This is a genomic window from Pseudomonas salicis, assembly GCF_057128705.1.
In genome coordinates, this window is the sequence record NZ_JBSKHU010000009.1 from 170,833 (window position 1) to 228,352 (window position 57,520).

The window sequence follows — 57,520 nt, forward strand, 5'->3', positions numbered from 1 at the left end:
GCTGCGTTGAAAAGGAATGGTCAATGAGCAATCCATTCAATAACTTGATCTTCAACCGCATCATCCTGCATAACGTTCACAAGCCCAATGAACATGGGGCAACGGCTGCAACTATCAGCCTTGAGCTGACGACCTTGAATCAGGCAGGGAAGCAGCTGTTGCAGGAACGGGTCAGCAAGGTTCTTGGCTCGGGGTCGGGATCATTGGCCATGGATGTCGCCAGCAAGACGGCTGCTAGCTGCTATGAGTACTCTAAACAGCTGGTCCAGGCCAGTGAGCGGGGGTTTATTACAACTTCGGCCGCCATTGCTCATCATCACACTGCTATCCACTCCAGCAAGCGCTGGCCCGGCGGCACGTTGGTGATCATTTCGGGGACCACGGACACTGACAATAAGCGCTGCCTGATCATTATCAAGGCGGAGCAGCAGGCCGGGTTCACGGAAACCGAAGAGGATGGGAAAATCACCCTGGCGTATCTTGAGAACCTGATCCTCACGCCACAGTCCAAGCTGTATAAAATTGGGATTTTTTACGAGACGGTCGCGAGAACCAGCGGTGCCGTGGTTGAGCTTGATGCGCACGTCTTCGACAGCAATATCAAGTCGGACGACGACCGCCAAGCCGCGAAGTATTTCTATTCGAGCTTTCTGGGGCTCAGAATTCCAGACAGTGCCGTCCAGCGAACACGGGACTTTTTCGAGTATACGGCCGAATTCATCGAGGGGATGGAGGCGCCGCCGGAGCGGAAAATCGACCTGCAACAGGCGCTGTATACCTACCTCAAGACGGATACATCGACGACGATCGAAGGGGCCGAATTCGCGGAGCGCTTCCTGTCCGCTAACGAGTCAGACGACTTTGTCGGTTATTTGGGAAGGAAAGGATTTCCGGATTCGGCAGTCGTCAAAGATACAAAGGCTATCAACAGGAAATTAGCTCGTCGCAAGCTAAGCTTCACCAATGATGTGAAAATTACCGCGCCAGCTGATCAGTTCGCAGAGCTGGTGAGGGTGGTGCAGACCACCGAGACTGAGACAACGTTGGTTATCAAGGGAGCTCTGGTGAGCCAGGACCGATGACAGAGGACGACTACCTCAGTCGCTTTCGAAATGAGGCTCCATGCCTTAAGGCTTGGGGCCTGTTCGTCGTTGATGAGATTAAACGGGCCATCAGGCATGCCCGTGGTGCTGAAGGTTATGAGCAGTGGGTAAAAATGCCGCCCGCGATCAGGGTTAAAGACGAAAGCTCCCTGGTGGCCAAGGCGTTTGTCCTGAACAAGGGATGGTTTAGCAACTATGAGGACATCACCGATAAAGTAGGTGTCCGCTTTGTTTTGGGCTTATCTGACCAGATCGTTGAGGTTTCAAAATTCATTGAGGCATCTGACCACTGGCAGGCAATGGGTAGCAAAGAGTTCGATGAGTGGCGTGAAAAAGACCCCCGGATATTTGACTATCAATCTGCCCACTTTATAGTCACGTCATATAGCGATATTACTTACGATGGCGTAATGATCCCCGAAGGGACGAAGTGCGAGATACAGGTCAGAACTCTCTTACAGCACGCTTATGCGGAATTGAGTCATGACACGCTTTATAAATCCAACATTACCAGTCAACCTGAAGTCCATCGATTGTTTGCCAAGAGCATGGCGCTCATGGAAACAACTGATGATATGTTGCTCAAGGCAAATCAAAGCACCTTAAAATCCCTCGCTAGTGTCCAAGCGATCAAGGATGTGGTACTGAAGGTCAATGCCGAGCACTTCTCTGCGGTCTCGTTCGAACCAAAATCCCGTGAAAATGATTTTATCATTGATAAACTGCGGGGTGCTGTGGGAGCTCAGTGGGTCGAGGAGTTTGAAGGCTTTGTGAAAAGATTTTCGGCAATGCTTGAAGGTAAAGTGGCAGAGCGGAGAGTAGGGGAGCCCATCTATCGAATTCCTGCGATTACTCTGATTTACTTTCTTGTACAGACCCGTCCCCGCTCTCTGCCTCAACATTGGCCATTTGATCTGCCGATGCTTGAGCCGATATACAGTGATCTTGGTGTGACGCCGCGGTGGACCAAAGATATCTGAAATCAATCCTGAAGCGACGAACCAACTGAGTGCCGCTGACGTTCACCTAGATTGCCCAGCCCTGACGCGAGGTCACTGCAGAGCTGGGAATGAATCAATTCCACAGGGCGAAGCTAATCCCTTAACAACCTGCTATTGCAACCGAATGCTCATTGCAGTGACGGGACTACGGCGTCTTCCGAGATTAGCCTGTTAGCTTTCATTTGCCTCCAGAAATCAGCAGGGATCTCGGTGCTGACGGCCGCCTGGTCCTCGGCAACTCTTGATGGTTTGCTCGCACCAGGGATTACAGACACCACATTGGGGTGTGCTAGCGCGAACTGCAGCGCGGCGGCCTTGACGTCGACGTTGAGAGAGTTGGCAAGCTGGGTGATTTTCTGTACGCGCTCAAGAATTTCGACGGAAGCAGGTTGGTACTCAAAGTACTTCCCACCGACGAGGACGCCTGAGCTGTACGGTCCACCGATCACGATATTGACGCCTTGCATGGCAGACTTCGCCATCAACCTCTGTGCGGCGGGGGTATGCTCCAGAAGGGTATAGCGGCCAGCGAGGAGAAATCCGTCGGGCTTAGGCTCATCTAAATCCAGGATCAACTCACAGGGTTCGACTCGGTTTACTCCCAACCCCCAGCCCTTGATAGTACCTTCCGACTTTAGCTTCGCGAGCGCCCTGAATGCTCCCTTGCGAGCTGTATTGAAATGCTCGATCCATTCATCACCGAAATTGTTTTGATCGACATCGTGGACCCAGACGATGTCTAGGGTGTCGGTGTTCAGTCTCTTTAGGCTCTGCTCGATCGAGCGATACGCGGCGTCTGCGGAGTAGTCGATGATCAGTTTGTTCTTGCGTCCATTCGCAAACAACCCGGTTCTTGGTCTCTCGCTGATCTCATCAGAGATAAGACGGCCTACTTTGCTGCTCAGTGTAAAGTCCTGTCTGTTGCGGCCAGCCAACGCTTGACCTAGTCGATGTTCGGAAAGGCCGGCGCCGTAGAACGGGGCCGTGTCGAAGTATCGAATTCCTAGCTCCCAAGCGCTATCAATGGTGGCACGGGCGTCATCATCACTGATCTCTTGAAACAGGTTCCCCAGCGGGCCTGCACCAAAACCCAATTTCCCGTGTATCTTTTCAGCAAGACTCATAGGTACCTCCGCGCGTCTGGCGCATTAACTTTTTTAATGGTGGCCCGGTTTTTTTTGGCCTGATTCTCAAGCAGCGTCTCCGATCGACTAAGTGTCCGTACCTCAGGCTTTTGCTGGCAGCCAGCCGCCGCCCAGCGCTTTGTAGATGGCAACAATTCCACGGTAGGTATCCACTTCGGCTTGTGCCTGTGCGTCCTCGGCACTCAGACGCTCGCGCTCTGCGTCCAGTAAAACCAGAAAGTCGACCACACCCTCGCGGTACTGCATCGAAGCAAGGTCCGCTGCTTTGCGGCTTGACTCGCTCTGGCTAATCAGCGACACCAATCGCTGTTGCCGTTTGCTGTAGTCACTGAAGGCGTTCTCGGACTCCTCAAGCGCCAATAGGACATGCTGTTCGTAGTTTGCCAGGGCGCCCTCGGCTTCCGCGTTTGCGCCGCGAATTCGGGCCCGTACGCTGCCAAGGTCAAATGCCGGCCACGTAATGCTTGGACCAAGGGCCCAGGCTTGCGCGGCTGAGGAGCCGATTTGCGAGCCCCTCCCGGCGGTGAACCCCAAAAAGCCGCTTAGGCTTACTCGAGGAAATAGGTCGGCGGTTGCCACGCCTATGCGAGCGGTGGCTGCCGCCAATTGACGCTCGGCACTACGTATGTCCGGTCGCTGGTTGAGTAATGCAGTCGGATCACCAATGGACAATGATTTCGCAATCGCCGGCAGCTTGGCCGGGCTCAGATTCACGTCCAACGCTTCAGGCCGCTCGCCCAAAAGAGTGGCGATGCGGTTGCGTTGTCGAACCTGCTCGGCTTGCAGTTGGGGAATGGTCGCTTCAACGGCAGCGAGCCTTGCATCTGCACGCACTACATCCAAGTCGTTGCCCACGCCGGCCTCACGCATACTTGTTGTGATGTTTCGCGATTCTTGTTGGTTCTTCAGGTTGGCCACCGCGATGCTTTCCCGAAGCTGCGCACCTCTGAGCTGGCCATACGCATCCACCAGTTCGGCGATCATGGTGATCTGGAGCTCATACAGGTTGGCCTCTGCTGCTTCCTGATCTGCTGTGCTCGCTTCCAGCTCACGCTGGATCCGCCCGAACAGGTCTATCTCCCAAGCCATATCGAGACCAAGGTCATATCGCTCGGTGTTCACGCGCTTGGTGGTGGTGCCTGGCTGTTGCCCCTTTCCGAGGTCCGCGCTTGCACGGCTCGTGACGACGGGCATTGCATCGTTACTGACGTCGTCGCGGATCGCGCGCGCCGCTTTCCAACGTGCGAATGACACGCGCAGTTCGCGGTTTCCAGACAGGGATCGTGACACCAGTTGGTTAAGTGTCGGATCGTCGAACTGCTGCCACCAGAGGGTTTCAAGATGGGAGCGGTCGTAACTCCCTTGTGCCGAGGAGTGGACCTGCGCAGGTAGCGGTTCGGGGGATTTGTAGTCGGGGCCTACCGTGCACGCTGCCAATGCAAGAACGAGTAGGCTGGGGAGAAGCAGTTTCATATTCATGAGAGTCTCCTACATCATCAAGTTGAGCTGTACCAGCCTGTTTGGAAAACAGTTACCCGCTCTACTGCAGATGATCTCAGCGGAAACTTCTTGCGACGGATCAATAAGCTTTGTGTGCCCGTGGTGGGAGCTAGGTTTAATCGGTTCGCGTAGGAGGATTTTTACTCATGAAAAACACATCTGCTAATTGAAGCCGACGAACCTTTGTATCGATCAGGTTAATAGCGCGTGGCTAGGCGCTCGGATGACTGGTGTGATGAGCAAACCCACTTGCCTGCTTCATCGCCCTGTTAGCATAGGCTCTAGGTCGGGCTTTTACCTGATTCATGCACAAGGGAAAAGCCCGATGAGGAGATTGTTCCATTATTTATAATTTAGATTTACAGCGCGCGAAACAAGTTAGCTGTCCGCGACGCCTGTCTTATCGCTCACTTCAATGCCTTCCCCGGCGTAGCCTTCTGTTTTGAACAGTTGAACCAGCCATTCGATAAAGACGCGGACTTTGGGAGCAAGGTTTTGTTTATGCGCGTACATTGCCCAAACCGGCTTTTTCTCCAAGTTATGAGTAGGCAGAATTTTCACTAATCGTCCTGCTTCCAGCAAACCCTTAACCGAGAAATGGAGCCCCTGGAAAATGCCCATTCCTGCCAAGCCGGCGGACAATGCGGCTTCGCAATCGTTGACCAGAATGCTGTTCTTCAGGCGGACCGTCTGTTCGTCTGTACCCTGGATGAACACCCAATCCATTGTTTTTCTGTTTGGACCGGAGAAGAAGTTGATAGCTAGGTGTTGGTGAAGGTCCTTCAGTCGCTCGGGTCTGCCCCGTTTCTCGATGTAAAGCGGCGAGGCGCAGGCGATCATGGAAACCGTCCCCACCTTCCGTGCCACAAGCGCTGAGTCCTTGAGTCCTCCTACACGCACTGCGCAGTCGATGCCCTCCTGAATGATGTCCACCATCTGGTCACTGATACCGACGACGAGCTCAATATCGGGGTAGAGGGTTTTAAACTCGGTCAACGCCGGAATGATGAGCATCTTGGCGAGTGATACGGGAAGCTCAACTCGCAATTTCCCCTTAGGGGTCTCTTCTGCTGTCGAAAACATTCCAAACGTATCGGAAACGACTTCGAGTGCCTGGCGGCAGCGCTGATGGAAGGCTAGCCCTTCACTGGTCAGACTCATCTTCCGCGTTGAGCGATGTATAAGTCTGACTTCCAAGGTGTTTTCCAACTGCTGGATCGCCCTGGTGATGTAGGGTTTGTGCAATTGCAATGCTTCGGCGGCCCCAGAGAAGCTGCCTGTTTCGACGACCTTCTCAAAAATAGTCATGGCTTCGATCAAATTCATGTCGTCGATCTCCAAGCGGCGGCGTCATGCTCACCAAAGCAAATTTCGAAAGCGCTGCCCGCCGGGCAGCGCCCTGTAGGCAGTTTAGGCTGCGGCTGGAACGCCGAGTATGTGTTTCTGCGAGTAGCGCTGTGACAGCCGGACAACAAATGCTGCAAGCACTGCGACGGCTGCGGCAACGAGAGGGACAGCTTGTAATCCAAGGCCTGCGCTGATCACCATGCCACCGATCCAGGCACCTAGTGCATTACCGACATTGAACGCACCGATGTTCAGAGTGGCGACCAGGTTGGGCGCCTTGCTTCCGAAATTCATAACGTTGATTTGCAGCCCTGGAATAGATGCGAATGTCACGACAGCCCACAAGAAGAGGTTGATCTCAACGGGTATCAACGACGGCATGGTATAGGTCACTGCCGAACTTACCACTGCCAGTGCCAACGCTATTCCGGTAAGCGCAGTCCCCAAACGCCAATCCGCCAGTCGACCGCCGACGGTGTTACCAATGGTCAGCCCGACTCCGATAGACAGCAGGCTCAACGTGACGCCCTGGGCTGAGATTTTCGTTACATCCTCAAGCATTGGAGCGATGTAGGTGAACATTGCGAACATCGAGGTGTTGAACACTACGGTGGTCAGGAGCGCCACCCAGATTCCTGCGTTGTTAAGCGCCTTGATTTCACTGGCGAAGTCGACTTTTTCTTCGTCAGCGCCATTGGGCAACACACGCCACAACCCGATCAACGTGATAACCCCCAGAATAGCGATCGCCCAGAAGGGAGCGCGCCAACTTGCGTACTGGCCCAAAGCGGTGCCCAGTGGCACGCCCAGAACATTCGCCAGTGTTAGGCCAGTGAACATCATAGCGACCGCTTGGCCTTTCTTGCTGTCGGCGACCAGGCTGGCAGCAACAACAGCGCCTATACCGTAGAAGGCCCCCTGGCAGAGTGCGGTGAGCACCCTTGCGAGCATCAGATACCCGTAGTTGGCGGCTACCGCACAGAATACGTTGCCCAAGATGAATATTGTCATCAGCAGTATCAGGGCGTTTTTGCGTTTCATGGATGCCGTCAAAAGCGCCATGATCGGCCCACCGATCGCCACGCCTAGCGCGTAGCCCGTAACGAGCCAGCCTGCGCCAGGGATAGACACCGAGAGGCTGCGCGCGACATCCGGCAACAGCCCCATAATCACAAATTCTGTAGTCCCGATCGCGAATGCGCTCAAGGTCAGTATCAATAATGCAAGTGGCATAGCGGTTACCTGAATCTAGGGTGGGAGGTTCCGGTGATGCTGATTTCTAAGCGAGTCAGCAATCTACCGGCGCTCAAGTTAGACAGTTCGATCACTGTCGAACTGTTGTTTAAAAAAGTCAGACGTTTGAGTAGGCTCAATCAAGGCAGTAACGAATTGAGGTTCGAATGTATTTATTGGAATAGGCGAGGCGGTGGGCTTGACTTATATTTCGGACAGCTGCGTTATATACGCTCGAAGCACGTCTCGTCTCAGCGTAAGACTTTTAAATTTCCCTTCGCGGATGTAAAAAATCAGCTCGGCTCGTTCAAGCTCTTTGATGTGGTGCGAAAGAGTCGGCGCGCTGATGGAATGATTCTCCAGCAAGGTTGAGCAGGAACATGGACCCTGTGCAGCACCGATTTCTTTTAATAACTGATATCGCCGCGGTGCGGCCAGCGCTTGAGCGATGCGTTCAAACTGAGTGAGCGTTAGTGCCAGTGTGCGATCGTCTTGATGGTCCGCTTTGTCCCACATACACAAATCACTTTACTCATAACAGTTTTGCAACTGTCGAACTGTTTGATCAACAAACCCGCCGGGCAGCATCCATTAACCTGGCGCTTCGTTGAAAAAAAGACCGCAGGATGTTGCCACTGCGGCCGTAAATTAATCGTCGCTGCAAAGGTGTTAACCAGCGACGTGTTGGATGTTGCCAGTCTGAGGGTGGAGCGACTAGCTACAAGTTATGTAAATCACAATTATCGCTTTGGAAATAAACATTTTCCCTCCCCCGTGTTACATAGCACGCCTTTTGAGGCGATTGATTTTTTGTGTAGGACGGGGGGCGTTCAGTGGCAGAAGACTTAAATGTATCAAACGATATCATTCACAAAGCACTTGCTAATTCGACGCGTCGGCAAGTCTTGATGTGGTTGAAGAAGCCTAATCAGTACTTTCCTGATGCCATTCGTTCAAGAAAGGGGGGGGTCCCTGCAGGGGAGATCGTGAGGCGCTGTGATGTCTCACAGTCGACGGTTTCAGTGCACTTGAGAATACTGACCGGAGCCGGGTTGTTGCTTGTAGATAGGGTGGGGCAAAACGTTCTCTATACCCGCAACGAACCCATTATCCGTAGATTCTTAACCGCCATAAAAACGGAGCTCTAGTGCTCTGCTGTGTACGACTAGCGTGCTTCCGACTCGGCTGAGATCCATTTTCAATAAGCATCAAGGCGCAGCGGATTCAGTCCCTGGGTTTTGAGGTCGACGACGCCGTGTCACTGACTGGCGTCATGCTACCGACTCAAGGTATGCCCTGCAGGGCTGGGCAGTATTGTGCTTCGGGCATCTGACACGGCGGGCATCAGAGATGCGGGCGTGGGCTGGCAAGTTGAAACTCAGTCTCCTCGGGCCATGGCTATTTTGATCATTAGCCTTAAGCGCTCCACATTGTTGATCCGCGAACACACTCTTTGGCGATGAGGCCTGCGGCGTACAGACTTCATACATCGCGATCAGCAAGGACGAACTTTCTCGTTAACAGCCATTCGCTACCTGCCGATTTTTGAACGCTTTTCTGAACATGACCGCTGTCAATCAAGGGGATGAATTCGGTGAACCTATTCGCGCGCTTTAAGTTTTCTACCAAATTGCTCACAGCTTTTTTGTTGTGCGCCTTCATCACGTTGTCAGTGGGCTTGGTGGGTATGACCGGTACGGCGCGTTTAACTGACATGCTCTCGAAAATCTTTTCCCAGAATCTCGTCGCGGTGTCAGGTGTTGCCGAGGCGCTGGGCGGCGTCGCATCCCACAACCGCGGCTTGTACCGGTTGCTTAGTGCTGAGCGCGGGGGCGCCACGCAGGGGGAAACGCAACGTTTGAGAACCGAGTTGGAGTACAGCAAGGGGGCCACCGAGCGGGCGTTATCTAGTCTTGGCGAGCTCCATGAGGGCGTTGCCGAAGCCAGCGTGATCAAAGTTGCCCAGCTCTGGCCGGAGTACGTCGCAAGCTCCACCGAAGTCATGTCGCTGATTCGAGCGGGGGAATACGACCGGGCGATGTCGTTGTTGGATGATCGCAACGCCAGTGCATTTCGGGCAATCAGGGACACGCTACGGGTCATGGTTGAGGCCAACAATGAGCAGATCAAGGATGGCGCAGCTCTGGCGCATGAGCTGGAGCGGAGCGTATTCATCAGGCTCGTTATTGGCGTCACCATCGCGTTTTCGGTCGCGTTGATGATCGGTATTTTTATCACCCGCATGATTACTAGCCCGCTTCGTGCTGCGGTATTGAGTGCTGAGCGAATCGCGAATGGCGATCTGACTCATTCGGTGGTTGCGTCGGGCACTGACGAGGCGGGTCAGTTGCTAAAAGCACTGGGGAACATGCAGAGCAATCTAAGGGATACCCTTCTAAAAATTGCAGACGAAGCGAGGCGTCTGGTCACCGCAGCAGAAGAGCTCATGCAGGTCACCGAAAAAAGCACTATGGGTTTGGCCCGTCAAAATGGAGAAATCGAGCAGGCTGCTACAGCTGTCAATCAGATGACGGCGGCCGTTGAAGAGGTGGCGTCTAACGCAGTGTCGACATCAGAAGCTTCTCGCAGTGCTGCCAGCGAAGCAGAAGATGGACGCAGCCAAGTTCATCGAGTGGTCGCGGGGATCGATATTATGCAAGGCGACCTCGTTCAATCGGATGTTGTGGTAACCGAGCTGGCGGGGCGAGTCCGAGGGATTAGTTCCGTTTTGAATGTGATACGGACCATCGCAGAGCAGACTAACCTGCTCGCCCTGAACGCCGCGATCGAGGCTGCCCGCGCAGGGGCGCAAGGTCGCGGATTTGCCGTGGTGGCCGATGAGGTCAGAGCTCTTGCTCACAGAACTCAAGCGTCAACGCTGCAGATAGAAAGCATGATTGGCTCTGTCATAGCGGAGGCCGATGGCGCGGTTGCGGCTATGCGCAAGAGCCTGGGTACGGCAGCATCTACTCAGGACAAGGCGCGCTTGGCAGGCCTGGCGCTGGAGCAGATCACCAGTACAGTGTTTCAAATTAACGAGCGAAATCTGCTCATAGCAGCCGCTTCGGAGCAGCAGGCTCAGGTGGCCCGTGAGGTTGATCGTAATCTGGTGAACATTCGCAGCCTATCGGAGGAGACTTCCGTCGGCGCTACCCGGACAGGTGCTTCGAGTCAGCAGCTAGCAGGGATGGCTGCGTCATTCAATGTTCTGGTTGGCAGGTTCAAGCTCTGACGGCATGACCTGGTACCTTGCGCGCAACGGGTGCGCGCCAAGCACCATTGGCTCAAGAAGTGGTCTTGAAAAACGCCGTGATATCGCTAGCGAACGTCTCAGGCGTTTCCCAGAACGGGAAATGCGCTCCCTGGCGGACTTCGGTCCAGCGAACGATGTTGAAGAAGCGTTCGGCGAATGCGCGGGGAGGGCGGCCGTTTACAAATTCCCTATCAGGCAGGTAAGCCGCCGTCGGAGCTGTGATGCGGCCACCTGGGAAAAACGGCGAGCCGCCGGGTTGCCTGAACGCTTGGTAGAACCAGATGCTGGACGCCACGGAATCGCTTACGAGATACACCATGACTTCCGTGAGCACCCTGTTGAGGCCCAGTTTTGCGTCCTTTTCGTCACCGAGTGCCTTATTCAGATCGCCCGCAGTGCTGTCCAGATCTGCCCAAGCGTGGAACTTGTCGGTAAACCAGGCAGCTAGCCCGATCGGACTATCCGCCAAACCATAGGCCAAGGCGGCAGGTTTTCCGGACTGAAGCCAGAAATATGCGAAAGCCTTAGCTATGAACGCGTCCTTCTCGGTTGTCCAAGCTGCGACATCGGGGGGCTGCTCTGACAGCGGTACCGGAGGTGTCGGTACCATGTTCAGATGCAGTCCGGTGACATTCTCCGGAAAGTCATGCGCTAGATACGTGGCCAGGACGTGCCCATGATCACCTCCTTGAAGGCCGAACTTTTCATACCCAAGCACTTGGGTCATGAGCTGTTGATAGTGAGCGGCGATCTGTGTTGGGGTAAGCGCTACGATGGGTTTGCTCGCAAAGCCGTGGCCTGGCAGAGATGGGGCAACCACCGTCAGTGCTGTTCGAGGGTCACCACCAAAGCGGGCGGGGTCAGTGAGTCGGTCGATTACATCGACTAAGGAAAATCTGGAGTACGGCCATCCATGAATGATCATAACCGGCTTGGCTGGTGGACTACCCGCAGGGACTTTCCCGGGTACGTGGTAAAAGTCGAGCAACAGATTGTCGACTTGGGCAGTGAACTGCGGGTGGCGGTTGAGTGCTCTTTCTGCATTACGCCAGTTGTAGCCCTGCAGCCAGTGCTCACGTAACCCACTCATATAGGAAGCATCCACACCTTGCTCCCAGCCATTGGTGCCGAGTGGTGAGGAGATCTGGGCATCCGCTACGCGTTTGTGGATGCGGTCCAGCGTCGACTGGGGCACGTTGATATGAAAGGGGGTGATTCCCTTCAGTTTCGCGGTGCTGGCAAGTGCCTGCCCTACCGTGGTTGCAAGCAGCGCAGCCGTCATGCCGGTTTTTATGAAATCACGTCGGATCATCAAGTTTTTTTCCTCGCAGGCAAATTGAAGAGCTCGCCGGTAAGCGAATGTGGGGTGCCTCTCGTCGGCGCGAATCGCGAATGGCCGGTTATCTGCTGCCCTTAGGCGTCAGAAGGTTTGGGAGTTTTTTGTGGAGTAATCTGAAGCTGAATGGTCTGAAGCCACGCCGGTGTTTCGGCTTGACGCCGAGCCTGTTCGGGTTCAGTTACCGATTGATAAACATCGCCCGATGCTATCAGCGCCCTTGAGTTGCAGTGCATCAATACGGTGGATGAGCACTATCAATATCCCAGGTCGGGTACCGTTAAGCCTTGCGGACGGGCGTTTCCCTTGTTGACAGCATTCTTGTCAAAAGGGAGAGGTCTGGATGAGCTGGGTTTTGCGTGTTCAACACGGTCAAAGGCAGCGAAATCCAGTGTCAGCACATGGACTCGTAAGTGCGGGTCGGACGCAACGTGTCTGAGACCAGGGTTCATACAGACGCTCAGACGCTCCGGTTCGAGGGAGCTCATACGGCCTAGACTCAGTTCTCCTTTCTCAGTGCCTTGAGCGGGTCGCCAGAGCGCATTGAAGGGTGACTTCGGGCATATTGTGGCGGGTAATTCATGGATTCATTCAGCTCAGCTGCGGCGTGCCATGCCCAGCGTGGGTCGTAAGTCATCCCGCGACCGAGTGCAATGAGGCTCGCTTGGCCTTCCTGCAGAATTTGTTCTGCGGCGTGTGCTGAGTTGATAAGCCCTACAGCGATGCTGGGTAGGTGCGCATTCAGCTGAATCTTCTCGGCGAGTGGCATTTGGTAACCAGGTCCTACAGGTATCTTCTGGGTAGGCAAAATACCGCCGCTCGAAGCGGCGATGTAGTCGCATCCGCGGCTTTTTAGGGCCTGTGCAAACGCAACGGAGTGTTCTGGCGACCAGCCGTGTTCAATCCAGTCCGTTGCAGAGATTCTCACCCCCAACGGTTTGTCGGCTGGCCACGCCTCTCGGACTGCGCTAAACACTTCCAGCGGATATGCCATGCGGGCCTCGTCGCTTCCCCCATATCCATCTGTTCGGGTATTGGATAGTGGTGAGAGGAACGAGTGCAGCAGGTAACCATGTGCGCAATGCAACTCGATTAGGTCAAAGCCTGCTGCCTCGCACCTTTTTGCAGCCCCAGCATACGATTTCAAGAGCGCGCGCATGTGATCACGCGTGAGCATTTTCGGTGTTGGTCTACCCGGATAGGCAAGAGCCGAGGGGGATATCAGACCCCATCCTCCTTGCTCCGACGTCAGTGGCAGTTGTCCTTTCCAGGGAACGGACACCGATGCTTTTCTCCCCGCGTGAGCAAGCTGAATGCCGAGCTTGGCTCCCTTGTGGTGGTCTCGAAACGCAGTCAACCGTTTGAGGGCGTGGGCCTGTGTGTCGTCCCAAAGCCCCAAGCAGTTTGGGCTTACGCGTCCTTCGGGCTCAACTGCTGTCGCCTCCATGATCACCAATCCGGCGCCCGAAATCAGCAGGTTGCCAACGTGCATCAGATGCCAGTCCTGCAGTACGCCATTCTCGTCCGCTGAGTATTGCGCCATCGGCGAGACAACGATTCGGTTGCTCAGCGTCAGGTTGCGCAACTGAAATTCGGTGAAAAGCAACGAAGTCATTCTGCGAGCCTTTTTTTGTTGTAGGTGCAGGGAAGAGGGTGGCTTCCCCTGATTTCGGCGACGTTTTCCATAGCACTGTAGGGATGCAGATAATCAGACCGATAGGCTCAAAAACGAGGGGGGTCTTAACTTTTGCTAAAGGTGTTCCTCTCGCGGTCAGCTTCGGAAAGCTAGGCATATGAAAAGCTTAGAATTTTCGGAGAAAACGATTTCTAAGATGTGGGGAGAATCTCGAGATTTGATTTTTTATTTTTCTCTGATTAATCGTTTCACCAAATCAGACTGTTAATAATATATATAGGTAAGCATTTGATTAATAACAGTTAAATTTATGAAAAGTTAATTTTTTCTGCTCTCCGATTGGGTGTGTTGACACAGCCTGGTGGTTTGATGATTATGAGAAAACGTTTTCTCAAAACAACAAAACGCTAGGAGAAGCGCATGAACATTCTCGGATTTCCGTCCCGTCCTCTTGCGGCCACCGCGCTGCTATTCACGTGTTTTTCATCCTTCGCCTGCGAGGTCAAACTTGGCACGGTCGGCCCGTTGTCTGGGCCTGCGGCGCAGTGGGGACAAGCCATTAAAGGGGCTGCTGATTTCGTGGCCGCTGAGGCTAATGCCGATGGCGGCCTGGAGGTCGGCGGTAGCAAATGTCAGGTAAGCGTTGTGGCAGTTGACAGCAAGTACACCGCTGAGGGCGCAGCCGCTGCCGGCAACAACCTTGTCAGCCAAGGCGTGCGCTTCATGATCGGGCCGATCGGTTCGCCTGAGGTCACTGGCATGAAACCCATCGCGACCCGCAATGGCTTGCTGATGATGAGCAACAGCTTTGCCAAAGACGCCATTGGCCCTCAATGGCCGATGGTGTTTCATCTAGGGCCAGGCCCCGGCACTTGGGCCGACCCGATCGTCAAGGTCGCCAAGACAACATTCAATATCAGTACGGTTCTGCTGATTGCGCCGAATGACCAAGCGGGTACTGATGTCGCAAGTGTCGATGCTCAGGTCTACGAAAAAAACGGCATCAAAGCGCAGCAAGAGTATTACCAAAGGGGGACTACCAACTTTGCCCCGATCGTCACGCGCATCATGATCGCCAAACCGGATGCTGTTGATACAGCGTCCACGCCGCCGGGTGATGCCGGAACCTTGATACGCCAGCTGCGCCAAGCCGGATTCACCGGCGCCGTAGGCCGTCTTGGTGGTCCGGGGACTGAAGAGATTGTACGCGCCGCCGGAGGGCTCGAAGCGCTGGGGGACTTCTATTGGTATGAGCCAGTGGTGATCGACGAAAAGGTGCGTGAGATTGCCACGCGCTACAAGGCGCTGCTCAAGGCCGATGCCCCCGAAAATAATTTCTTCTACCAATACACAGCGACCGCGCGGCTGGTCTTGAAGGCCATTACCAAGGCCGGTACTGCCGAGGACACCAAGAAGGTGGCGCAAGCCTTACGCGAGTTGCCGGTCGAAGACCCCAACCTCGGAAAAGGGCTATGGACCGGTCAGGACGTCTTCAAGATCAATCAAGAGGTCTCCTTCCCCTTCGGTGTCGGTTTAATCGTCAAGGGTAAGCAGCAGCCCGTGCAGCGTATTGAAGTGGCTGCGGGTCTCTAAGCGGGAGCGTTGGTATGAATGACATTATCTCTACGGGGCTGATAGGCCTTTCGCTGGGAGCGCAATATGCGCTCTTGGCTCTGGGCTTCACCCTCATCTTTGGAATCCTGGGCGTTGTCAATTTCGCTCATGGCGGGTTCTATCTGTTGGGTGGCTACATCGCCTACAGCAGCGTGCATTATCTCGGCGTTCCTTATCCTGTCGCCGTGTTGATCGCTGTTGCGGGTACCGCACTTGCTGGCTATCTGTTCGAGCGTTGGCTACTTGAGCGAGTCATCGAAGATCCGTTGTCATCCCTGATTCTCACCTTGGGGTTGTACATGGCGATCAGCAGCGGGGTACTGGTGATGTTTGGCCCGGACTCTGTCGAGTACCGATTCCCGTTGACCGGTGCGCTGCGCGCCGGCCCGTTTTTCATCCCGGTGGAAAACCTGATCGTGCTCTGCGCCTGTGTGGTGACCATCGGAGCCACTTACTGGATGATTTATCGGACTCGATTCGGTCGCTCGCTGCGGGCGATGGCACAGGACCGTCCAGTGGCTATGGCGCAGGGTATGCGGGTCAAACTCCTCTTTCCCTTGGCGTTTGCCTTGGCGACCGGACTGGCTGGCCTGACCGGGGCGCTCGTAACACCGATATTGTCCCTTGCGCCACAGGTCGGCGACCCGGTTCTGGCGACATCGTTTCTGGTGGTGATTCTCGGCGGTCTGGGCAGCATCGGTGGCGCAACAGCCGCCGCATTCATCGTCGGCTTGGTCGAAGCGTATTCGGCGGTGTACCTCGGTGGCTCAATGGGGGCGCTCTCGTTGTTCGTCGTGGTGCTGATCATTCTGGTGATTAAGCCCTCGGGCTTGTTCGGCCGTGAAGTGCGGGGGGCTTGAAATGAAAATCTCCCGTTTGATCCAACGTGTCGGCGGCGCCGAGCTGATCTGTTTGCTGATACTTACCGCCTGTTTCGCGATTCCACTCCTTAGCACTAGCCCTGCGACGTTGTCGCTGGCGACTCAGATCATGATTGGCATCATGGGTGCCATGAGCGTTTACATCATGATGCGTATGGATCTCATGAGTTTCGCAGTGCCCGCTTTCATGGCTGCCGGAGGTTATTGCGCCGCGATTGCGAGCCTGCGATTTGGAATTATTGACACTGTTTTGCTCGCAGTATTGAGCTTTCTGGTGCCGGCACTCTTGGCGTTACCCTTGGGTTGGATGGTGCTTCGTCTAAAGGGTGTCTACTTCGTCCTGGTTACCTTCGTGGTGGCTGAGATAGTGCCGTTGCTGCTGTTTGAAACCCCATCGTTGACCGGTGGCTCGAATGGTCTCGCAGGGCTGCCCGCACCGTCGTTCTTCGGCGTTCTGTTGGAAGACAACCGTTCCGTACTGTTTCTCGCCATCGCGTTGGCTTTGGCATGTGGCGCCATCACGGTGATCGTGACGCGGCGCTACCGTCAGCATTTTGCGGCCATCGAGGAAGAGCCGATCCTGGCTCAGAGCCTAGGACTGGTGGTCTGGCGCTACAAGGTGCTGGGCTTCTGCGTGGCTGCGGGCGTGGCGGGCCTGGGTGGTTTCGCGTTGGTCAACATGTTGCTGACAGCTCACCCCAGTTCGTTCTCAGCCATCTCTTCGGTGAATTACATCGCTTACGCCATTGTGGGTGGAAAGGCCTCAATCCTGGGGTCGCTGGTGGGCAGTTCTTTGCTGATCTGGGCCTCGAATGTGTTCAGTTTCCAAGGCGAGTACTCCCAAGGTCTGTTTGGCTTGCTGCTGATCTTTGTGGTCTTGGTGGCCAAGGGCGGAATTATGGGGCTGGTGCATGGGCTGATTACCAAAACGTGTTCAGCGAATCGCTCGGCGCGCAATAAATCTGTGCCCGTTCAGCCATTGAGGTGATGCCATGAATCCATCTTCAACAGTCGCAGGGTCCACTTTGGAGCCTGCAGGTGCCCCAGTACTGCGGGTCGAGAGCATCTGCAAGCGATTCGGCGGCATCAAGGTGTTCGACAACATCAGTTTTTCAATCGCTCCGGGCGAGGTGCTTGGCGTTATCGGACCCAATGGTGCGGGCAAGACCACATTGATCAACGTGATCTCTGGCCAGCTGCCGCCGAGCGCCGGCCACATCAAACTGGCCGAGCGTGAGGTCACCGCGTTGCCACTTCATGCACGCGCGCAGCAGGGGTTGATTCGTAGTTTCCAGCAAACCAAAACCTTCAAATGCGCAACAGTGGGTGAAAACATCGCCCGGGCGATTACCTTCAGCGGTAATCGGCACTCGATGGCCGCCGGCCGGATGGAGGCTTTAATTGATCGATTCGATCTACGTGATCGACTTCATCTACCGGCTGACAAACTGCCCTACGGGCAGCAGAAGATGCTCGGTCTTTTGCTGACTTTTACTGCTAGCCCACGAGTGCTGTTACTCGACGAGCCAGCTGCAGGCCTTGAGGGTAGCGAGCGCGGTCGTATCGACACGTTTGTGCGGGAGGCCGTCGACCAGTTGGGTTGCGGCGTGCTGCTGGTCGAACACGACATGGATTTGGTCAAGCGTCTTTGCACGAGATTGCTGGTGCTAGACGGCGGCCGTTTGTTGGCAGAGGGCGCTCCTGAGGAAGTGCTCAAGCGTAAGGACGTTATTGAGGCCTATCTGGGGACATCCGAAGAGGAGGGCAGTCCATGCTGACCATCGAAAACCTCCATGTTCGCTACGGCGGCATTACAGCGTTCCGCGACCTGTCAATTCAGGTCGAGCGAGGAGAAACAGTTCTGCTGGTTGGAGCGAATGGGGCTGGAAAGTCCAGCCTGATCAATGCCGTGATTGGTCTGGTTCCCCAAGCCAAGGGCAGTATTCGTCTGGCTGGGGTGACATTGGATGCATTGTCCTGCGATCGACGTGCCCGGCAAGGCATCGGTTATTCACCAGAGGGCCGGAGAGTGTTTCCCGCCATGTCCGTACGCGACAACGTGCTGTCTGGCGCCTCGCTTGTTTCTGCGGCCAAGCAGCGCGAGGTCTATCACTGGCTCAGCAAACTGTTCCCCATGTTGGCCGAGCGAGCCCAGCAGCCTGCTGGCCAATTGAGCGGTGGCCAACAACAGATTGTAGCGATCGCACGTGCCATGAGTTCCAAGCCTGCGCTGCTACTGCTCGACGAGCCTTTTCTAGGGTTGGCACCGGTCTGGATTGCTCAGATCAGTGACGCTGTACGCCAGTTTCAAGCGCAGGGTGCAACGATTCTGATGACCGAACAGATGGCTGTCCCGGCGCTGAAACTCGCCACGCGTGGCTATGTTATGCGCGGTGGGGTGATCACCCGCAGCGGCACGGCTGCACAGATACGTGAAGCTGCTCTTTCGGAGGAATACCTATGACAACGCTGGACGACCTGGGTGCAGGTAGCGGTGACGTCTATGAGCTCGTAGCCATCAAGTACGCCACAAACCAACGCCGTGGCGCTCGCGAAAACTTTTTAGCCCACCATGATTTGCATGACGGCCCAATGCCGATGGATTTCTTTGTCTGGGCGGCGGTGTCCAAGGAGCGGGTGGTGCTGATTGACAGTGGATCAGATGAGGCCACGTGCACCCGTCGGGGGCATGAGTTTCTACGCTGCCCGGCAGGCGCTCTGGCTGAGTTAGGTATCGATCCTGCCCATGTCTCGGATCTGGTGGTGACCCACATGCATTGGGATCACATGGGCAACCTCGATAAATTTCCTGCCGCGAGGCTCCACATTCACAAAAGCGAGCTTGCCCATGCAACGGGATGCGGCATGTGCCATCCGCTCCTCCGACGGCCTTACGATGTGGAGCAGATTTGCAGCGTGATCAAGGCCCTGTATGGCGGACGCGTGGAGTTCAACCATGGTGAGCGTCAGATCGCACCGGGCATCAGCGCTCATCACGTGGGGGGGCACACCCCAGGTCTGCAGGTGGTACGGGTGCGTACTCGTCGCGGCTATGTCGTGCTTGCGTCGGATGCCATGCACTACTACGCGAATGCGACTAAGGGCAACCCGTTTCCAGTGGTAGTCGACGTCCAGGAGTATCTGGATGCCTTTGGCACCATCGAGGCGTTAGCGGACTCTCCCCAACACATCATCGCGGGTCATGACCCGCAGGTGATGCAACTGTTTCCCGAATGGTCAGCACCTTCCAAAGGTATCGCGATCCGTCTTGACGCCGAACCCTTGGCTCAGATTCCGCTGATGCCTTCGCGGGTCTGACTTCACGATCATGAACAGGATTTTCTCGATGACAGATTCCAAGCAGCTTACTCTCCAGTTACCGCCGACAGGATCACTGATCGACGGCACTTGGCGCGACTCCGGCCACCAATTCGAAGTGAAAGATAAATTCAACGGGCAGACGATTGCTAATGTTTCAGAGGCCAGCCGCGACGAGGTCACATTGGCCGTGCGTATTGCGCACCAGGCGTTTCTTCAGGGACCACCCGCACCTCATGATCGCGGTCAGACGTTGCGACTTGCTGCTGATGGGTTAGAGCGTCAGCGAGAGCGCTTTGTCCAGATCATGGTCAGTGAAGCCGGTTTCACCATTACTGATGCAAACGGCGAACTCGACCGGGCGAAAATCACCTTAGCGCTTTGTGCTGAGGAGGCCACACGTCTAACCGGCGAGATAGTGCCTTTCGCTGCGAGTCCAGGTGCGCACAAGCGTATGGGGTTCACCCAGCGTTTTCCGATTGGTGTGGTGTGTGCAATTACGCCTTTTAACGCGCCGCTCAACACTGTGCTGCACAAAGTGGGACCAGCATATGCCGCTGGTAACCCTGTAGTGCTCAAACCGTCGGCATTCACGCCCCTGACCAGTGCGTTGTTGGGCGAAGTTCTGCTGGAGGCAGGAATGCCCACGGCCTACCTATCGATCTTGCAAGGGGAGGGCGATACGGTTGGCGCCTGGCTGCTTGAAGAGCAAAGCATCGCTTTTTATACATTCACTGGTAGCACGCGTGTCGGGCGGATCATCCAGCAAGCGGCGGGCTTGCGTCGGACCCAGATGGAGCTCGGAAGTATTGCCAGCACGCTGGTCTGCGCAGATGCCGATCTGGATCAGGCGATTCCTAAAATCGCCAATGCAGGTCTGCGCAAAGCGGGGCAAGTTTGTACGTCCGTACAGCGCCTGTACGTGGAGCGATCGATCGTCAGCGAAGTGTCCGAGCGACTGGTGACCTTTGCCGCCACGCTACAAGCGGGTGACCCTCGAGACCCGGCGACCAAAGTCGGTCCGTTGATCACAGAGGCCTCGGCAATACGCGCCGAAGCATGGATACAGGAAGCCGAGGCGAATGGCGCACGGGTGCTTTGCGGTGGAACCCGCAGGGGTTCGGTCATCGATCCGGCGATTCTCACCGATGTGCCAGTGGACGTCCGAGTCTGGTGTCAGGAGGCGTTTGCACCATTGCTGGTTATCCATCCCTTCGACGATTTCGACCAAGCGATTCAGAGTGCCAACGACACGCCTTATGGCCTCTCAGCAGGCATATTCACCAAGAATCTGGATCGCGCTCTAAAGGCTGCGAGCACTTTGCGGTTTGGCACCGTACAGATCAATGAAACGTCCAGCGCAAGGTCCGACGTGATGCCATTTGGCGGAGTAAAAGACAGTGGCTTCGGCAAGGAAGGACCTTTCTACGCGATGCGCGAAATGACCGAAGAGCGCTTGGTTATCTTCAATCCTTAAGCCTATTCAGCGGGACTCATAGCCATGACAATTTCATCGTTTTTCTGCCCGACCAGGTTGTATCTGGGCTCGGGATCGCATCAGAAACTCGCGGATGTGATCAGACAGTACGGTGCGCAGCAGGTATTTATCGCACTGGATGCCGCGCTGGTCACAAGCGATTTTTTTGCCCGGATTCGTGCGCTGCTCGACGAGCTCGGCGTGTCGTATATGACCTATACCGAGATTGAGCCGGATCCCAGCGCGAATACAGTGGGCAAGGCTTTTGAGGTGTGCTCGGCGCAAGGCGCAACCTTGTTGCTGGCAATAGGCGGCGGCAGCACCATCGATGTCGCCAAGGCGGTAGGGATCCTGGCCACCAATGGTGGACGAATTCATGATTACGAGGGCATCGAGAAGTTCACCATCGCACCGTTGCCATTGATTGTTATCCCGACTACGGCAGGTACTGGCTCAGAGGTTTCCGGTTCCTGTGTGATTACCGACACCGAGAGCCAGCGCAAAATGTCGATCCGTCACGCGGCTCTCAACCCAGCGGTGGTCGCCATCCTTGATCCGCTCGCTGTGCGAACTGTCCCTGGCCATGTGGCAGCTCACTCGGGCATGGACGCTTTTGTGCATGCATTTGAGTCATTCATTTCCCGACAGGCAAACGCTTTTACCGACGCGATAAATCTGCAAGCCATCGAATTGATCGCAGGCAACATTCGCCAGTTTGTGTCCAATCGAGAAAACTCGGCGGCAGCTTCCAACATGCTGTACGGCTCGGCTCTGGCGGGGATCACATTCGGTCAAACCGGATTGGGCAATGTCCATTGCATGGCGCGCTTCATCGGTGCGTCTTTGCATTTGTCGCATGGTCTTTCCAACGCCGTGTGCCTTCCCCATGTCGCGCGGTTCAACATGCTTGCCAATCCAGAAAAGTTCGCTCGAATCGCGGCGGCGATGGGCCGCCCTGTTCAAGGTATGTCTACGCTGGACGCAGCAAAAGAGGCCGTTCACGCAATCGATGAGCTATGCAGCGATCTGGGAATTCCTTCCCGTTTGCGGGATCTGGGGGCAGATGAGGCTGATTTCGATGAAATGGCGCAACAGTGTTTGCAAGCAGATTACAATCGCTGGAATCCGCGACACACCACCCAGGCAGACTTCCGACAATTGCTTCAACGGGCCTTTTGACCCCGTGCATTTTTTGGTGGGATCAATACAGGCATATCCATGACTCGATCAAATAAACCGGAAAACTCACCCGCCAAGCGCGTGACGGTACACGACGTGGCTCGCGCTGCTGGCGTGGCGATAGCCACTGTCTCACGCGTAGTGAATGGTGTTCCTACTGTTGCCGAGGAGGTGCGGGCGCGCGTTCTGGTGGCGATCGATGAGCTGGGGTGGACGCCTAGCGTTGCCGCACAAAGCATGCGCGGTATTTCAGCGCGGATGATCGGGTTCATCTTCTCGGACATCCGCAACCCGCTCTATGCTGCCATGGTCAAGGGGGCGGAGGACGTGCTCAGCGAACATGGCTACATTCTCATGGTTGCCAGCAGCAATGGCAGTGCTGAACGTGAGATCGCGCTGCTGGATTTGCTCAAGCGCCGCAGCGCTGACGCCCTTATATTCTCGGTGGAGGATGAAAGCAACTCTGAGGTGTTGCGTACGCTTAAAGCCAGCGGCCTGCCTGTAGTGTTGCTTGAGCGTGAGCTGCAAGCGCCGGTCAACGCGGTCGGGGCTGACCACCTGGATGGGGCCCGTCGAGCGGCTGAGTACCTGTTGAGTCTGGGCCATAGACGCATTGCAATGATCTCGGGCGGGAAGGGTAATCGAGTGGCTCGTGACCGCTTGCGTGGCTTGGAATTGGCCCATGAGCGCGCGGGAGTCAGTATCGACCCGCAGCTGTTGAAGCTGGATAGCTTCGACAAGGACTACGCGTTTCGCGAAACACAGATGCTGCTCAACTTGAACGAACCGCCTACAGCGATTATCGCCCTGGGTATGCACCTGCTGGCGGGGGTCTTGCCCGCCATTCGCATGAAAGGGCTCTCGATCCCTAACGACATCTCGCTGATTGCCTCCAATGACAGCGAGCTTGCGCAACTGGCAACGCCGGCAATCACCGTGATTCGCTATGACGCGAGCACATTGGGGCGTGAGGCTGCGCGTTTGTTGTTGCGCCAGTTGAACGGCGAACAGCAGCCCGACGGTACCCGTATTCAGATACCGACGGAGTTGGTCCTTAGAGAGTCATGCGCAATTCCACCGACACGCTAAGTATCGTCCTAGCGGCCTTTATCCCGCACTCAGCGCAATGTTGCGCGGTTGCCGATACAGCACAATCGTTGCTGACAATCCGCATAGCGCGGCGAACATAAGCCAAAAGGCGGGAGAGGCTTTGTCACCGGTTGCTTGGACCAAAAAGGTCGACATAGCCGGGGTGAAGCCACCGAACACTGCTGTCGCGAGACTGAACGCCAACGAAAACCCCACAACCCTCACTTCTTGCGGCATCACCTCGGTAAGCGCCGCCACCATCGCACCGTTGTACACGCCAAAAAAGAACGAGAAGTACAGCAAAACCACCAGCAGTCGTTCGAAACTCGCAGCTGCTGCAAGCCAGTGCATCGCCGGGTAGGCTGTAAAAATGCACAGCAATGAAACTGCGAGCAGCAGCGGGCGACGGCCGATTCGATCGGATAAGGCGCCGCCAATCGGCAACCAGATGAAATTGGTTAAGCCGACGAACAGCGTAACGACCAGGCTGTCGGTGGTACTCAGGTGCAGTACCGACCTGCCGAACGTTGGCGTGTACACGGTGATAAGGTAAAACGTGGTGGTTGTCATCGATGCAAGCAGCCCGCCAGCCAGGACTGTGCGCCAATTGTCGCGCATGGAGCGAAAGACTTCTGCTGCACTCGGATGATGTGATCGTGACTTGAACGCTTCGGTCTCCTGCAACGACCGTCGAATCATAAAGATGAACGGGATAATCACACAGCCGATGAAGAAGGGAATCCGCCAGCCCCATGCGGCAATTTCAGTTGCCTCAAGATGGGCATTGATAGCGTAGCCAAGCGCCGCCGCCAAAATGATCGCGATCTGTTGGCTTGCCGATTGCCAGCTGGTGTAGAAGCCAGTTCGGCCAGGTGTAGCAATCTCTGCCAGATAGACCGAGACACCGCCTAGTTCGGCGCCCGCCGAAAAGCCCTGCAGCAAGCGGCCTAAGAGCACCAGGATCGGTGCCGCGACGCCTATGCTGGCATAGCTAGGCACCAAAGCTATCAGCACGGTACCGCACGCCATGATCGACAGAGTGACGATCAGCCCTTTGCGGCGGCCAACCTTGTCGATGTACGCACCCAGGACGATTGCACCGAGCGGGCGCATCAAAAAGCCTGAACCGAAAACGGCGAAAGTCATCATCAGCGATGCAAATTCGCTACTGGCGGGGAAAAAGGTTTGTGAGATATACGTGGCGTAAAAACCGAACAGGAAGAAGTCGAACTGCTCTAGGAAATTACCACTCGTGACTCTCACGATCGCACCAAATTTTGAGGTACGTGATCTAGGGGGTTGCGTTGCGGTCATCATGGTCAGGTTGGCACTCATTATTGTTATGGGAGGGGGAGCCGTCAGTCACTGCCGGCGTTGATTGGATTGGGTTGGCGTTTTTCGATGGTGTATTTCAACAGTGCAGCACTGCGGAATATGCCGTGAGCGAATTTGCTGTAAGGCATGGTTAAGAAGAACGCCATCACCAGTCCCAGATGAACAGCCAGCAGCAAGCCCAATGCATTGGTTTCACGCCCGGCTAGTAGTGCGAGACCACTTGCACTGACCAGAAACAACAGAGCGATAAATCCCCGATCCATTGGCTTTTGCTCTTCATCACCTTGTTGCGGGTTACGACGCAGGTTCATCCACAACAATCCAGCCGGGCCGATGAGCAGCCCGACGCCACCGAAGATTCCCAGCATCACGGGCAGGCTGAACATGGGGTAGGGAGCGGACCAATCCAGAAGAAAGTGGTACAGCGTGGCAACGCCGGTAGCGGCAAAACACAGCATGAATCCGTAGAACGTAAAGTGGTGAAAGCGCCTGCGCCACAAGGTGAACTTGTCATCGTCGTTGTTGCAGCCTTCGCCATGGCCGCCATCCAAGTATTTGAGCTGAGCGACATTGGCCGTCGCCTCTAGCGCTGCGCTTGTTTTTAAGGGCAGCGGTGCGTCGGTGGGGGAGACGTTGCGCCAAAAGCGACCCACACCGATGCTAAGGGCAATCACGGAAAATCCGAATACCGCCCCAAACATTACAGCTAGGGTGTTGTGCGGAAAAATCCCGTAGAAGTTACCGCCAGGCTGGCCAATGAAAAGGTTGCCCATTACCGCAAGCGTTAGGCAGAGGAACAATGCCAGGCCCAGCCCGGACGCCAGTGCCAAGGTCAATCCGTTGCGCTGGTACAGTTTTCCGAGGGGTTTTGGCCAGGCGTACTCGACGTAGGTTTCTAGGCGCACCTTCGCCATGGCCTTGGGCACGTTCACTGCAAACTCATGGGGGGCCGCATATTGGCACGCCGAGAGGCATGCGCCGCAGTTGTGGCAGAGATTCGCCAGATAATGAATATCCGCCTGGGTGAACTCCAGCCGACGTGTCATTGCTGGAAATACCGCACAAAATCCCTCGCAGTACCGGCAAGCGTTACAGATGGTCATCTGTCGCTCGACCTCGCTCTCTTGCAGGTTAAGGACCGGGATCAGTTGGCTGGAGGTCTGAGGATCAAACAGTTGCATGTTGAGATTCCGTATTCGCGATTGAAGGGCCGAATCCTACGGAGGCAGCCGCCTGAACCCCGGCGATACGGCCGAACGCAGTGCCGATAGCCATACCAATACCGGCGGTGTAACCCTTACCCAGGACGTTGCCGGCCATCATTTCTCCAGCGACGAACAGGTTGGAGCTTGGTTTGCCGTTGAAATGCACAGCGGCGGTTTCATCGGTGGCCAGGCCGAGATACGTGAACGTGACACCTGGTTTTAGCGGGTAGGCGTAGAATGGCGGTTTGACGATTGGGCGTGCCCAGTGAGTCTTGGCTGGAGTCAGCCCCTCTGTATGGCAGTCGTCCAGAGCGGTGTGGTCAAACGTTCCGACTTTGCAGGCGTGGTTGTAATCCTCGATGGTTTTGACGAACTGTGCCTGGGGTAAATTCAACAGCTGCGCCAGCTCTAATAGCGTCTGCGCCTTGGTGCCAGGGAACACGGGTGGCATGAATCGGCCGATCGCTTGCTGATCGATTATGGAGTAAGCCTGTTGGTTCGGCTGACCTGCCACCAGCCGACCCCAGATCGCATAGCGCTTGGGCCAGAAGTCCTCACCCTCGTCGTAGAAGCGTTCGCCATTGCGATTGACCACAACTCCTAGGGAAACACAGTCGATACGGGTACAGATCCCTCCGTCATACAGCGGAGCGCGGGCGTCGATAGCGACCATGTGCGCTTGGGTGGGATCACCGATAACATCGGCACCCAAATCCAGCATTCGTCTCAACAGTACGCCGGTATTAAAACGCGTACCGCGAATCAGAAAGTTATCCGAAGGCCATTCGCCGTGTTCGTTCTGGCCCCATGCCTCACGTAGCCATTCACGATTCGATTCGAAGCCACCAGCTGCCATCACACATGCCCGAGCTTCGATTCGTTCAGCTGGTAAAACACGGCCATCGACTTCGCGCTCTGCGATATGGGCGGCAACGAAGCGCCCGTCATCGAGTTCAATGTCGGTAACCTGGGCGTCGTAGCGGATTTTCACCCCCAGACGCTCGGCGCTGCGAAAGTAGGCGTTTACTAACGCCTTGCCGCCGCCCATGAAGAACGCATTGGTACGTGCGACGTGCAGGGCCCCAGACAGCGGCGGCTGAAAGTGCACACCGTGTGAGCGCATCCAGTCGCGGCAGGATGAAGAGGCTCGGATAGCAATGCGTGCTAACTTTTCATCCGTGATGCCTCCGGTCACCTTCAGCAGGTCCTGCCAGTATTCTTCTTCGGGATATGCATCAATCAGCACATCCTGAGGAGCATCGTGCATGCAGCGCAGGTTGCGCGTGTGTTGCGAGTTTCCGCCACGCCAGACCTTAGGTGACCCCTCCAAAAGCATCACCGTGGCGCCTGCTTCGCGTGCCATTAGCGCTGCGCATAGCGCGGCGTTGCCGCCGCCAATTACCAAAACATCGACCATTACATCTCCTCTATTCGCTAGCAGGGTGTACGGGTAGCTGCTGGCGAGTGGGCGAAAGATAGGGCGAACGTGGGGAGGGCGAAAGGCGGGTTTGTATAGGGGGGCTTTAGTTTTGCTAAAGGGTTACATCCCGCAAACTGGCCGCCCCGACGTGGGGGGCGGATGGCTCAATCCATTCGATACATCGGCTGGAAATGTCTTCAGGACTCTTCGATCAGCTTGGCACCAGGCCATTGTTGATCCTTGACCAGTTTCCGTGCGACGTCAGTGATTACGTTACGAGTGGCGAGCGCTGCAGGAGACAGCTCATCGTCCGCCAGCGTGGCCAGCAGGTTTCTGCGGCCGACATGGGGGTCTGCGATCTGCACACGTGACAATGCTGAATTTCCCTCGATAGCTGCCGCAGCACCTGGTTGAATGGTGGCGGCGTGACCTGCTCGAACCGCATTCATGAGCACCACCAGCCCGTCTACCTCCATGACGACATTGGGCGTCACGCCAGAGCGTTCGAATGCAATCATCAACGCCGTTCGCAAACCGTGTTGTGCACTGGGCATTATCAATGGAAGTCGCCCCAGATCGGCTAGCATGACACTCTCACCGGTGGGCGCGTCAGGCAGGCCACGTGAGGCGATCACAAACAGCTTTTCGTCTAGCAGTGGCGTCACGCTCCACCGCTTGCCACCTTCGAGTTGGAACACGATCGCAAGGTCTATCTGCCGCGCATTGAGTTGAGCCGCTAGATGACCCGATAGCATCTCCACCAGGTGGAGCTGGATATCAGGGTAGCGTTCGCGCATGGCATTGATCAGCGGGAGCGCAAGTACGGTTGCAGTGGTAGGGGGAAGGCCCACGCTGACATACCCGCTCATCCGTCCACGGTGGGCAGCTTGGATCGCGTTTTCTGCCTGGCGTAATGTGAGTTGCGCGTGGTGAAGAAATGCTGCTCCAGCGCTGGTTGGTATAACGCCAGTGCTAGTTCGATTCAATAGCCGGGTGCATAGCTCATTTTCCAGCTTCCCAATCTGTTGGCTTAAAGCGGACACACCGACCTCAAGCTCCAGGGCGGCGCGCCCCAGGCTCCCATGTTCGACAATCTTGACGAAGTAACGCAGTTGCCTGAGCTCCAAGGGGATCCGACTCCGAGCAGGAAAAAACCAGTCTACATTCTGTCTTGCTTGCGTTGTGAGGATTGTGCAAGTCATCGCGTGCGTGTGACTTCTTTCTGTCGCTCGATAAGCTGGGCAAAAAAACGATGTACGTTTCACCCTCGCTATCGCCCCTTGGTGGCCAGCCTTACAAAATGTCAGTGCTTGATGATTATTTGTCGTTTTATACCTCATCCCGGCAGGGCTAATTTCCCTCCAACGTTTAACGTGGAGTTCACGAGATGCCTGAACAACAAGAACAAGATGTGGTCATCGTAGGAAGCGGTATCGCCGGACTCAGCGCCGCTGTTACGGCGCTTCAATCCGGTTTGAAGGTGACGATTGTAGAGCGTGCGACAGAAACTGATTACGGAGGGAATACACGCTGGACCGAAGCCTATCTGCGGATGAAAAACGATGCAGAGATCGCGGATGATTTCGAGGAGCAACTGGTCGACAACGCGGGGCTGAATCTCGATCCAGGCGTGTTAAAGGCGGTATCTCAGGACTATTCGGGCTGGCCGGCAAATGTAAAGGCTCATCCTTTGCCCGATCCTGAACTCATTGGCAGATTTGCAGATCGAGTGCCCGCCACAATCGGGTGGCTCAAATCCATGGACCTCAGGTTCAGCCCTCAGCCAACCTACCTGCTGACGCAGAATACATCCCGTATTGTCACTGAAGGTGGTGGTCTTGCACTCATCGAGCGGTTGATGTCGGAGGCGAGAGCGCTGGGTGTAGAGGTGCTGTTTCGTACTACCGCTGTCAGCCTCTTGCATGATGATACGGGGCGTGTCAGCGGTCTATTGGTCATTGACCCTGAGGGGGGGCGCCAGCACCTTAGAGCTCGAAACGTGGTACTTGCCAGCGGCGGATTCCAAGGCAATGCGGAGATGATGGCGCGGTATATGGGCCAACGGGCTGCGAAGATCCGACCGGTTGCGCCAGGCGGTTATTTCAACAAAGGCGAAGGCATCCGGATGGCGTTGGACGTAGGGGCGGCCTCCGCTGGCGAGTTTAGTTCATACCATGCAGAGCCTATTGACCCTCGCTCTTCTCAAGCTGAAGCGGTTGTATTCGTCTATCCGTACGGTGTGCTGATCAACAAGCAAGGACGCAGATTCGTCGATGAGGCACCGGGAACCGTCGATGCGCACTATGACGTGATTGGTAGATCGATTGCAGATCAACCGGAGGGTATTTGCTGGGCACTCTTTGACGGGAGTATTGATGATGTTCCGCGATGGCGCACAACTGTTCGCTCTGATGTTCCTCCTATCGAAGCTTCCACCCTTGAAGGCCTGATTGATTTGATAGGCCTGCCGCTTACTGCTCTGCAAACTGTTAAAGACTTCAATGCTGCATGCGAAGAAAGTACATCCAGCTTCGACGCGCTCACGCCCGATTTTTGCAGTACGAAAGGGTTGGATATCGAGAAAACTCATTGGTCTCGCCCTCTGAATACGCCGCCATTTCGGGCTTACCCCATCATTTCTGCAGTGTGTTTTACATTTGGTGGTCTCAAGGTGAACGGAGACGCTCAGGTTTTGGACCTAGATGGCAAGCCCATCCCGGGCCTGTATGCTGCTGGGGAAACGGTAGGTCTCTACCATCAGGTTTATCCAGGATCCACTTCTGTCTTGCGCGGCGCTGTGTTCGGACGGTTGGCTGCGGAACATATTGCCGCCATTTAAATCACATCCTGAGCGTAAAAAAGGGACTTAAAAAGTCCCTTTTTTATGGGTCAGTATTTCCGAATGAATGGATCAGGCATCTGCAGGTCCGTGGAGATCCAGACGCTCTTGGTCTCGAGATACTCCTTCACTGCTTCGATGCCACCTTCCCGACCAACACCGCTGTCTTTGAACCCGCCAAATGGGGTGGTGTAGCTGGTGGATCGGTAGTTGTTCACCCATACAGTCCCGGCTTTGAGTTTTTCAGACATGTACATCGCACGATGCAGGCTGCTCGTCCACACGCCTGCCGCCAGCCCGAAGCGGATGTCGTTACCGATTCGGACTGCTTCCTCTTCATCGTCAAATCGTAAAACAGCCAGAACAGGACCAAACACTTCTTCTTGGGCGATCCGCATGTCATTGGTGACGTCCACGAAAATTGTCGGTTCAACGATCTGGCCGCAACCGTATTCTGGCCCCGAAAGGGAACGTCCACCCGCGATACAGCGGGCGCCTTCGTTCTTCGCTATGTCGATGTACTGCATCACTTTCTGAAATTGAGGTTGAGTTGCCACGGGACCCACCTGGATCCCAGGCTTGCTAGGGTCACCTGCTTTTGCACGCTGCGTGATGTCCTGAAGGCGCTCAACGAACTCATCATGGATTGAGTTTTGAAGAAGCAGTCGAGAGCCCGCCATACAGGTTTGGCCCCCAGCAGAAAATATTCCGGTGATGACACCATTCACTGCGTTTTCCAGATTGGCATCGTCGAACACAATATTGGGTGATTTGCCGCCGAGCTCTAGCGAGATGCGTTTGAGGTGTGCCCCCGCAAGGGTTGCGACACGTCTCCCTCCTTCATCCCCACCGGTGAACGCTACTCGCGCCACCTCCGGGTGTTTGATCAAAGGTTCGCCAGCCTCATTGCCAAATCCGGTAATGACGTTGAATACACCTGGCGGAATTCCCGCTTGTTGCACCAGTTCGGCGAGCTCAAGCAACGAAGCTGATGTGTGCTCCGACGGCTTGGCAATAATGGTGCAGCCGGCGCATAGCGCCGGTGCCATCTTCCAGGCGGTCAGCAGCAGAGAGGAGTTCCAAGGTGTAATGGTCGCAACGACTCCGACAGGTTCGTATCGTGTGTAATTAAAGACCTTGGGTTTGTCATTGGGAATTACAGCTCCCTGGATTTTGTCGGCGAGTCCCCCGTAGTAAAAGAAGTAGCGAGCGCAGTAGCGAACCTGACCAAGCACTTCACTCATGAGTTTACCGTTGTCCCTGCTTTCCACGATCGCCAGACGCTCAGCTTGCTCTTCAATCAAGCTGCCGAGCTTGTACAGAAGCCTTCCTCTGTCGCTGGCACTGATGGTGCCCCAAGGTCCTTTCAGCGCTGATTCGGCGGCGGCAACTGCAAGGTTTACATCGTCCTCGGTAGCTCGTGGAATTCGAGCCCAAGCCTCGCCAGAGAATGGGTCCAGTGTGTCGAACCATTGTTTGGAGGACGGATCGTGCCATTCGTTGTTGATGAATAGCTGATAATTTTTCATGCGCCACAACCTCGACCTGTTAGATTTGTAGGCTTGAAACTAAAGCCATATTGGCGCTGTATAAAACGACAAATAATCACCCTACGATGATGAAATGTAAGGGTGAACCAGCAACCGAGGCGTCAGTGTGAAAAGAAAAATTCCAAGCACCACTGCCCTGTTAGTTTTTGAAACCGCCGCCCGCCAAGGGAGCTTCTCTCGAGCGGCGGATGAGCTGGTCCTGACGGAGGGGGCTGTCAGTCGACAGATCGGTCGTCTTGAAGAGTTTCTTGGTCTTCAGCTGTTCCGGCGCACGGGCAACCGTGTCCAACTTTCAGAGCAGGGCGCTCACTACGCCGCCCAAGTGCGTGAAGCACTCGCTAGGATCGAGCGCGATACGCTTCGACTGATGGCACAACCAGCTGGAGGAGGGGTGTTGGAGTTGGCGGTGATCCCGACGTTCACCAATAAGTGGTTGATCCCGCGGCTTTCCAGCTTTCACCGCCAACATCCTGGGATCAGTATCAACTTGTCGGAGCGTCCCGATCCGTTTCTGTTCACCGGAAGTCCTTTCGACGCTGCCATACATTTCAATCACTCTGCCTGGTCAGGCATGGTGCGCCGAGAGCTTTTTCAAGAGCCGTTGGTTCCGGTATGTCACCCTCAATTGATTTCAGATTTCGGGGCGACCGAGACCCTTGATCTGGAGCAGATACCCCTGCTGCACAAAGCTTCAGCTCCTGATGCGTGGCGAGATTACTGCCAAGACATTGGGGTATCGCTTGCTAACCCCATGCGCGGGTCCCGCTACGACCTTTATTCGATGATTATTGAGGCGGCTTTAGCCGGGCTTGGGATGGCTTTGGTCCCACGGCTGTACGTTGCAAACGAGTTACGAAGTGGCGAGCTCGTTCAGCCATTGGCTGCGAGTCACGGAGCCTACAAAGCGTACTGTGTAGTCATCCCGCCAGAAAAACAGGATGTCGCTATCCTTAGGCTTTTTCTAGCCTGGCTCGAAACCGAAGTGATCGCCTATCAGGCTGCCAAGCTCAACGAGTAAAACGAGTAAGCGGATGGGAAGGGCATTGCCGCCAAGGCTCGCTTTTCTCTTCTGGGCAGATCCACCGGTGATCCTACGCGACTGCTGCAGGTCGCCGGTGGCTGCAGAGATGCTTTAGAGCTCGCCGGTTAGGAATTGAGCTCGGCCCAAACCAAAGCTCCAATCGGCGTCGCTGTTCGTAACGATCGAAACGACGAGGTCTTCAGGTTCAAGGTCGCAATTCTCCTTCAGAAGCTTCGCGAGCAACTGATAAAACTTTACTTTCGATTCTTCCGTTCGAGGTCGACTCGTCACGCTGATAACCACGACTCGGTCAGTTCGGGGGATTCCGAGTCCTGTGTCCTCAATCATCATGCGCCCAGGGCGGTGCTCGCTCAATATCTGATAGCGATCACCTTCCGGAACCTCAAACGCGTCCACCATCGCCCGGTGAGCTGAGTCGAGCAAGGATTTCACCTGCTCCTCGGTCCGCCCTTCGAAAATATCAATTTTGATTAATGGCATGTTGATTCCCTCACTTGGGGTTGAGAGCCCACTCTGGATAGTGGGCATGATGGAAGTGGTTGCAGATTGATAATCGGGTGATGTGCTGTCGGCCGATGGCCTACTTTTTTCTGCCGACGATGGGGCATTTGCACGATCGGTCAGGATGCTGATGGATCGGATGGGGGACCTAGATCGACTGACGGCGCCTATTTGAGTGAGGACGACAGGTCGGCTTCGGGCAGGAATGGGGCTACTCCAGGGTAAATCTTCTCCATTTTCCCGGGCTGTAGCCTTCGCTTCGTGAGAACACTCGCGAGAAATGGCTTTGGTCTACAAATCCGCAAGCTAATGCGATTTCCGCGAGACTCAGTTTGTTGTTTTCCAGCATGACCTTGGCCCGCTCCACGCGCTTTTTCAGCAACCACTGGTGTGGGGCCATCCCTACGGTTTGCTTGAAAGCTCTTGCGAAGTGGCTGACGGACACACCGGATTCTGACGCGAGTGCGGAGATGGAAATGTCGGTGTTCAGATGTTCCTGAATGAAGTCATGGGCGCGTCGCAGTTGCCACGGCGCCAGGCCGCCTCGAACTGGAGTGCTGGCAGGCGGCGCGTTACCGTAGTGGCGCACGATGTGCTCGTGGAATGCCAGGGTGATGTGCTCGGTAAACAAGGACGATGCGGAGCCGGGTTCAGCCATGGCTGCTGCAAGCAGGTGCGCTAAACCGTGAAGAACTAGATCCTTGTGACCATACCCGGGAGCGCTCAGCCCTCCGACACGTTTTAGCCCTTTTTCGTACGCCATCTCATCTAAGGTGTCTTGTGACACATACATGCGCAGCGTATTGAACGGGGTGTCAAGTTCCACCACCGGCATCGCGCTAAGGTCAAAGAGATACACCGATCCAGGGCCGGCGGCCGGGAGCGATGTACGTCGCGTGCAATTCCAGACGGTTGAAAAGAAAGGGCCAGACAGGGGCACCTGAAAAGCGAATGCTTCCTCGCTGGGAATGTCGAGGGATCGACCTTGTAACGCTTCCTTGCTTTTCAAGTGCGTGAATGTGATGGGCTGCTTCGCTAGGCTAGGTACCCATAGAGCGGGTGGCTTAGCAATATGGAAGCGCTGCGCCAATACTTCTTCAGGGTTAGTCGGTCGCATAGAGGGCCTCTCAAGTCTTAGCAAGGCTCAGTACAGGTTGTGTGAGTGCCATCCAAGGCCACCGCAAAGCGTATTCCACAAGGATCGTGGAAGTAGATCGCTTTGAAGTGATCGGTCTGGAAGTCAGTGGTGACTTCAAGGCCGGAACGTTGGACTGCTGCGGCGATCTTGTGTAGTGAGGGCTCGTCAGGGACTCGCCAGACCAGATCGTGAGGAATGCCTGATCCTGCGGCTCCGGAGCGGTCGTTCGGGATCGAGATTACATCCAGAGTAACGACTCGGCTCATCGCTTCGTGACTAAATCGAGATACTGAACCTTCGCGACCGGAGCGGGTGAATCCCAGTGCGTCGATCAGGAAGCGGGCCGTTTCATCCAGTCCCTCTACCTGAATCTCTACTGCGCTAATCCGAAGAATTTCATAGTCGGCGTCGATGTAGCGTTGAGGCCTTGCGGAGTCGAGAGAGACCGGATCGTCCTCGACCATCGCAAGCTGTAATCCGTCAGGGTCGCAGAAACACAAATGTTCCTTCCCAAAGGACCACGCTCGTCCAAAAATTTGCGCACCAGCACGTTCCAGGCGGTGCTGCCAGAACCACAGGGAGCCTGCTGGAACGGAGAATGTCACCGCGCTGATATGGCCGCTTCCAATAGCGCCAGGTTTGGCTGTTTCATCGATGACAAAAGTCAGCAGTGATGTCGGCGAGCAAGCCTGTTTACCGCAGTAGAAGTGCATGAGCTTTCGCCCGTCCACGTAGAGCGGAAGCCCCACTAGGTTGAGGTCCAGTGTACCCATGTAAAACCGTAGCGTTCGCTCAAAATCCGTCACCACAGACGAAATATGGTGAAGCCCTACAATGGATTTGGAGTGCGTCTCGCTGCTCGATTTTTGCATCTTGGACCTCGTCCGGGCGAATGCCTTCTGCCTACAGTGTCTTCTACTTATCAGGCTGTGGCACTGTCTCGTTTGGAGATAGTGTCATACCACTTTTGCAGATTGCGTTGGGTTTCGCCGATCGGGTGACTGAGCGCCTTGGTGGCGAAATCAACGGTGGCCAATGCAGTGATGTCAGCTGCGCTGAAAAACGCTCCGGCGACGAATGGGACGTCGGCGAGGCGCTGATCCAGGTCGGCAAAAAAATGCGCAACGCGCGCTTTGCTACGCTCAGCGAGCTCCGGGATTTGCTCGTAGGCGTGCGGGCCAGCGAGTGCGCGGCCTTTTAGCCCAGGGACTGCGTTGCGAACTGCCTCCATGACGGCTATGAAGCCATCCAGTTCGGCCCGGCGCTCCCACATGGTCACCAGAGCTTTCTCTGCTGGGGTTTGGCCCAGCAGAGGAGTCGCAGGATGAGCCTCTTCCAGGTATCGCCAGATAGCAGGCACTTCGGCAATGGCGGTGCCATCCTCCAGTACCAGCGTGGGAACCATGCTGCGAGGATTGAGCGCACGATACGCATCAGAAAACTGCTCCTTCGTGCCTAGGTCGACTGGGACCAGCTCTACGTCGAGCTTTTTCTCTGCAATGAAGATGCGGACACGGCGGGAGTTGGGCGAACCACTGGCGTGATAGAGCTTGAGTGCTGACATTCTGAATACTCCGTCATTTAGTAAAAACGGCCCGTTATCGGGGCCGTGAGAGGTCACTGTGCCGACTTGCCACCGTCGACATTCAGGATGTGGCCGGTGATGAACGCTGCTTCTGGTGAGGCAGCAAAGACGATTGCGCGAGCAATGTCCTCAACTTGACCAATTCGCTGCACCGGTACGATTGAAGCCATGTAAGCCTTGCCTTCAGGACCACCGGTGAAACGCTCGAGCATGCCGGTGTCGACGGGGCCAGGCGCGACTGCGTTAACACGAACACCCCATGTTGCAGCCTCAAGCGCTGCAGACTTGGTCAAGCCCTCAACGGCATGCTTGCTTGCCGCGTAGATGGAGGCGCCAGCGGCACCTACGTGACCGTAAGTGGATGAGATATTGATGATTGAGCCCGAGCCTTGAGCCTGCATGACACGCAGTTCGTGTTTGAGGCTCAGCACGGTGCCCAGAACGTTGGTATCAAACGTTGCGGCGTAGGTTTCTGCCGATTGCTGCTGGAGCGGGCCAGGTTGCCCTTCGGTGCCAGCGTTGTTCACCGCGACATCCAGGCGACCGAACAGTGCGACAGTCGTATCCACCAACTGACGAACCTGTTCATCATCGCGCACGTCGGCTTTGATGAATTCTGCTTCGGCACCGAGTTTGCGCAGTTCCGAAACCAGCTCCTCTCCAATCTCTGAGCGACGACCGGAGACAACAAGTGAAGCGCCGTCTTTAGCGAAGGCGATTGCGGTCGCGCGACCGATGCCGGTGAGGGCGCCGGTGATTAAAACTACAGGCTTGGACATGATGCTTCCTTCTAATTGATGCGCGGTGCGCTTCTGGGTTACGCGGACTCAAGGAGGCCGCGCTGAGGACGCCCATTATTCGAATCGTAAGGAAGCAGAGATTGTATGGACTCGGCAGGAATTGCATAAAACCGGCATGTTAAAGCACCAGCACTCCGGCACGCTTCTAGGTTCTCTGGCGCGGATAGTCAGCTCCAAAATTCCATGGTTTAGCGTGATTTTGAGGTCGCAGCGCGTATTTCGGCGACCTGTGCGTCAGTTACCGCCGCAGCGCCTTCAGACCAGGTCGCCTTGATATAGGTGACGACGGCGGCGACTTCTTGATTGCTTAAAGCAGCATGGAACTCAGGCATGGGGAAGGGGGCAGGAATACCTTTTAGTACAAGGTACCCGGTGCCATTAAGCGTCACGTTGATCAAAGATGACGGATCAGGTTCAAGCACATTTGGATTGCCTGCCAGCGGCGCAAGCCATGGTGCCAGTCCGCGACCTGCGGACCCATGGCATTGTGCGCAGTGAGTCGCATAGATATTTTTCCCGGGATGATTACTGCTGGCCGCCGGCGTATCGAGTGTGGCGATCTGGTAAGGTTTACCGTCATCTTTTCGCGAACCGGGCAGCGATTTCAGGTAGGTGGCCATGGCTCGCGTGTCCCTCTCACTGAGCCACTGAGTGCTATTGATGATTACTTCGGTCATCGACCCAAATGCAGTGGCATGTTTGTTGGCTCCTGTTCGCAGGAACGTCTGGACATCTTCCAGGCTCCATCGGCCAAGTCCGGTGTTATGGTTTCCGGTGAGGTTAGACGCAAACCAATGTTCCACTTTTGCACCGCTAAGGAAATCATCATCCGATTGATCCAGCGCCTTCTCTTGGAACCCAACGCCTCGGGGAGTGTGGCACGCACCACAATGCCCTAACGATTGCACCAGATATGCACCTCGGTTCCATTCCGCGCTTTGTTGGGTATCGAACTGATAACGTGTGTTGCTGACGAACACCCAGCTCCAAACAGCCAGCGGCCACCGGATGCTAAGGGGCCAAGGGATTTCTGATTCTTTGTTAGGCGCAGGCACGGCCTCAACACCGCTCGTGAAGTAGGCATAGAGCGCTTTCATGTCTTCGTCGCTGGTCTTTGCGTAAGATGGGAAGGGCATAGCCGGATACAGCCGATGTCCATCTTGTGCAACGCCCTCCCTGACCGCGCGGATGAAGTCCTGCTCGCTATAGGTACCAATTCCATATTTTTTGTCAGGTGTGATGTTAGTGGTGTAGATAGCGCCCATTGGGGTGTCCATCCTCAGACCTCCTGCGAATGCTTTTCCCCCAGGAGCGGTATGGCAGGCAACGCAGTCCCCAGCCTTGGCAAGGTACGCTCCTCTGGACACTATCGAATCGGGTGTATCCGCCGACGCTTGGCTCGACAAGCCCGCAACGAGCGTGGCAAATGCAGTGGACAGCAACGTTTTCATCAATGACACCCTCGTTGGCGGACGGTGACGCAACGGAGTAACGGACTCGGGGTAATGACGACCGTCAGGACCTGTTTCAAGATGAAAGTTCAGGGAGGCATCAGCGCCTCGAAAGGACGGCTGCTTGGGGAGGGCTGTCCCGGTCGCTGGAAGGACCGAGTTGGATATACCGCAGAGTTCCAGCTTCGTCGCTATCGTAGCTAGGTCGGTCAGTGCTGAGGGTCGCCCTTCAGATTGCTCTCGGCTTGAATCGGGCAGGGCATCTTTTGATGCGTTATCGTGGCCAATATGCGCGCTGGGGTCGTTCTGTTCATGTGTGGATGCCAGAAGATGATCTTGGCCGCACCCATACGCCCACGATGGAGGAGTTTCCTTCGAAACTAGGCGCGATAGGGCGCCATTCGTTGCTTCGGGTAAAGCCTTAGAGCTGTCAACATCAAGCTTGCACGCCACGTTCACCTGAACAGGCCGGGAGGCGTTGTTAGACCTTAGCTCCGCCACGCCGACGATGGCGAGTCGGTGGAGGCAAAGCGCATGTTTAATCTGGGGAGCAGTTGCCGCGCGCCCGATAAAACGGACTCGCCACATCGACAACGAATGACGAACAGACTGGCTGTAGACTCCGGGCATGAACTGATTTCGGTGTAGCGGGAAGATGAAGCGATAGCCTTGGCCAGGTACCGTCATGACGTAGCTATCGTGATTATCACCTTCACTGAGCGTTCGTCTCAGCGCCGCAATTTGAGTTCTCAAATTGCACTCCTCAACGACAGTTCGAGGCCACGCCCTGGCAATCAGCGTGTCCTTAGTCATCAGCTGACCTGCATGCTCAACCAACGTAATGAGAATCTCCAAAGCCCTGCTTCCCAGTTTTACCGGGAGCTCGTCTCTAAACAGCTGGTGCTGTTGTGGAAGGAGCGTATATGGACCGAAATGAAAAGCGATCGGAAGCGGTGACGAATTCATGATCGAGACACCTATGTTGGCTGGGCGGGGGCAAAAAGTGCGGGCGCAGGAATGCGCCATCTGAGGAGTCCATGGGACCTGATGGGCAATGACCGAAGAATGCTTCGTGCTGTGGTTGTTGGGTCTGATTGGGGTCGCAGTGTGGCTTTGCGCCGGACCGGCACTCAGGGATTCACAACGTTTCACTAGGGTAGGGCTAGCAACCGGTAGCAGCATCACAACCTAGGAATATCTGTTCTTCTGGGGTGCGGAATGAGCCAAGAACTAACGCTAAACGTGAACAAAAAAAAGGTAGTAGTGACCGTCGACGATCCGAATATGCCTCTGCTTTACGTGCTCCGTGGGAACCTGGGATTGCATGGTCCAAAATTTGGCTGTGGCCTTGGGCAGTGCGGGGCTTGCACGGTTCTTCTCAACGGGGAAGCATTACGGTCATGCTTACTACCAGTGGCTGCGATTGCCGATGCTTCGATCACTACACTCGAAGGCTTAGGGGAGGGGGAGAAACTCCACCCGCTGCAGCAAGCATTTATTGATGAACAGGCGGTTCAATGTGGTTACTGCATCAATGGAATGATCATGCAATCCGCCGCCCTGTTGATTCGAAACCCGCATCCTTCCAAGGATCAAATCCAGCAAGAGTTAGCGAACAACCTCTGTCGCTGTGGCACCCACATTCGGATCATGCGTGCAGTGGCGAAAGTCTCGTCCTCCTCTTTGGAGGTGACCCATGTTTGATATGAGGAGGCGAAGCCTTTTAAAAGGCGGGATGATCGTTGTTGGTTTCACCCTTCTGCCTCAGGCGTTCAAAGCTCTTGCGCAATCTGATCAGACAGCCAAAAGCGTGGCGCTTGATCGGGTCGACGGATACCTGGCCATCGCAAGCGATGGGGTCATCACCCTCTATTCGGGGAAAGTCGATCTGGGGACGGGTGTCGAGACAGCCATGGCACAGATCGCGGCGGAGGAGCTCGATGTGCCTCTGACGCGCGTTTTGGTCGTCCAGGGTGACACCGCTTTAACGCCAGACCAAGGAACGACCTACGCGAGCGTTTCTATCAGCAGCGGTGGAATGCAGGTGCGCAATGCTGCTGCGACCTTGCGGCGGGAGTTGGCAACCAGAGCTGCCTTGCGGCTAAGGGCCAATTCCGATGAGCTTGTGGCAGAAGATGGGGTGTTCACCAATAAGACCTCAGGGAAAAGCGTCGCATACTTCGAGCTGATCGGCGAGCAGGCGCTGGAGTTAGCGGTTGACCAGAATGTGGTCACCAAATCACCCGCACAGTTCAAAACCGTAGGCAGGTCTGTGCCACGAAGAGACATCCCACCGAAGATCGTGGCCGAATTCACCTACATGCAGGACTTCAAGTTGCCGGGCATGTTGCATGCTCGTGTCGTTCGGCCTCCGAGCATGGGGGCTGACCTGATCTCCGTGGATGAGACATCCGTTAAGGACATTCCAGGGCTGATCAAGGTCGTGCGAGAGGGTAGCTTTTTGGCTGTCGTGGGTAGTACGGAATGGTCCACGATATCTGCCTCCCGAATCCTCAAAGCCCAGTGGAGCGAGTGGGCCGGGTTACCCGAACAGGCTAAGCTTTGGGAGCACCTGCGCAATACGCCGGTCAGTAAACTTGAGGTTTCCAGCAACGTCGGTGACGCGCAAGGTGCTTTGGCGAGCGCACCGCACGTGTTGAAAGCCACCTATGATTTTGCCATTCACACGCATGGCTCGATTGGACCATCGTGTGCTGTTGCCGATTTTACCGACGGCCAGCTCACCTGTTGGTCAGCCTCCCAGGCGACTCACGGTTTGCGGCGGCAGTTAGCTGTGATGTTCACGTTGAAGCCCGAGAACGTACGCGCGATTTATCTTGAGGGCGCGGGTTGTTACGGTCGCAATGGTCATGAAGATGCAGCGGCAGATGCGTGCCTGCTGGCCAAGATCATGGGACAGCCTGTACGTGTGCAATGGATGCGTGCGGACGAGCATGGCTGGGACCCGAAAGGGCCACCGACATTGATCGACATTCAGGCCGGGTTGGACGTTGAAAAGCGGGTAATTGCCTGGAAAAGCGACTTCATGGTCCCTGATGGTAAGGTGGGTACTGTCGAATTGATCGCCGCGAAACTTGCTGACATGCCCCGAGAGGATTATCTCGCGCCGGGTGGTGTGATGGGCAACTCGGGCATCGTTTATCAGTTTCCGAACGTGCTGACCCAAGGCCATCGGCTTGCGCACACCCCCTTTCGCCCTGCATGGATTCGTTCGCCGGGGCGGATGCAGAACACGTTCGCAAATGAGTGTTTTTTGGACGAGATCTGCGCCTTCAAAGGCGTCGATCCGATCAAAATGCGAATGGAGAGTATCGACCCTGCCGACCAGAGGAGCATGGAGGTTCTGAAGCGGATTTCAGAGCTTTCCAACTGGGATAATCCTCAGCCCAACGACAGGCAGGACACCGAGATTAAGAGAGGGCACGGTGTCGCATTTGTCAGATATGATCTTTCGAGGACGTACATCGCCATGGTCGCGGAGGTCGAGGTTGAGCGTAAAAGCGGAAAGATTCATGCGCGCAAATTCTTCGTGGTCCAGGATTGCGGGCAGATCATCAACCCGGACGGAATCAACAATCAAATCGAAGGCTGCATCGTACAAACGGTGAGCAGGACGCTCAAGGAAGAGCTCAAATTTGATCGCTCAACAGTCACCAGCCGCGACTGGTCTTCCTACCCGATCCTGCGCTTTCCTGACGTCCCGGAAGTGACCATATCGCTGATAGATCGGCCGGACCAACCGCCTTTGGGAGTGGGAGAGGTCGCAGCGTCCGTGGTCTGTGCTGCTTTGGGGAACGCGGTCTTCAACGCCGTAGGCGCACGATTGCGTTCAATTCCATTCACGGAAGCGAAGGTGCTGGCCGCGCTTTCCGCAAAGCCTTGAGTGGCTCATGAGGATGGTGTGGGACAGGGCTCCGATAGTCGGCACAGAGCCCTGGGAAGTCCTTAGGTTTGGCAAAACTACCGTCCCCTCCTGCAGTGCAGGCGGTGCCAGTGGTCAAATCACGCCCCTCAAAACGCCATACTGCCGGCTAAGCCCTCATGCTTGGCCGACCGGAAATCAAGTCGTACCAGCTGTTCAGGTCGTTCAGACCACCCTGTATGGGCAGGTTAAGGGCCCTTGATGTGAACTCAATCGTTACCAGTGCGGTGATGTCGGCTACCGAAAATGAATCGCCTGCCACGAAGGCATACATGCCAAGGTGTGCGTTGAGGGCAAGATGAAAACTGTGGAGGCGTGCCCGATTTATTTCGACTAGCACCGGATTTCTAAAGCGCTGTTTGTTCTCGTAAGATTCGCTATTCATGCTCGGGACCAGGCTGCGCATTAAATCCATAGCGACGTGAAAACCCTCCTGTTCCACCCAGCGCTCCCACATAGTCACAATTGCCTTTTCCTTGGCCGTGGTGCCGAGCAGCGAGGTTTCAGGGTAACTTTCTTCAAGGTATTGGCAAATTGCAGATGCCTCGACGATTGTCGTGCCGTCTTCCAGTAGCAACGTTGGAATGGCATCCTGCGGGTTAATCAATCTATAAGCCCTGGACCGGGACTCCAATTCGACCGGACTAATGGCTATCAGTCGTATATCAAGCCCTTTTTCTGCTAAGAAGACGCGTACTCGTCTTGCATTGGGTGAAGAAGGCGAGTGAAACAAGGTAAGAGATGGCAAGTGCATGGCGATATCCCGCGTGAGATAGTTAGATACACCTACAACCTATCTGGTAGTTATGCAGAGCACCGTTGGGGGCTCCCGGAAGTCTTGGCAGTATTCAGAGACGAAGTCTTCGTCGGAGAACATCCCAGGTCAGCCAGCCAGCAAAATTGCCCAGCGCATCCGACTCGTCTTCCTTGCGGGTATAAGTAGAAAAACAGTCATGCGCTTCTTGGGTGCGATAGTCAGGCTGTCCTAAATGTTTGGTGAGCTGCGAGAGAACAAACGACATATCGTCCTCGCCTTTGTACGCCAGCTGGAACTCCAGAAAGTCTGTGATGGCACTAGAGGCGAGAATGCCTCCGTGAATTGAGCTGCATCGTTGCGGATCTCCGTGCCACCAAACCGTGACCTGTCCCTGACTGGGGCTTTCATCAGCCCAGTCCTGTGGGACCAAGATGGTGCCGTCCCGGAGTCGCTTCGCACATCGCCGGCAGTTGATCACCTGCTGTTGGTAAAGCGGACTCAGACTGCTAATGAAGTTCACAAAGGGCTGACTACTCGTTCCCATTAGAGTATTCCTCCAAGGTTGGCGCTGAGAAGAGCCTCCGTGCTGGGTGCTCAGATAAAACAGTTTTATCTGTACGGAAACAAAGCTTATGATCCAGGCTGTCGTTTCAACGAATAAAAAACCCCTCCGCCAAACTCAGGGATGAAGGTAGCCGCGAAGGGGTAAAATGCAGAGGCGTGGACGAGATCATGGATGTAGAAGGCTTGGCAGGAAGGATCACGCGTGACATCAGCTCGGCTCGCTAGGCGCAACCATCCGGTAGGGGCAATCGGCTCAAGGTTCATGACGTTCCTCCACCGCTTTGAGGCCCACCCTGTCAAGGGCGGCGCGTTCGACGTGATCGCTAGACTAGATCGACTAAACCAGATCGTCAACAGGCTATCGCCGTTCGGCGCGCACGTGCCATTAGACGAATCCGTCTGTCACTTTTTGGCTGACGCTGATCATATAACGCTATATTTTCCCAGACGTCCTCAAACATTCGACGTGGTGTTTGGAGGGGAGATTAACAATGGATAAGAAACCCTCGGCCCCATCAAAGCCCTCGGCCCATAAAGAACAATTGCTGAAAACAGGGATGAGGCTCTTCTTCGAAAGGGGATATCACGGCACGCCAGTCGATGTCTTGCTAGCTGAGTCGGGCGTTCCGAAAGGGTCGTTTTATCATCATTTCGGCTCCAAAGAGGCATTTGGCGTAGCTGTGGTGACTGAATATTACAATTTTCAGATGCTCACCCTTGATAGCTGGATATCCCGAGATGAATTAAACGCTTTGCAAAAAATACTGGGCTATGTAACTGCGCTCTCAAACATGTTCAAACGTTCAGGGTACAAGTCTGCCTGTTTGATTGGAAAGTTCTCCCTCGAGCTAGGCCCGAGTTCGGAGTCTTTTCGTATATTGCTAGCAGATATGTTTCTGGCGTGGAAGAAAAAAGTCGAAATCTTGGTCAGCGATGGTCAGCATGATTTATTGATCACTCGCAGCTTATCTGCGGATCGCTTGGCTGAGGCCATTCTGGTGACTATCCAAGGTGGATTAGCGTTGTCTCTGGTTTTTCAAAGTGGGCAAACCTTGCAAAATGGTGTTGCATCTTTAGAGCGGCTTCTGACCGAAGAAAACAAGTGATCCTGTCACCACTGTGGAGTTTTTGCCGGGGATTATGTGCATTGCAGCGCGTCAGAGTTTGGAGCAGGTTTGTACAATTTTGCAATCGCTTAGTGATGGCTGGTATTGAGAAGGCCAAGCGCGCGGTTGATGCGTTGAGACTGAGAGTCTCGAATACACCCAGTACTAACTTGCGATTTCATACTTTTCGGATACTTGTTGCAGTCCTAGAGCTATCCCGCGGTTTAATTTTAAACGCCCCATCTTTTCAAAAACAGAGAACGCTGCTATAGGATTGTTTAGAGGAGTGTCCCGCTGAGATTCAACATCTTCTTCAGATAGGCACGCCGTGCGTGATGTGACAAAGAAATCTCCGGATAATGTGGCTGGAACAGCATTTATGATAGTGCAGCCAGGTGACAAGGTGTTCCAGAGAGTGCAGGGAGTCGAACCTACTTACACTGCTTCGTCGGAGCATCTATGCGTAAAGTCAGTGTTGGAATACTGGTGTTTCCCGGATTCCAGTTGATAGACATCGCTGGTCCGAAAGACGCGTTCGCCCAAGTAAAGCATTTGAGCGATGGCGAATCGCAGTATGACATGCACACGATTGGAACCACGCGCAGCCCTGTCCGGTCATCCAGCGGCCTGGCAGTGATTCCTGAACGCACTATTTTTGACCCATGCCCATACTTTGACACGATTTTGATACCGGGTGGGATGGGGGTCTTTGATGTCTACGATGACTCCACACTCCGCGACTGGCTTCGTGATAGGCGCAGTGACTGTCGTCGGATGGTTGCGATCTCAAATGGGGTTTTCATCCTGGGCGCCGCGGGCTTGATTGATCGGCGGCCGGTTGCCGTTCATTGGACATACGCCTCGCGCTTACGCGAAATGTTTCCGATGGTTCACATCGATCGTGACCAACTCCACGTTGTGGCCGGGACGCTGTATACCTCGGCGGGTACCACTGCCAGCACTGATCTGTCCCTCATGATGATCGAGGAGGATTTCGGAAAGCAGCTTGCCACAGATGTAGCCAGATATCTGGTTGTGTATCTCCGTCGAGCCGGAGGGCAGTCTCAGTTCAGTCCACTCGTAGAGCTGCAGGGCGAAGTGACCTCTCAAGTTGGCGTGGTTCAGGCATATATCCTGTCTCACCTTGACCAGAGTCACAGCCTCCATTCACTGGCTGAGCGGGCACACATGAGTGCTCGAAACTTGAGCAGACGCTTTGCTAGAGAAACAGGCGTGACACCTATGGCTTACCTAACCGACGCCCGGGTTGATGCCGCGAGGCGCTATCTAGAGGTGTCGCATCTTCCGATCAAGGAGATAGCCGCTCAGTGTGGTTTCGACAGTGCGATGAGCTTACGACGTAGCTTCGTAAAACGCCTATTTATCAGCCCGCAGGAATATCGTCAGCGTTTTCAATCGGAAGGGGCAGGTGATGTTCTGTCATCTGAGTCTTCCCCCTCAGGCGATGCTTGGGATGCGGTAACCCCTCAGATCTCGCCGTCTCCGCAAGCCTTTCAGCCTCAAGATGCAACGGAGTGGGATTCCGGAGTGGGATATAGGGGCGTCTTGAGGTGAGGCTGAAACTGGTCAACCCTTTCAGCTCCGCGCCACAATCCGCCGTTGAGGTGCGGTACCAGCAGGTCTTCTGGAGAAAGTATCGATGCTGTAAAAGGCTCCAGGCCTCCTGCCGCTAGAACGGGTAGTGCAGCGACGGAAGGAGGCAGTCAGACTGCCCCCCACGTTGGTTCATTCTACGGGCGCTGATAGTTCGCAGCGTGTGTCAACTCAAAATACGCGATACACCTGCCCGGTTTGAGCACCCTCCACACTGCGCACATACCCGACAGCCACGCGCCGCGCGCTAACGGGCTCAAATCCGTTAAATGTGGGTGCGTACAGATCTTTGGTTTCATCAACGATGCCGGCGCTGACAACGTTGATGCGAATTCCGCGGGGCAGATCAACTGAAGCTCCGCGCACGAAACCTTCAAGGCCTGCGTTGACCAGGGCCGCGGAGGCTCCGCCAACAACCGGCTGCTCGCCGATGATACCGCTCACCAACGTTATGGAGCCGCCTTCAGACAGGTATTTCACAGCATGCCGGGCAAGATTGACTTGCCCAAGCAGCTTCGCGTTCACGCTGAAGTGCAACTGCTCGGTAGTCATGTCGGCCAGGCGACCAAAATGCAGTTCCCCTGCAGCCGAAACCACAGCGTCGAACTGGCCCAATTCTGAAAACGCCCGGACGATGCTCTCTTCGTCAGTGATGTCCAGTTGAACATCTGCGCCTTGACGTCCTGCGCGAATGATCTCGTGACGGTCACCAAGTTCTTTTTCGATTGCTCTTCCTATAACACCGGATGCGCCGACCAAAAGGATTTTCATGCTGCACCTCATTGTTCACAAAAAAGCCGTATTAGGCTTGGTGAATCGAGTATATGGAGCGCTGCAGAGAGCTAGAATACCGAGTTCACAGAAGGTCTGTTCGCATATGAAAACAATCCTAGGGATCGCAGACAGCGCTCTGATTTTTGTTTCGGTGGCCACTGAGGGCAGCTTCACCCGTGCGGCGGCGCACTTGGGCTGCTCGAAAGCTCACGTGAGTTCACAGTTGGCGGCGCTCGAGTTGGACTTGGGTATACAGCTGGTTCATCGCACTACCCGGCGCTTGATCCTGACGGATGCAGGACGCCTGTATTTGGAATATGCCAAGCAGTTGCAGGAGACACTTGTTGAGGCGGAGCGGGCTGTTTCATCTACCCGCTCCGAGGTCTCTGGGCAGCTTCGTATTTCGGCACCGACTTCCTTCAGTGAGCTGGTGCTGCCTGAGCTACTAATGGGCTTCTGCGAGACGTATCCAAACATAAAGCCTGTGGTAGATGTGACCCCAGTCCACCACGACCTCAGGGATCAAAAATTCGACGTCGCATTCCGCGCGACTCACAGGCTCGACGACTATTTGGTGGCTCGCCCTATTGGTGTGGTGCAGGAGCGCGTGGTGGCCACTCCAGGTCTCATCGAGGCTGCGGGAACGGTAGACGATCCTGCCGATCTCGTTCACTTGCCCTGCTTGGTAAACAGCCATTTCGGAGATTCTCCGCACTGGCTGTTCGCAAGAGAAGGTGAGCGAAAGTCGGTAACCGTATCGGGGCCTTTCGTTGCCAATACCTATCAAGCAATACATCGTTTCGCCCTAATGGGCGCAGGTGTGGCGAAGCTTCCCCTGTTTATGGTCGCGCAAGACATTGCCCAAGGAAGGCTCCAGCTACTTTGCAGCGATTGGGCTGCCCCCACTTTGCCCCTGTATGTCGTTTACGCAGGACAGCGCCATTTGCCGCTACGCATCAGGGCGTTTGTGGATTTTGTTGTTCAATGGTTTGGCGATGATTCGCGCCGATGCCTTTTCTCCTGACCCGTTTTTCTGATTTGAGCTTTGTATGCAAGGCCTGAAAGGTCTGCTTATCCGTTAAGCAAGCACCTTCTGGGATTATTTTTGGCCCCACCGCGGGTTCGTGCGCGTTAGGTACAAATCCTGATTGTTTGATCCAATCTAGCGACGGTGGAACTGACAAAAATATCCCAACATTTACCTATCTTGAAAAGCAGACGTCCAGCGGTAGCTCCATCTTGAGTCGCTACGCACGATGCATCTGGAGGGCCCGCGGAAGGTTTGGCAATGGCCGTTTAACAGGCTCGCCTTGCTTGAGGAGCGCCTTCCAAGACGGGTAGAGGGGATCTATCACTCCGCCCAGCAGGAGCGTGTGGTTGGTTTACTTTTGCGCACGTCGGGAGTCTTGCAGACACTTATATTTGGAAACGATTCTAATGCACGCATCCGCTTCAAATTTCGATTCGATATCAAATAAACATGACCTTGCTACCCGATACGCTGCCGTACGGGGGCAGACGGAGACGCTCATCAGTACTCTGACTCCCGAGGACATGGCGGTGCAATCTATGCCGGACGCAAGTCCCGTCAAATGGCACCTTGCGCATACGACGTGGTTTTTTGAAACCTTCGTACTTCAAACCAATGTCCCTGAATACGAGGCGTTCGATGACTCGTATTCGTATCTGTTTAACTCGTACTATGACGCAGTGGGACCACGCCATCCACGTGCTGCCAGGGGGCTGCTCACCCGGCCATCAGTGGCCCGGATCATTGAATATCGTGAATATGTCGACTTGCATGTCATGGCATTGCTCAACGTTGTGATTCCCGATGAGCTTGCAAACTTCATAGAGCTTGGTATCGCCCATGAGGAGCAGCACCAAGAGCTGCTGCTCATGGACATTCTGCATTTGTTCAGCGCGTCTCCACTGTCTCCTGCTTTTGACGCTGCCTGGCCGAGGCCTAGTGCAGGTCGTCGTGGAAAATTCATCCCGATGCCGGCAGGCATCAATTCAGTGGGCCATGACGGGGCCGGGTTCGCTTTTGACCATGAAGGGCCAGCCCATCAGGTACTGCTACAAGAGTTTGAGATGTCGGACCGCCTTGTCACAAACGGGCAATGGGTCGAATTCATCAAGGATGGTGGGTATCAAAAACCTCAGTATTGGTTGGCCGATGGATGGGCCAAGATCCAAGAGGGCGGATGGCGCAGCCCACTCTATTGGGAACTCCACGATGGTATGTGGTCGCAGATGACGCTGCGTGGCAAAGAGCCTCTCAATTTCGACGAGCCCGTGACTCATGTGAGCTACTACGAGGCGGCCGCGTTCGCAGATTGGGCGGGCGCTCGACTACCTACGGAGTACGAATGGGAGGTAGCTGCTGGCCGTGGAGTTCTTGAGCAGACCTCTGAAGTCGCTTGGCAATGGACTCAAACGGCCTTCAATTCGTATCCGAGGTTTCGCGCAGCTTCTGGAGCGATCGGTGAGTACAATGGGAAGTTCATGGTGAACGTAATGGTGCTCCGCGGCGGGGCAGGTATCACCCCTAAAGGCCATACCCGTTTGACTTACCGAAACTTTTTCGGGCCTGACAAACGATGGATGCTGTCGGGGGTACGTCTGGCACGCGATACGCCAGACCTGACCTTATTGAGCGGACCTGAGAACCCAGATGGGGTTTAGAAACCACCGCGCTTCAAGATGCCGATCATCGTCCTGAAGAGGGGAGCGCTCGTGCCCTTTAATCGACCACAAGTGCTTTCTATCGAGATAGAGCCGTTGCGACCCCTTATCGGCGATGCTGATATTGGGTATTCGTCAGTCTGTTTTTTCATTGTCGATGCTCCCCGTTAACTTGACCCTCAACGGAACGAGCCATCCGGCTCCTCCAACAAGTCTGCGGAGATCTCGATCATGAAAAAATCCATCGCTATCGGTTTTGCACTTTCGATCCTGGCTGCTGGTTCTGCTTTTGCCAGCCCTGCAAAGGATCATTTGCGCTCCGTAGAGTTAGCCTCCATCTCGACAATGCGTGGCGATCAGGCGGCCAGCAAAAATGCCGTCAAGCCATTCGCTCCCCAGGCATCAGGTAGCGTCATCGTTGCCGAAAACCGCAAAGAATTTGGTTCTCAATACCAGCGCTACTGAGTTCTTTCGGATTGAGGATCAAAAGCCCGGCAGAAGCCGGGCTTTTTATTTAAGTCGGTGCCAAGCGGTGGAGGTCGCACGGTCGCGACGCTCGTGATCACCCCGGTAGCAAGGTGTTTGGGTCTCAGAAAAGGAGCGGTGATCCGAACCTAATGGTAAGTCGTGCAACGGCATCGTCCGGTACCTGGGCTTGTCATGAATAGCGATGGTTTGATATTGAAGAGCCACCCACGGATATCCGCATCTATCCAGATTCCGTTCGTTCTCTCTACAAGGAAGGTCAATGCAAGCCAGCGATGCATCACTCCGTCATTTCGGTGAAGTTCTCGAGCACTACAGCTTCTCCATTCCTGATTACCAGAGGGGGTATTCGTGGGGAGAGAGCCAATGGCAAGCGCTCTGGAAGGACCTCCAGAATGTCGTGAACAGCGGGGCTGATCAGCATTTCACCGGCATGATGTTGGTCCGAGAATCCGGAAAAAGAAAAAGGCAGCCCGGTGTCGAGCTCGTGGACGGCCAGCAGCGGTTGCTTACGGTGATGATTCTTGCCAACGTCTTACGGACCGAGCTAGGGGAGTCGCCTCAGAGATATGCGGTAGAATTTAAGGACAATGAAGAGCTCCAAAGCTATTTCAGCTTCTACGCGTTATATGACGCCCGTTTCGAGGTGTCTCTTTCGCGCGAACCCTCAAGTTACGCCTTGAATCTCAAAGCGGCTTCGTCTTTCTTCACCCACCTCGTAAAGAGTATTGCTGTCGAGAGGGCTCGTGAATCTCTAGATTGCCTCCTTGATCGTTTTAGCCTGTTTTTACTTACCGTGTCAGCAACGTTCGATACCCACGTTGCATTTGAGACATTAAATAATCGCGGACGTCCGCTATCTAAGATAGAACTGCTCAAGAATAGGTTGATCTATTTGTCGACAGTTGTTGCTCGTCCCCGTGATGATGCAAATACTTTGCGTATTCAGGTCCACAATACTTGGAAAGGGATCTATCGAGCCCTGGGGCGTAATGAAAAAACGAAAAACCATGATGATGAGTTTTTAATGGCTCATTCAACTGCTTACTTCAAGCGCAGGCGTGAGGCAAACTGGCTGGAAAAAACGTTGTTTGATGATGTTTTTGCTGTGGGTATAGAGTCGACTACGTTTGCCTTTATCCGTGACTACTTGCAGAGTCTGGAGAGTGCGGCCGTATGGTGGTCGCACATTCACTCTCCTTCTTTTTTACCTCAGGGACATCAAAAGCAACTAGACCGCATTGATCATTCAGGATTCGCTTTTTTCAAACCCCTGATTTTGTCAGCCTACTTGCGCGTTTCGTTGGGAGTGCCTGGCGTAACGGTCAATCCACGTGAGCATGCTGCTCAATTGATGTGCGTCGAAGCGCTGCTTGCCGAAATCGAAAGGTTCATCGTGGTTGTTTTGAAGTTATCTGGCGCCAACGGCACGACGGGGAAGGCTGACATGGAGTCGGCTGCATTTACTCTCCTGAAGCCCGGCAGGGACGGCTTTCTCGCTGAAGATTATGGGATCTCGGACCTGGACGGCAAGAGCGCAGTCAATCTGGTCTCCCGCTGGATCAGAGCTTATGTAGGGAATACGGAGCAGGACGACGGCAGTTTCGACGATGATGATTTTCCATGGGAAGGGCTTTTTTTACCATTCCAATTGCAGACACACATTGAACGCCGGTTCCAAAACGGAGATGGTTTCTATAAGTGGGATTTTACCCGGTTAGCATTGTATGAGTATGAAGCGAATTTTCATAAGGGTGGCAATAATCCTGTGAAAATCCCATGGTCCGATTTTCACTTCGATGAGACGGTTGAACATATTTTTCCGCAGAAGCCTACTGGTGACAGTAAGATCTATTGGGATGAGAAAATTCCCGTGGATGGGCGCTCGAACCGCAATGGGCGGATTACCAAAGCATTGCAAAACTCGTTAGGCAATTTGCTGTTCCTATCTCGTAGCAGCAATGCCGCTGCGTCCAATTCCGCTTACAGCATCAGGCAAGGACGCAGTGAGTCGGGAAAGCGAATCCGCTTTGAGAACTCGAGTTATTCCGCAACGGAAGTGTCCCAAGTATTTCGCGAGTGGAACGTGCAAAGCATCGCGGTACGGGGTGTCGCACTGCTCAAGTTTATTGAGGAGCGTTGGGATATAAAGTTGACGGACACTCCCGAGGATCTGAAGAGCTATATACCACTGTGTTTTGGACAGCACAGCCAAGCAATAAAAGAGGGGAAAGCGGGGAAGCTCTCATTGCGTGGGCTTAAGATCAAGCTTGGCAAATAGTTTCGTCTGAGCGGAGTGTGATACTGCTCTGCGCGAATGCGCAGAGGGGGATTTTTCGGAAATCCCTTTTAGCTTGTCCTGCTCACTTGAGCTATTTGGTCTTGATGCGCTTCGTTAGAGGGGCTATCAGTCTCCCGCTTTAATCCGACCCGTTCTTTTGATCAGGTCTTGCACTCTGGATACGAATAGTTTGAGCATCGTTGAAGTATTCGTGCGGTTGTACCCGATCATCAGGTCCAGTGTCGGTGGTTCGCCGCGCAACGGGCGGCTGGTGACGGACCAAGGCAGGAAATTCTCGGCGTAGGCGGGCAGCAGGGCGACACCGCGTGTCGAGGCGATCAGCGACATCGCCATGGTTAGGTTGTGGATACGATGGCTGGGCGTGATATCCAGCCCGGAGGCCTTCAGGTAGTTTTCGATGGCCAAGCGCATTGGGTAGGCGATGTCCGATGCGCCAATGAAGACTTCCCCCGCAAGATCCCGCACATCGACGTCTTCGGCTGCTGCCAGTCGATGATCGCTGGGCATGACTACCACGAAAGGCTCTTTGGCCACGCTGATGTAGTTCAATTCCGGCGTGTTGTGTTCTTCCCGCAGAAAGGCGATGTCCAGTTTGCCGCGCATCAGGGCCTCGGCCAGGTCAGGGGAATATTGGCTGGAGACCGTCATTTCCATGTTAGGCAACTGGTCGCGGAGTAACCGGGTGGTCTCCGGGAGCCAGTCCACTTCTTGTCCAGTGAGAAAACCCACTGCGAATGTTGGCTTGCTGGGGTGCGCCGAACGGCGGGCCGCTTCCACGCCAGCTTCGACCTGACCCAGGGCGAGGCGCGCATGGTCTAGAAAGGCTCGGCCTGCGACCGTCAATTCAATACCTCGAGCGCTGCGCACCAGTAACTGGGCGCCGACCTCGTCCTCCAAATCCTTGATCTGCCGGCTCAGCGACGGTTGCGAGGTGAACAAACGCTTTTGCGCCGCCACGGTGACGCTGCCTTCTTCCGCCACAGCAATGAAATAACGTAGGTGACGCAGTTCCATAGTCTCGACCTTAGCATGTGGGCATGCCTTACAGGCATGGGCACCAGCCTACAAAGTCTTATTCAACCACGCAACCAACGCCTAAATTGGCTTCAACGGCAACGGAAAACCGTTGTGTAACCTAACTACCGAGGCCTGCCATGCATACTCATCAGACTGCTCCGACTCAATACGTCGACGCCAACGGCATTCGTTTCGCTTACCGCCGTTTCGGGAAACAGAGGGGCGTTCCAGTGGTGCTCAACATGCACTTCACCGGCACCATGGACCACTGGGATCCGCTGGTCACTGATGGATTGGCGCAGGAGCGCGAAGTGATTCTGTTCAACAACACAGGTATCTCTAGCACATCGGGGGAAGTCCCGACTTCAGTCGAAGAAATGGCGGCCAATGCTGCGCACTTCATCAAGGCTTTGGGGTTGCAGCAGGTGGATGTATTGGGCTTCTCCCTCGGTGGTCTGGTGGCTCAGACCCTGGCGATTGCTGAGCCTGCGCTGGTTCGGCGTCTCGTGCTGGTCGGCACTGGTCCTCGCAGCGGGGAGGCGATGGCTTCGCTGACACCTGAAGCCGTTGACGTGTTCACTGCGACATATCAGAACCCTGATGACCTTTGGCTTGGTGTGTTTTTCACCCGGTCCGAAGCGAGTCAGGCGGCGGGCCGCGCTTTTCTCCACCGCTTCCGTTTGCGTGCCGAGGGCCGCGACCCCGAGGTGAGTGAGAGCGTAGCGCCAGCCCAACTGGCGGCGCTGGCGAAGTGGGGCGCGCCGCAGGATAAACCGTTCGAGTATCTGTCCGCGCTGCACCAGCCAACACTGGTTATCAACGGCGACAACGACGTGATCATCTATTCGATCAACTCTTGGCACTTGCAACAGAACATCCCCAACGCCCAATTGATTCTGTATCCCGACGCCAACCATGGTTCGCAGTACCAGTACCCCGAGCGCTTTGTGGGTCACGTCTCGACGTTCCTGTCCGAGCAGTGATTCAGCGCCTGACCCTGTCCCGATTTTCATCATTATCCATTTGAGGAATACATCATGAGCAATTTGACTGGAAAAACCGCACTGGTCACCGGCGCATCCCGTGGTATCGGCCGCGCTAGTGCCCTGGCCCTGGCCAAAGCCGGCGCGCAGGTGCTGGTGCATTACAGCAGCGGCACCACCGAAGCCCATGCGGTAGTCGCTGAAATCCGTGCCGCCGGTGGTCGCGCCGAGGCGGTTGGGGCCGATCTGTCTAAAGTGGACGGGCCTCACACCCTGGCGCAGCAAGTCATCGCGATCGTCGGGGCTCGGCTCGACATCCTGGTGGCCAACGCAGGGGTTGCCAACGCGGCGACCATCGAAGACACCACCGTCGCCGACTTTGATCGCCTGTTCGCCGTAAACGTCCGCGCGCCGTTCTTCCTCGTGCAGCAATTGCTGCCGGTATTACGTGAAGGCAGCAGCGTTGTGCTGTTGTCCTCGTTGGCCGCCCGCGCTGCAGTGGGCAACCTGGCCGCTTATGCTTCGACCAAAGGCGCCATCGACACGCTGGTCACTCACTTCGCCGCCGCCCTCGGGCCCCGCGGCATTCGGGTCAACGCTGTTGCCCCTGGGGTGGTCGACACCGAGATGTCGAGCTTTGCACGCACCGACGCTGGTCGCGACATAACTCTGTCGATGCAGGCCCTGAAAAGTGTTGCGCAGCCCGACGACATTGGGGGAGCCGTGGCTTTCCTTGCCTCCGACGCCGCTCGCTGGATCACTGGCGACACCCTGCGCGTCGATGGCGGCTCCAAGCTCTGAGTCCCCCGTTCCCCCTATTGCCCCAGCCTTCAAGTCAAGTCGCCCGGTGTGCTCAAACCGGGCAGTGGAGATTGTTATGACTCATGTTTCCGATCTGTTCACCCCATTTAGTCTGGGGGCAATCACGCTCAAACATCGCGTGATACATGCACCCACCACACGACTGCGATCCGAGGCCGATGACAGCCCAAGCGAAATGATGGTCGAGTACTACCGCCAACGAGCCTCCGAAGGTGGCTTGTTGATCACCGAAAGTGCCCACCCGTCGCTGGACAGCCGCGGTTACCTCGGTGCTCCAGGCATCTACACCCAGGCGCACGTGGACGCATGGCGCAAGATTACCGATGCGGTGCATGCCAAAGGCGGCAAGATCGTCATGCAGATTGCGCACGATGGTCGGCAGTCCCATGTCGATCTGAGCGAGGGCAGGGCGCCGGTGGCGCCCTCGGTCGTGCCATTTGAAACACAGGTGCTGACTCACAATGGGTGGGTTCCCAACTCGCCGCATAGGGCGCTGGAGACGGAAGAAATTCCGTTGCTTGTCGAGTCGTTTCGACTCGCCTCACTGCGAGCACTGGACGCAGGTTTTGATGGAGTCGAGTTGCACAACGCCAACGGTTATCTGGCCGATACCTTTCTGCAAGACGGCACGAACCGTCGCACCGACCGCTACGGCGGATCACTGGAAAACCGCGTGCGTTTCACCGTTGAAGTGCTTGAGGCCATGATCTCGGTGTGGGGCGCCGGCCGGGTCGGTATCCGAGTGTCGCCAAGCGGGGAGTGGGGCAGCATTTCGGACAGCAATCCGGAGGTGACCTTCGGTTATCTGGCCCAGCGCCTAAACGACTTCGACCTGGCTTACCTGCACGTCATTGAACCTCGTGTCAAAGGCACCGACGAGAACCTCACCGTTTCTCAACAGCCCGTCGCAGCTGCCACGCTACGGAAGGTGTATCGCGGTCCGATCATCGCCGCTGGCGGTTTTGATCGCGACGGCGGCAACGCCATGTTGCAGCGTGGCGACGCTGATGCCATTGCGTTCGGCCGCTGGTTTACCTCCAATCCGGATCTGCCTGAGCGCTTACGCCAAGGCATCCGTCTGACTCCCTACAAGCGTGACGCTTTCTGGGGGGGCAACGAAACTGACTACATCGATTTTCCCTACGCCGAATCCCCGCAAGCCCACTGACTTGCCAACCTATTCCGAGGAACCGATCATGATCACCACGCTTTATCACTCCGGCGGTTCACCCAACTCACGTCGCGTACGTATCTTCATCGCCGAAAAAGGCCTGCAGGTGCCACTGGTGCCTGTGGACCTGGGCAGCAAGGAGCAATTCTCCGACGCTTACAAGGCGATCAATCCGCGCAGCATGGTGCCGACTCTGGTGCTGGGCGACGGCACTTCGATTGCCGAAGTCCCTGCCATCTGGCGCTACCTGGAAGAAGCGCATCCTGAGCACCCGCTGCTGGGGCGTACGGCGACGGAGAAAGCGCTGGTTGCCATGTGGGAGCGGCGCGTCGAACTCGATGGCTTTGCTGCCGTGATGGAAGCGGTGCGCAACGCCGTACCGGGGCTGGCCGGGCGAGCGCTGGCGGGGCCGCACTTCTATGAGCAGATTCCTGAACTGGCCGAGCGCAGCCGCTTGCGGGTAGTCAACTTCTACGCCGACCTGAACCAGCGCCTGCAGAGCGTGCCGTTCGTGGCCGGCGAGTATTTCAGCGCTGCGGACATTAACGCACTGGTCACGCTGGATTTTGCCAAGGGCGCTTTGAAAGTGGCGACCGGCGATGATCATACGGCCTTGCAGGCCTGGTACGACAAAGTGGCTGCGCGGCCAAGCGCTTCGGCATGACTTGAACATGCGCTTTGAGCCTTGCCGGGAGCGCCTGGCAGGTTGTTTTGCTTTTTTGGATTCGACTCAGAGATATGTATCGCTCGCCCGTCGGCCTTGCACGTACTACAGCGGGGAAAACCCAACAGTAAACCCGTTCACAGCTCTTCAAGGTTGTGGGCGTAACGACGAGCGGATCCGGGCAATTTGCGTATAACGCTCGCCAAAACTACCCGTCCTGCCAAGCCTGGCCGGTTGGTTGAGGCGAAGCAGCGGTTAGTCAGGTTTGCTGCACGATTCCTCGATTTGCAAAATGTTGTGCGGGTCTTCCTTTTTACGAGGCGAGCAGAGCGGCGGATCAGGGCTTGATCCCGCCATAAGCCGGGGGCGATGCCATCAATCTATTCTGCTTTGTACGCGGCAGAAGATGTTTGGGGGACGCATTCAAGAGTTTCGTTGAGCAGTTGAGCGTCCAGGCGCTCGCGTTCTCTTGACGCTTCATCGCGAGTCAAAAATACCAAGGGCAAGCGTTGCTTGACTAACGTGTCGTAGAGGTTGAAACCGTCGGAGATGGTAGTGTGCTGAAAGCGGCTTCCGTTGCCGTGCCTGACACTGAGCTTTTCAGTTCGGATCGCTGGCACTATTTCAAATCGCTGTCTCATGCCCCTGCGC

General features: G+C 55.3%; 50 protein-coding genes and 1 pseudogene (1 of these 51 cut by a window edge). 29 read left to right on the forward strand and 22 right to left on the reverse strand.

All coding sequences use genetic code 11. The features are described from left to right. The 3 genes in view from ACWKWE_RS27615 to ACWKWE_RS27625 are tightly spaced (each overlapping or abutting the next) and all read left to right on the forward strand, a layout consistent with a single transcriptional unit that may run on beyond the window. Positions 1-27: the final stretch of an SLATT domain-containing protein gene (locus ACWKWE_RS27615; protein WP_483852297.1), read on the forward strand. The gene continues 444 nt to the left of window position 1, outside the view; the window shows 27 of its 471 coding nt (coding positions 445-471); the start codon falls outside the window, past its left edge; it ends in the stop codon at positions 25-27. After that, entirely contained in the window at positions 24-1,082 is a 1,059-nt protein-coding gene (locus tag ACWKWE_RS27620) for a nucleoid-associated protein (protein WP_483852298.1), read from the forward strand. The genes ACWKWE_RS27615 and ACWKWE_RS27620 overlap by 4 nt, the downstream gene beginning before the upstream one ends. Continuing rightward, a complete protein-coding gene (locus ACWKWE_RS27625) occupies positions 1,079-2,083 on the forward strand; it encodes a hypothetical protein (protein WP_483852299.1) in 1,005 nt (334 codons plus the stop codon). The genes ACWKWE_RS27620 and ACWKWE_RS27625 overlap by 4 nt, the downstream gene beginning before the upstream one ends. A 149-nt stretch (positions 2,084-2,232) precedes the next feature. On the opposite strand, the gene ACWKWE_RS27630 is transcribed toward ACWKWE_RS27625, so the two are convergent. From ACWKWE_RS27630 to ACWKWE_RS27650, 5 genes are all read right to left on the reverse strand, one after another. Continuing rightward, entirely contained in the window at positions 2,233-3,228 is a 996-nt protein-coding gene (locus ACWKWE_RS27630) for an aldo/keto reductase (RefSeq protein WP_483852300.1), read from the reverse strand. Positions 3,229-3,330: 102 nt separating this feature from the next. Then, positions 3,331-4,728, reverse strand: a complete 1,398-nt coding sequence (locus ACWKWE_RS27635) for an efflux transporter outer membrane subunit (RefSeq protein ID WP_483852301.1) — start codon at positions 4,726-4,728, stop codon at positions 3,331-3,333. Between the two features lie 399 nt (positions 4,729-5,127). Next, on the reverse strand, positions 5,128-6,075 hold the full coding sequence (locus ACWKWE_RS27640) for a LysR family transcriptional regulator (protein WP_483852302.1): 948 nt from the start codon (positions 6,073-6,075) through the stop codon (positions 5,128-5,130). Positions 6,076-6,159: 84 nt separating this feature from the next. Beyond that, complete coding sequence (locus ACWKWE_RS27645; protein WP_483852303.1) at positions 6,160-7,329, reverse strand: MFS transporter; 1,170 nt, start codon at positions 7,327-7,329, stop codon at positions 6,160-6,162. A gap of 204 nt (positions 7,330-7,533) precedes the next feature. Further along, complete coding sequence (locus ACWKWE_RS27650; protein ID WP_483852304.1) at positions 7,534-7,845, reverse strand: ArsR/SmtB family transcription factor; 312 nt, start codon at positions 7,843-7,845, stop codon at positions 7,534-7,536. Positions 7,846-8,162: 317 nt separating this feature from the next. Here ACWKWE_RS27650 and ACWKWE_RS27655 point away from each other — a divergent pair, with 317 nt between their 5' ends. From ACWKWE_RS27655 to ACWKWE_RS27665, 3 genes and pseudogenes are all read left to right on the forward strand, one after another. After that, positions 8,163-8,477 (forward strand): ArsR/SmtB family transcription factor, encoded by a 315-nt coding sequence (locus ACWKWE_RS27655; protein WP_483852305.1) that lies wholly within the window; start codon positions 8,163-8,165, stop codon positions 8,475-8,477. A 437-nt stretch (positions 8,478-8,914) separates the two neighbouring features. After that, positions 8,915-9,706 (forward strand): annotated as a pseudogene (locus tag ACWKWE_RS27660) (MCP four helix bundle domain-containing protein); the annotation flags it as partial. Positions 9,707-9,799: 93 nt separating this feature from the next. After that, positions 9,800-10,561: a methyl-accepting chemotaxis protein gene (locus ACWKWE_RS27665; RefSeq protein WP_483852364.1), complete on the forward strand. Its 762-nt coding sequence runs from the start codon at positions 9,800-9,802 to the stop codon at positions 10,559-10,561. 52 nt (positions 10,562-10,613) lie between these two features. Here ACWKWE_RS27665 and ACWKWE_RS27670 read toward each other — a convergent pair whose 3' ends face one another. Together ACWKWE_RS27670 and ACWKWE_RS27675 are read right to left on the reverse strand one after the other, a co-directional pair. Further along, a complete protein-coding gene (locus ACWKWE_RS27670) occupies positions 10,614-11,894 on the reverse strand; it encodes an epoxide hydrolase family protein (protein ID WP_483852306.1) in 1,281 nt (426 codons plus the stop codon). 523 nt (positions 11,895-12,417) lie between these two features. Then, positions 12,418-13,533, reverse strand: coding sequence for an NADH:flavin oxidoreductase/NADH oxidase (locus ACWKWE_RS27675; protein WP_483852307.1), 1,116 nt, complete (start codon positions 13,531-13,533; stop codon positions 12,418-12,420). 441 nt (positions 13,534-13,974) lie between these two features. Between ACWKWE_RS27675 and ACWKWE_RS27680 the strand changes: the two genes are divergently transcribed. The 9 genes from ACWKWE_RS27680 to ACWKWE_RS27720 are packed head-to-tail and all read left to right on the forward strand — an operon-like array spanning position 13,975 to position 23,112. Further along, positions 13,975-15,147: an ABC transporter substrate-binding protein gene (locus tag ACWKWE_RS27680; RefSeq protein WP_483852308.1), complete on the forward strand. Its 1,173-nt coding sequence runs from the start codon at positions 13,975-13,977 to the stop codon at positions 15,145-15,147. Positions 15,148-15,161: 14 nt separating this feature from the next. Beyond that, positions 15,162-16,028 (forward strand): branched-chain amino acid ABC transporter permease, encoded by an 867-nt coding sequence (locus ACWKWE_RS27685; RefSeq protein ID WP_483852309.1) that lies wholly within the window; start codon positions 15,162-15,164, stop codon positions 16,026-16,028. Position 16,029: 1 nt separating this feature from the next. Continuing rightward, on the forward strand, positions 16,030-17,037 hold the full coding sequence (locus ACWKWE_RS27690; RefSeq protein WP_483852310.1) for a branched-chain amino acid ABC transporter permease: 1,008 nt from the start codon (positions 16,030-16,032) through the stop codon (positions 17,035-17,037). Between the two features lie 4 nt (positions 17,038-17,041). After that, positions 17,042-17,827 carry an ABC transporter ATP-binding protein gene (locus ACWKWE_RS27695; RefSeq protein ID WP_483852311.1) on the forward strand — a complete coding sequence of 262 codons (786 nt, stop codon included), beginning with the start codon at positions 17,042-17,044 and terminating at the stop codon, positions 17,825-17,827. Then, entirely contained in the window at positions 17,821-18,513 is a 693-nt protein-coding gene (locus tag ACWKWE_RS27700) for an ABC transporter ATP-binding protein (RefSeq protein ID WP_483852312.1), read from the forward strand. Before ACWKWE_RS27695 ends, ACWKWE_RS27700 begins: the two co-directional genes overlap by 7 nt. Beyond that, positions 18,510-19,367 carry an N-acyl homoserine lactonase family protein gene (locus tag ACWKWE_RS27705; RefSeq protein WP_483852313.1) on the forward strand — a complete coding sequence of 286 codons (858 nt, stop codon included), beginning with the start codon at positions 18,510-18,512 and terminating at the stop codon, positions 19,365-19,367. The genes ACWKWE_RS27700 and ACWKWE_RS27705 overlap by 4 nt, the downstream gene beginning before the upstream one ends. A gap of 28 nt (positions 19,368-19,395) precedes the next feature. Continuing rightward, positions 19,396-20,844 carry an aldehyde dehydrogenase family protein gene (locus ACWKWE_RS27710; protein WP_483852314.1) on the forward strand — a complete coding sequence of 483 codons (1,449 nt, stop codon included), beginning with the start codon at positions 19,396-19,398 and terminating at the stop codon, positions 20,842-20,844. Positions 20,845-20,868: 24 nt separating this feature from the next. Further along, on the forward strand, positions 20,869-22,023 hold the full coding sequence (locus ACWKWE_RS27715) for an iron-containing alcohol dehydrogenase (RefSeq protein ID WP_483852315.1): 1,155 nt from the start codon (positions 20,869-20,871) through the stop codon (positions 22,021-22,023). Positions 22,024-22,062: 39 nt separating this feature from the next. Next, complete coding sequence (locus ACWKWE_RS27720; protein ID WP_483852316.1) at positions 22,063-23,112, forward strand: LacI family DNA-binding transcriptional regulator; 1,050 nt, start codon at positions 22,063-22,065, stop codon at positions 23,110-23,112. Between the two features lie 18 nt (positions 23,113-23,130). Here ACWKWE_RS27720 and tcuC read toward each other — a convergent pair whose 3' ends face one another. The 4 genes from tcuC to ACWKWE_RS27740 form a co-directional block, all read right to left on the reverse strand. Continuing rightward, positions 23,131-24,429 carry a tricarballylate/proton symporter TcuC gene (tcuC, locus tag ACWKWE_RS27725; protein WP_483852365.1) on the reverse strand — a complete coding sequence of 433 codons (1,299 nt, stop codon included), beginning with the start codon at positions 24,427-24,429 and terminating at the stop codon, positions 23,131-23,133. A 41-nt stretch (positions 24,430-24,470) separates the two neighbouring features. Continuing rightward, positions 24,471-25,628 (reverse strand): tricarballylate utilization 4Fe-4S protein TcuB, encoded by a 1,158-nt coding sequence (tcuB, locus tag ACWKWE_RS27730; protein WP_483852317.1) that lies wholly within the window; start codon positions 25,626-25,628, stop codon positions 24,471-24,473. Beyond that, on the reverse strand, positions 25,615-27,069 hold the full coding sequence (gene tcuA / locus ACWKWE_RS27735) for an FAD-dependent tricarballylate dehydrogenase TcuA (RefSeq protein ID WP_483852318.1): 1,455 nt from the start codon (positions 27,067-27,069) through the stop codon (positions 25,615-25,617). Before tcuA ends, tcuB begins: the two co-directional genes overlap by 14 nt. Before the next feature lie 200 nt (positions 27,070-27,269). Next, the gene (locus ACWKWE_RS27740) at positions 27,270-28,199 is read right to left on the reverse strand and encodes a LysR family transcriptional regulator (protein ID WP_483852319.1); all 930 of its coding nucleotides are present in this window, start codon (positions 28,197-28,199) and stop codon (positions 27,270-27,272) included. 260 nt (positions 28,200-28,459) lie between these two features. On the opposite strand from ACWKWE_RS27740, the gene ACWKWE_RS27745 reads away from it, so the two are divergent. After that, positions 28,460-29,911 carry an FAD-dependent oxidoreductase gene (locus tag ACWKWE_RS27745; RefSeq protein WP_483852320.1) on the forward strand — a complete coding sequence of 484 codons (1,452 nt, stop codon included), beginning with the start codon at positions 28,460-28,462 and terminating at the stop codon, positions 29,909-29,911. A gap of 50 nt (positions 29,912-29,961) precedes the next feature. On the opposite strand, the gene ACWKWE_RS27750 is transcribed toward ACWKWE_RS27745, so the two are convergent. Beyond that, positions 29,962-31,440, reverse strand: a complete 1,479-nt coding sequence (locus ACWKWE_RS27750; protein WP_483852321.1) for an aldehyde dehydrogenase — start codon at positions 31,438-31,440, stop codon at positions 29,962-29,964. 127 nt (positions 31,441-31,567) lie between these two features. On the opposite strand from ACWKWE_RS27750, the gene ACWKWE_RS27755 reads away from it, so the two are divergent. Then, a complete protein-coding gene (locus ACWKWE_RS27755) occupies positions 31,568-32,479 on the forward strand; it encodes a LysR substrate-binding domain-containing protein (protein ID WP_483852322.1) in 912 nt (303 codons plus the stop codon). 114 nt (positions 32,480-32,593) lie between these two features. Here ACWKWE_RS27755 and ACWKWE_RS27760 read toward each other — a convergent pair whose 3' ends face one another. From ACWKWE_RS27760 to ACWKWE_RS27785, 6 genes are all read right to left on the reverse strand, one after another. Beyond that, positions 32,594-32,983 carry a tautomerase family protein gene (locus ACWKWE_RS27760; RefSeq protein ID WP_483852323.1) on the reverse strand — a complete coding sequence of 130 codons (390 nt, stop codon included), beginning with the start codon at positions 32,981-32,983 and terminating at the stop codon, positions 32,594-32,596. A 232-nt stretch (positions 32,984-33,215) separates the two neighbouring features. After that, positions 33,216-34,121 carry an AraC family transcriptional regulator gene (locus ACWKWE_RS27765; protein WP_483852324.1) on the reverse strand — a complete coding sequence of 302 codons (906 nt, stop codon included), beginning with the start codon at positions 34,119-34,121 and terminating at the stop codon, positions 33,216-33,218. Positions 34,122-34,138: 17 nt separating this feature from the next. Further along, positions 34,139-35,014 carry a VOC family protein gene (locus tag ACWKWE_RS27770; protein WP_483852325.1) on the reverse strand — a complete coding sequence of 292 codons (876 nt, stop codon included), beginning with the start codon at positions 35,012-35,014 and terminating at the stop codon, positions 34,139-34,141. 50 nt (positions 35,015-35,064) lie between these two features. Beyond that, complete coding sequence (locus ACWKWE_RS27775) at positions 35,065-35,706, reverse strand: glutathione S-transferase family protein (RefSeq protein WP_483852326.1); 642 nt, start codon at positions 35,704-35,706, stop codon at positions 35,065-35,067. Between the two features lie 53 nt (positions 35,707-35,759). Further along, positions 35,760-36,506 carry an SDR family NAD(P)-dependent oxidoreductase gene (locus ACWKWE_RS27780; RefSeq protein ID WP_483852327.1) on the reverse strand — a complete coding sequence of 249 codons (747 nt, stop codon included), beginning with the start codon at positions 36,504-36,506 and terminating at the stop codon, positions 35,760-35,762. Positions 36,507-36,715: 209 nt separating this feature from the next. Further along, complete coding sequence (locus ACWKWE_RS27785) at positions 36,716-38,944, reverse strand: c-type cytochrome (protein WP_483852328.1); 2,229 nt, start codon at positions 38,942-38,944, stop codon at positions 36,716-36,718. A gap of 252 nt (positions 38,945-39,196) precedes the next feature. Between ACWKWE_RS27785 and ACWKWE_RS27790 the strand changes: the two genes are divergently transcribed. Together ACWKWE_RS27790 and ACWKWE_RS27795 are read left to right on the forward strand one after the other, a co-directional pair. Further along, positions 39,197-39,682: a (2Fe-2S)-binding protein gene (locus ACWKWE_RS27790; RefSeq protein WP_483852329.1), complete on the forward strand. Its 486-nt coding sequence runs from the start codon at positions 39,197-39,199 to the stop codon at positions 39,680-39,682. Next, complete coding sequence (locus tag ACWKWE_RS27795; protein ID WP_483852330.1) at positions 39,675-41,882, forward strand: xanthine dehydrogenase family protein molybdopterin-binding subunit; 2,208 nt, start codon at positions 39,675-39,677, stop codon at positions 41,880-41,882. The genes ACWKWE_RS27790 and ACWKWE_RS27795 overlap by 8 nt, the downstream gene beginning before the upstream one ends. Positions 41,883-42,030: 148 nt before the next feature. Here the strand turns inward: ACWKWE_RS27795 and ACWKWE_RS27800 are convergent, their stop codons facing one another. Then, a complete protein-coding gene (locus ACWKWE_RS27800; RefSeq protein ID WP_483852331.1) occupies positions 42,031-42,675 on the reverse strand; it encodes a glutathione S-transferase family protein in 645 nt (214 codons plus the stop codon). A 94-nt stretch (positions 42,676-42,769) separates the two neighbouring features. Continuing rightward, positions 42,770-43,222, reverse strand: a complete 453-nt coding sequence (locus tag ACWKWE_RS27805; RefSeq protein ID WP_483852332.1) for a hypothetical protein — start codon at positions 43,220-43,222, stop codon at positions 42,770-42,772. A gap of 511 nt (positions 43,223-43,733) precedes the next feature. Here ACWKWE_RS27805 and ACWKWE_RS27810 point away from each other — a divergent pair. Further along, a complete protein-coding gene (locus tag ACWKWE_RS27810; RefSeq protein ID WP_483852333.1) occupies positions 43,734-44,348 on the forward strand; it encodes a TetR/AcrR family transcriptional regulator in 615 nt (204 codons plus the stop codon). 459 nt (positions 44,349-44,807) lie between these two features. Next, positions 44,808-45,923, forward strand: a complete 1,116-nt coding sequence (locus tag ACWKWE_RS27815) for a GlxA family transcriptional regulator (RefSeq protein ID WP_483852334.1) — start codon at positions 44,808-44,810, stop codon at positions 45,921-45,923. 210 nt (positions 45,924-46,133) lie between these two features. Here the strand turns inward: ACWKWE_RS27815 and ACWKWE_RS27820 are convergent, their stop codons facing one another. Next, positions 46,134-46,733, reverse strand: coding sequence for a short chain dehydrogenase (locus ACWKWE_RS27820; protein ID WP_483852335.1), 600 nt, complete (start codon positions 46,731-46,733; stop codon positions 46,134-46,136). 106 nt (positions 46,734-46,839) lie between these two features. On the opposite strand from ACWKWE_RS27820, the gene ACWKWE_RS27825 reads away from it, so the two are divergent. The 4 genes from ACWKWE_RS27825 (at position 46,840) to ACWKWE_RS27840 (ending at position 52,191) form a co-directional block, all read left to right on the forward strand. Next, the gene (locus ACWKWE_RS27825) at positions 46,840-47,760 is read left to right on the forward strand and encodes a LysR family transcriptional regulator (RefSeq protein ID WP_483852336.1); all 921 of its coding nucleotides are present in this window, start codon (positions 46,840-46,842) and stop codon (positions 47,758-47,760) included. A gap of 413 nt (positions 47,761-48,173) precedes the next feature. Beyond that, complete coding sequence (gene egtB, locus ACWKWE_RS27830) at positions 48,174-49,424, forward strand: ergothioneine biosynthesis protein EgtB (RefSeq protein ID WP_483852337.1); 1,251 nt, start codon at positions 48,174-48,176, stop codon at positions 49,422-49,424. Positions 49,425-49,655: 231 nt separating this feature from the next. Beyond that, positions 49,656-49,889 (forward strand): hypothetical protein, encoded by a 234-nt coding sequence (locus ACWKWE_RS27835; protein ID WP_483852338.1) that lies wholly within the window; start codon positions 49,656-49,658, stop codon positions 49,887-49,889. A gap of 283 nt (positions 49,890-50,172) precedes the next feature. After that, positions 50,173-52,191 carry a DUF262 domain-containing protein gene (locus ACWKWE_RS27840; protein ID WP_483852339.1) on the forward strand — a complete coding sequence of 673 codons (2,019 nt, stop codon included), beginning with the start codon at positions 50,173-50,175 and terminating at the stop codon, positions 52,189-52,191. Between the two features lie 126 nt (positions 52,192-52,317). Here the strand turns inward: ACWKWE_RS27840 and ACWKWE_RS27845 are convergent, their stop codons facing one another. After that, complete coding sequence (locus ACWKWE_RS27845) at positions 52,318-53,226, reverse strand: LysR family transcriptional regulator (RefSeq protein WP_483852340.1); 909 nt, start codon at positions 53,224-53,226, stop codon at positions 52,318-52,320. Positions 53,227-53,366: 140 nt separating this feature from the next. On the opposite strand from ACWKWE_RS27845, the gene ACWKWE_RS27850 reads away from it, so the two are divergent. The 4 genes from ACWKWE_RS27850 (at position 53,367) to ACWKWE_RS27865 (ending at position 56,869) form a co-directional block, all read left to right on the forward strand. After that, on the forward strand, positions 53,367-54,212 hold the full coding sequence (locus ACWKWE_RS27850; protein WP_483852341.1) for an alpha/beta fold hydrolase: 846 nt from the start codon (positions 53,367-53,369) through the stop codon (positions 54,210-54,212). Positions 54,213-54,266: 54 nt separating this feature from the next. Beyond that, a complete protein-coding gene (locus ACWKWE_RS27855) occupies positions 54,267-55,013 on the forward strand; it encodes an SDR family NAD(P)-dependent oxidoreductase (RefSeq protein ID WP_483852342.1) in 747 nt (248 codons plus the stop codon). 76 nt (positions 55,014-55,089) lie between these two features. After that, positions 55,090-56,202: an alkene reductase gene (locus tag ACWKWE_RS27860; protein ID WP_483852343.1), complete on the forward strand. Its 1,113-nt coding sequence runs from the start codon at positions 55,090-55,092 to the stop codon at positions 56,200-56,202. 28 nt (positions 56,203-56,230) lie between these two features. Further along, positions 56,231-56,869, forward strand: coding sequence for a glutathione S-transferase family protein (locus ACWKWE_RS27865; RefSeq protein ID WP_483852344.1), 639 nt, complete (start codon positions 56,231-56,233; stop codon positions 56,867-56,869). The last annotated feature ends 651 nt before the right edge of the window (positions 56,870-57,520 follow it).

Bases quoted from the DNA above. Each gene is read 5' to 3' on its own strand.
- ACWKWE_RS27620 (WP_483852298.1), top strand. From the start codon at position 24: ATGAGCAATCCATTCAATAACTTGATCTTCAACCGCATCATCCTGCAT.
- ACWKWE_RS27625 (WP_483852299.1), top strand. From the start codon at position 1,079: ATGACAGAGGACGACTACCTCAGTCGCTTTCGAAATGAGGCTCCATGC.
- ACWKWE_RS27630 (WP_483852300.1), bottom strand. From the start codon at position 3,228: ATGAGTCTTGCTGAAAAGATACACGGGAAATTGGGTTTTGGTGCAGGC.
- ACWKWE_RS27635 (WP_483852301.1), bottom strand. From the start codon at position 4,728: ATGAATATGAAACTGCTTCTCCCCAGCCTACTCGTTCTTGCATTGGCA.
- ACWKWE_RS27640 (WP_483852302.1), bottom strand. From the start codon at position 6,075: ATGAATTTGATCGAAGCCATGACTATTTTTGAGAAGGTCGTCGAAACA.
- ACWKWE_RS27645 (WP_483852303.1), bottom strand. From the start codon at position 7,329: ATGCCACTTGCATTATTGATACTGACCTTGAGCGCATTCGCGATCGGG.
- ACWKWE_RS27650 (WP_483852304.1), bottom strand. From the start codon at position 7,845: ATGTGGGACAAAGCGGACCATCAAGACGATCGCACACTGGCACTAACG.
- ACWKWE_RS27665 (WP_483852364.1), top strand. From the start codon at position 9,800: ATGGGTTTGGCCCGTCAAAATGGAGAAATCGAGCAGGCTGCTACAGCT.
- ACWKWE_RS27670 (WP_483852306.1), bottom strand. From the start codon at position 11,894: ATGATCCGACGTGATTTCATAAAAACCGGCATGACGGCTGCGCTGCTT.
- ACWKWE_RS27675 (WP_483852307.1), bottom strand. From the start codon at position 13,533: ATGACTTCGTTGCTTTTCACCGAATTTCAGTTGCGCAACCTGACGCTG.
- ACWKWE_RS27680 (WP_483852308.1), top strand. From the start codon at position 13,975: ATGAACATTCTCGGATTTCCGTCCCGTCCTCTTGCGGCCACCGCGCTG.
- ACWKWE_RS27685 (WP_483852309.1), top strand. From the start codon at position 15,162: ATGAATGACATTATCTCTACGGGGCTGATAGGCCTTTCGCTGGGAGCG.
- ACWKWE_RS27690 (WP_483852310.1), top strand. From the start codon at position 16,030: ATGAAAATCTCCCGTTTGATCCAACGTGTCGGCGGCGCCGAGCTGATC.
- ACWKWE_RS27695 (WP_483852311.1), top strand. From the start codon at position 17,042: ATGAATCCATCTTCAACAGTCGCAGGGTCCACTTTGGAGCCTGCAGGT.
- ACWKWE_RS27700 (WP_483852312.1), top strand. From the start codon at position 17,821: ATGCTGACCATCGAAAACCTCCATGTTCGCTACGGCGGCATTACAGCG.
- ACWKWE_RS27705 (WP_483852313.1), top strand. From the start codon at position 18,510: ATGACAACGCTGGACGACCTGGGTGCAGGTAGCGGTGACGTCTATGAG.
- ACWKWE_RS27710 (WP_483852314.1), top strand. From the start codon at position 19,396: ATGACAGATTCCAAGCAGCTTACTCTCCAGTTACCGCCGACAGGATCA.
- ACWKWE_RS27715 (WP_483852315.1), top strand. From the start codon at position 20,869: ATGACAATTTCATCGTTTTTCTGCCCGACCAGGTTGTATCTGGGCTCG.
- ACWKWE_RS27720 (WP_483852316.1), top strand. From the start codon at position 22,063: ATGACTCGATCAAATAAACCGGAAAACTCACCCGCCAAGCGCGTGACG.
- tcuC (WP_483852365.1), bottom strand. From the start codon at position 24,429: ATGATGACCGCAACGCAACCCCCTAGATCACGTACCTCAAAATTTGGT.
- tcuB (WP_483852317.1), bottom strand. From the start codon at position 25,628: ATGCAACTGTTTGATCCTCAGACCTCCAGCCAACTGATCCCGGTCCTT.
- tcuA (WP_483852318.1), bottom strand. From the start codon at position 27,069: ATGGTCGATGTTTTGGTAATTGGCGGCGGCAACGCCGCGCTATGCGCA.
- ACWKWE_RS27745 (WP_483852320.1), top strand. From the start codon at position 28,460: ATGCCTGAACAACAAGAACAAGATGTGGTCATCGTAGGAAGCGGTATC.
- ACWKWE_RS27750 (WP_483852321.1), bottom strand. From the start codon at position 31,440: ATGAAAAATTATCAGCTATTCATCAACAACGAATGGCACGATCCGTCC.
- ACWKWE_RS27760 (WP_483852323.1), bottom strand. From the start codon at position 32,983: ATGCCATTAATCAAAATTGATATTTTCGAAGGGCGGACCGAGGAGCAG.
- ACWKWE_RS27765 (WP_483852324.1), bottom strand. From the start codon at position 34,121: ATGCGACCGACTAACCCTGAAGAAGTATTGGCGCAGCGCTTCCATATT.
- ACWKWE_RS27770 (WP_483852325.1), bottom strand. From the start codon at position 35,014: ATGCAAAAATCGAGCAGCGAGACGCACTCCAAATCCATTGTAGGGCTT.
- ACWKWE_RS27775 (WP_483852326.1), bottom strand. From the start codon at position 35,706: ATGTCAGCACTCAAGCTCTATCACGCCAGTGGTTCGCCCAACTCCCGC.
- ACWKWE_RS27780 (WP_483852327.1), bottom strand. From the start codon at position 36,506: ATGTCCAAGCCTGTAGTTTTAATCACCGGCGCCCTCACCGGCATCGGT.
- ACWKWE_RS27785 (WP_483852328.1), bottom strand. From the start codon at position 38,944: ATGAATTCGTCACCGCTTCCGATCGCTTTTCATTTCGGTCCATATACG.
- ACWKWE_RS27790 (WP_483852329.1), top strand. From the start codon at position 39,197: ATGAGCCAAGAACTAACGCTAAACGTGAACAAAAAAAAGGTAGTAGTG.
- ACWKWE_RS27795 (WP_483852330.1), top strand. From the start codon at position 39,675: ATGTTTGATATGAGGAGGCGAAGCCTTTTAAAAGGCGGGATGATCGTT.
- ACWKWE_RS27800 (WP_483852331.1), bottom strand. From the start codon at position 42,675: ATGCACTTGCCATCTCTTACCTTGTTTCACTCGCCTTCTTCACCCAAT.
- ACWKWE_RS27805 (WP_483852332.1), bottom strand. From the start codon at position 43,222: ATGGGAACGAGTAGTCAGCCCTTTGTGAACTTCATTAGCAGTCTGAGT.
- ACWKWE_RS27810 (WP_483852333.1), top strand. From the start codon at position 43,734: ATGGATAAGAAACCCTCGGCCCCATCAAAGCCCTCGGCCCATAAAGAA.
- ACWKWE_RS27815 (WP_483852334.1), top strand. From the start codon at position 44,808: ATGCGTAAAGTCAGTGTTGGAATACTGGTGTTTCCCGGATTCCAGTTG.
- ACWKWE_RS27820 (WP_483852335.1), bottom strand. From the start codon at position 46,733: ATGAAAATCCTTTTGGTCGGCGCATCCGGTGTTATAGGAAGAGCAATC.
- ACWKWE_RS27825 (WP_483852336.1), top strand. From the start codon at position 46,840: ATGAAAACAATCCTAGGGATCGCAGACAGCGCTCTGATTTTTGTTTCG.
- egtB (WP_483852337.1), top strand. From the start codon at position 48,174: ATGCACGCATCCGCTTCAAATTTCGATTCGATATCAAATAAACATGAC.
- ACWKWE_RS27835 (WP_483852338.1), top strand. From the start codon at position 49,656: ATGAAAAAATCCATCGCTATCGGTTTTGCACTTTCGATCCTGGCTGCT.
- ACWKWE_RS27840 (WP_483852339.1), top strand. From the start codon at position 50,173: ATGCAAGCCAGCGATGCATCACTCCGTCATTTCGGTGAAGTTCTCGAG.
- ACWKWE_RS27845 (WP_483852340.1), bottom strand. From the start codon at position 53,226: ATGGAACTGCGTCACCTACGTTATTTCATTGCTGTGGCGGAAGAAGGC.
- ACWKWE_RS27850 (WP_483852341.1), top strand. From the start codon at position 53,367: ATGCATACTCATCAGACTGCTCCGACTCAATACGTCGACGCCAACGGC.
- ACWKWE_RS27855 (WP_483852342.1), top strand. From the start codon at position 54,267: ATGAGCAATTTGACTGGAAAAACCGCACTGGTCACCGGCGCATCCCGT.
- ACWKWE_RS27860 (WP_483852343.1), top strand. From the start codon at position 55,090: ATGACTCATGTTTCCGATCTGTTCACCCCATTTAGTCTGGGGGCAATC.
- ACWKWE_RS27865 (WP_483852344.1), top strand. From the start codon at position 56,231: ATGATCACCACGCTTTATCACTCCGGCGGTTCACCCAACTCACGTCGC.